Source organism: Pseudorhodobacter sp. W20_MBD10_FR17, assembly GCF_052119765.1.
In the GTDB taxonomy this organism is placed as follows: Bacteria; Pseudomonadota; Alphaproteobacteria; order Rhodobacterales; family Rhodobacteraceae; genus Pseudorhodobacter.
Genome location: NZ_JBGQOQ010000019.1, coordinates 1 through 57519, shown reverse-complemented (window position 1 = coordinate 57519; position 57519 = coordinate 1). Strand labels below are relative to the sequence as shown.

The 57519-nt window shown below is 57.3% G+C and carries 49 protein-coding genes, 1 tRNA gene and 2 pseudogenes (1 of these 52 only partly in view); 29 read left to right on the top strand and 23 right to left on the bottom strand.

Annotated features, from left to right (window positions below; translation table 11 throughout):
• A protein-coding gene (locus ACEN2J_RS13450) for an Rne/Rng family ribonuclease (protein ID WP_442106590.1) crosses the window boundary here: on the bottom strand, window positions 1-2623 show its 5' portion. The gene continues 80 nt to the left of window position 1, outside the view; only the first 2623 of its 2703 coding nucleotides appear in the window; it begins with the start codon at window positions 2621-2623; the stop codon falls past the left edge of the window.
• Between the two features lie 472 nt (window positions 2624-3095).
• Between ACEN2J_RS13450 and ACEN2J_RS13445 the strand changes: the two genes are divergently transcribed.
• Complete coding sequence (locus ACEN2J_RS13445) at window positions 3096-3731, top strand: nucleotidyltransferase family protein (RefSeq protein WP_442106589.1); 636 nt, start codon at window positions 3096-3098, stop codon at window positions 3729-3731.
• A gap of 27 nt (window positions 3732-3758) precedes the next feature.
• Here the strand turns inward: ACEN2J_RS13445 and ACEN2J_RS13440 are convergent, their stop codons facing one another.
• The gene (locus ACEN2J_RS13440) at window positions 3759-6872 is read right to left on the bottom strand and encodes a Hint domain-containing protein (protein WP_442106588.1); all 3114 of its coding nucleotides are present in this window, start codon (window positions 6870-6872) and stop codon (window positions 3759-3761) included.
• A 343-nt stretch (window positions 6873-7215) separates the two neighbouring features.
• Entirely contained in the window at window positions 7216-10158 is a 2943-nt protein-coding gene (locus tag ACEN2J_RS13435) for a Hint domain-containing protein (protein WP_442106586.1), read from the bottom strand.
• A gap of 1679 nt (window positions 10159-11837) precedes the next feature.
• Between ACEN2J_RS13435 and ACEN2J_RS13430 the strand changes: the two genes are divergently transcribed.
• Window positions 11838-12623, top strand: coding sequence for a glycosyltransferase family 25 protein (locus ACEN2J_RS13430; RefSeq protein ID WP_442106584.1), 786 nt, complete (start codon window positions 11838-11840; stop codon window positions 12621-12623).
• A 4-nt stretch (window positions 12624-12627) separates the two neighbouring features.
• Window positions 12628-13386: a hypothetical protein gene (locus tag ACEN2J_RS13425; protein ID WP_442106582.1), complete on the top strand. Its 759-nt coding sequence runs from the start codon at window positions 12628-12630 to the stop codon at window positions 13384-13386.
• A 1-nt stretch (window position 13387) separates the two neighbouring features.
• Here the strand turns inward: ACEN2J_RS13425 and ACEN2J_RS13420 are convergent, their stop codons facing one another.
• Window positions 13388-14128 (bottom strand): hypothetical protein, encoded by a 741-nt coding sequence (locus ACEN2J_RS13420; protein ID WP_442106580.1) that lies wholly within the window; start codon window positions 14126-14128, stop codon window positions 13388-13390.
• A 109-nt stretch (window positions 14129-14237) separates the two neighbouring features.
• Between ACEN2J_RS13420 and ACEN2J_RS13415 the strand changes: the two genes are divergently transcribed.
• Window positions 14238-15716, top strand: coding sequence for a capsular polysaccharide export protein, LipB/KpsS family (locus tag ACEN2J_RS13415; RefSeq protein ID WP_442106579.1), 1479 nt, complete (start codon window positions 14238-14240; stop codon window positions 15714-15716).
• 174 nt (window positions 15717-15890) lie between these two features.
• Here ACEN2J_RS13415 and ACEN2J_RS13410 read toward each other — a convergent pair whose 3' ends face one another.
• The 3 genes from ACEN2J_RS13410 to ypfJ all read right to left on the bottom strand — a co-directional run bounded on the left by ACEN2J_RS13410 (window position 15891) and on the right by ypfJ (window position 17951).
• Window positions 15891-16685 carry an FkbM family methyltransferase gene (locus ACEN2J_RS13410; RefSeq protein WP_442106577.1) on the bottom strand — a complete coding sequence of 265 codons (795 nt, stop codon included), beginning with the start codon at window positions 16683-16685 and terminating at the stop codon, window positions 15891-15893.
• 270 nt (window positions 16686-16955) lie between these two features.
• A tRNA-Leu gene (locus ACEN2J_RS13405) sits at window positions 16956-17039 on the bottom strand.
• 63 nt (window positions 17040-17102) lie between these two features.
• Window positions 17103-17951: a KPN_02809 family neutral zinc metallopeptidase gene (gene ypfJ / locus ACEN2J_RS13400; protein WP_442106575.1), complete on the bottom strand. Its 849-nt coding sequence runs from the start codon at window positions 17949-17951 to the stop codon at window positions 17103-17105.
• 126 nt (window positions 17952-18077) lie between these two features.
• Between ypfJ and ACEN2J_RS13395 the strand changes: the two genes are divergently transcribed.
• Both ACEN2J_RS13395 and ACEN2J_RS13390 read left to right on the top strand, forming a co-directional pair.
• On the top strand, window positions 18078-18656 hold the full coding sequence (locus ACEN2J_RS13395) for a YqaA family protein (protein WP_442106573.1): 579 nt from the start codon (window positions 18078-18080) through the stop codon (window positions 18654-18656).
• A complete protein-coding gene (locus ACEN2J_RS13390) occupies window positions 18653-19117 on the top strand; it encodes a disulfide bond formation protein B (RefSeq protein WP_442106571.1) in 465 nt (154 codons plus the stop codon). Before ACEN2J_RS13395 ends, ACEN2J_RS13390 begins: the two co-directional genes overlap by 4 nt.
• Before the next feature lie 60 nt (window positions 19118-19177).
• Here ACEN2J_RS13390 and ACEN2J_RS13385 read toward each other — a convergent pair whose 3' ends face one another.
• Together ACEN2J_RS13385 and ACEN2J_RS13380 are read right to left on the bottom strand one after the other, a co-directional pair.
• A complete protein-coding gene (locus ACEN2J_RS13385) occupies window positions 19178-21001 on the bottom strand; it encodes a cation:proton antiporter (RefSeq protein ID WP_442106570.1) in 1824 nt (607 codons plus the stop codon).
• Between the two features lie 15 nt (window positions 21002-21016).
• Window positions 21017-22177 carry a deoxyguanosinetriphosphate triphosphohydrolase gene (locus ACEN2J_RS13380; protein ID WP_442106568.1) on the bottom strand — a complete coding sequence of 387 codons (1161 nt, stop codon included), beginning with the start codon at window positions 22175-22177 and terminating at the stop codon, window positions 21017-21019.
• Between the two features lie 148 nt (window positions 22178-22325).
• Here ACEN2J_RS13380 and ACEN2J_RS13375 point away from each other — a divergent pair, with 148 nt between their 5' ends.
• From ACEN2J_RS13375 to xth, 3 genes are read left to right on the top strand one after another with little or no spacing between them, the layout of a single operon-like run.
• Entirely contained in the window at window positions 22326-22658 is a 333-nt protein-coding gene (locus ACEN2J_RS13375) for a HesB/IscA family protein (RefSeq protein ID WP_442106566.1), read from the top strand.
• Between the two features lie 45 nt (window positions 22659-22703).
• A complete protein-coding gene (locus tag ACEN2J_RS13370) occupies window positions 22704-23405 on the top strand; it encodes a hypothetical protein (RefSeq protein WP_442106565.1) in 702 nt (233 codons plus the stop codon).
• A gap of 54 nt (window positions 23406-23459) precedes the next feature.
• Window positions 23460-24239: an exodeoxyribonuclease III gene (gene xth, locus ACEN2J_RS13365; RefSeq protein ID WP_442106564.1), complete on the top strand. Its 780-nt coding sequence runs from the start codon at window positions 23460-23462 to the stop codon at window positions 24237-24239.
• A 13-nt stretch (window positions 24240-24252) separates the two neighbouring features.
• Here xth and ACEN2J_RS13360 read toward each other — a convergent pair whose 3' ends face one another.
• Entirely contained in the window at window positions 24253-25425 is a 1173-nt protein-coding gene (locus tag ACEN2J_RS13360) for an FAD-dependent monooxygenase (RefSeq protein WP_442106563.1), read from the bottom strand.
• An 81-nt stretch (window positions 25426-25506) separates the two neighbouring features.
• Window positions 25507-25929 carry an RNA polymerase-binding protein DksA gene (gene dksA / locus ACEN2J_RS13355; protein WP_442106561.1) on the bottom strand — a complete coding sequence of 141 codons (423 nt, stop codon included), beginning with the start codon at window positions 25927-25929 and terminating at the stop codon, window positions 25507-25509.
• 172 nt (window positions 25930-26101) lie between these two features.
• Here dksA and ACEN2J_RS13350 point away from each other — a divergent pair, with 172 nt between their 5' ends.
• From ACEN2J_RS13350 to ACEN2J_RS13325, 6 genes are all read left to right on the top strand, one after another.
• Window positions 26102-26941, top strand: a complete 840-nt coding sequence (locus tag ACEN2J_RS13350; RefSeq protein ID WP_442106559.1) for an AAA family ATPase — start codon at window positions 26102-26104, stop codon at window positions 26939-26941.
• Between the two features lie 204 nt (window positions 26942-27145).
• Window positions 27146-27310, top strand: coding sequence for a hypothetical protein (locus ACEN2J_RS13345; protein ID WP_442106557.1), 165 nt, complete (start codon window positions 27146-27148; stop codon window positions 27308-27310).
• Between the two features lie 4 nt (window positions 27311-27314).
• Entirely contained in the window at window positions 27315-28499 is a 1185-nt protein-coding gene (locus ACEN2J_RS13340) for a vWA domain-containing protein (protein ID WP_442106555.1), read from the top strand.
• Window positions 28496-28813 (top strand): hypothetical protein, encoded by a 318-nt coding sequence (locus ACEN2J_RS13335; protein ID WP_442106553.1) that lies wholly within the window; start codon window positions 28496-28498, stop codon window positions 28811-28813. Before ACEN2J_RS13340 ends, ACEN2J_RS13335 begins: the two co-directional genes overlap by 4 nt.
• A complete protein-coding gene (locus ACEN2J_RS13330; protein ID WP_442106551.1) occupies window positions 28810-29409 on the top strand; it encodes a DedA family protein in 600 nt (199 codons plus the stop codon). The genes ACEN2J_RS13335 and ACEN2J_RS13330 overlap by 4 nt, the downstream gene beginning before the upstream one ends.
• Window positions 29410-29460: 51 nt before the next feature.
• On the top strand, window positions 29461-30144 hold the full coding sequence (locus tag ACEN2J_RS13325; RefSeq protein ID WP_442106549.1) for a M48 family metallopeptidase: 684 nt from the start codon (window positions 29461-29463) through the stop codon (window positions 30142-30144).
• Here ACEN2J_RS13325 and ACEN2J_RS13320 read toward each other — a convergent pair.
• Entirely contained in the window at window positions 30141-30914 is a 774-nt protein-coding gene (locus tag ACEN2J_RS13320; protein ID WP_442106546.1) for a DeoR/GlpR family DNA-binding transcription regulator, read from the bottom strand. The two genes, ACEN2J_RS13325 and ACEN2J_RS13320, sit on opposite strands and share 4 nt — an antisense overlap.
• Before the next feature lie 195 nt (window positions 30915-31109).
• On the opposite strand from ACEN2J_RS13320, the gene glpD reads away from it, so the two are divergent.
• Both glpD and glpK read left to right on the top strand, forming a co-directional pair.
• Entirely contained in the window at window positions 31110-32672 is a 1563-nt protein-coding gene (gene glpD / locus ACEN2J_RS13315) for a glycerol-3-phosphate dehydrogenase (protein WP_442106544.1), read from the top strand.
• A 22-nt stretch (window positions 32673-32694) separates the two neighbouring features.
• Window positions 32695-34182: a glycerol kinase GlpK gene (gene glpK, locus ACEN2J_RS13310; protein WP_442106543.1), complete on the top strand. Its 1488-nt coding sequence runs from the start codon at window positions 32695-32697 to the stop codon at window positions 34180-34182.
• Between the two features lie 67 nt (window positions 34183-34249).
• Here the strand turns inward: glpK and ACEN2J_RS13305 are convergent, their stop codons facing one another.
• The 3 genes from ACEN2J_RS13305 to ACEN2J_RS13295 are packed head-to-tail and all read right to left on the bottom strand — an operon-like array spanning window position 34250 to window position 36770.
• A complete protein-coding gene (locus ACEN2J_RS13305) occupies window positions 34250-35020 on the bottom strand; it encodes a LamB/YcsF family protein (RefSeq protein ID WP_442106541.1) in 771 nt (256 codons plus the stop codon).
• Window positions 35017-36027: a biotin-dependent carboxyltransferase family protein gene (locus tag ACEN2J_RS13300; RefSeq protein ID WP_442106539.1), complete on the bottom strand. Its 1011-nt coding sequence runs from the start codon at window positions 36025-36027 to the stop codon at window positions 35017-35019. Before ACEN2J_RS13300 ends, ACEN2J_RS13305 begins: the two co-directional genes overlap by 4 nt.
• Entirely contained in the window at window positions 36024-36770 is a 747-nt protein-coding gene (locus ACEN2J_RS13295) for a 5-oxoprolinase subunit B family protein (protein WP_442106537.1), read from the bottom strand. The genes ACEN2J_RS13300 and ACEN2J_RS13295 overlap by 4 nt, the downstream gene beginning before the upstream one ends.
• Before the next feature lie 146 nt (window positions 36771-36916).
• Here ACEN2J_RS13295 and ACEN2J_RS13290 point away from each other — a divergent pair, with 146 nt between their 5' ends.
• Window positions 36917-38110 carry a diaminopropionate ammonia-lyase gene (locus tag ACEN2J_RS13290; RefSeq protein ID WP_442106535.1) on the top strand — a complete coding sequence of 398 codons (1194 nt, stop codon included), beginning with the start codon at window positions 36917-36919 and terminating at the stop codon, window positions 38108-38110.
• Between the two features lie 70 nt (window positions 38111-38180).
• Here the strand turns inward: ACEN2J_RS13290 and ACEN2J_RS13285 are convergent, their stop codons facing one another.
• The 6 genes from ACEN2J_RS13285 to ACEN2J_RS13260 form a co-directional block, all read right to left on the bottom strand.
• Window positions 38181-39017 carry an EamA family transporter gene (locus tag ACEN2J_RS13285; RefSeq protein WP_442106533.1) on the bottom strand — a complete coding sequence of 279 codons (837 nt, stop codon included), beginning with the start codon at window positions 39015-39017 and terminating at the stop codon, window positions 38181-38183.
• Window positions 39014-39244: a hypothetical protein gene (locus ACEN2J_RS13280; protein ID WP_442106531.1), complete on the bottom strand. Its 231-nt coding sequence runs from the start codon at window positions 39242-39244 to the stop codon at window positions 39014-39016. The genes ACEN2J_RS13285 and ACEN2J_RS13280 overlap by 4 nt, the downstream gene beginning before the upstream one ends.
• 39 nt (window positions 39245-39283) lie before the next feature.
• Window positions 39284-40747 carry a phosphonoacetaldehyde dehydrogenase gene (phnY, locus tag ACEN2J_RS13275; RefSeq protein WP_442106529.1) on the bottom strand — a complete coding sequence of 488 codons (1464 nt, stop codon included), beginning with the start codon at window positions 40745-40747 and terminating at the stop codon, window positions 39284-39286.
• 11 nt (window positions 40748-40758) lie between these two features.
• The gene (phnA, locus tag ACEN2J_RS13270; protein WP_442106527.1) at window positions 40759-41997 is read right to left on the bottom strand and encodes a phosphonoacetate hydrolase; all 1239 of its coding nucleotides are present in this window, start codon (window positions 41995-41997) and stop codon (window positions 40759-40761) included.
• A gap of 21 nt (window positions 41998-42018) precedes the next feature.
• On the bottom strand, window positions 42019-43206 hold the full coding sequence (locus tag ACEN2J_RS13265; protein ID WP_442106525.1) for a 2-aminoethylphosphonate--pyruvate transaminase: 1188 nt from the start codon (window positions 43204-43206) through the stop codon (window positions 42019-42021).
• 108 nt (window positions 43207-43314) lie between these two features.
• On the bottom strand, window positions 43315-44970 hold the full coding sequence (locus tag ACEN2J_RS13260) for a Na/Pi cotransporter family protein (protein WP_442106523.1): 1656 nt from the start codon (window positions 44968-44970) through the stop codon (window positions 43315-43317).
• A gap of 126 nt (window positions 44971-45096) precedes the next feature.
• Here ACEN2J_RS13260 and ACEN2J_RS13255 point away from each other — a divergent pair, with 126 nt between their 5' ends.
• Window positions 45097-45966: a LysR substrate-binding domain-containing protein gene (locus tag ACEN2J_RS13255; protein ID WP_442106521.1), complete on the top strand. Its 870-nt coding sequence runs from the start codon at window positions 45097-45099 to the stop codon at window positions 45964-45966.
• On the opposite strand, the gene ACEN2J_RS13250 is transcribed toward ACEN2J_RS13255, so the two are convergent.
• Complete coding sequence (locus tag ACEN2J_RS13250) at window positions 45963-46964, bottom strand: hypothetical protein (protein ID WP_442106519.1); 1002 nt, start codon at window positions 46962-46964, stop codon at window positions 45963-45965. The genes ACEN2J_RS13255 and ACEN2J_RS13250 overlap by 4 nt on opposite strands.
• 138 nt (window positions 46965-47102) lie before the next feature.
• Window positions 47103-47663, bottom strand: a complete 561-nt coding sequence (locus ACEN2J_RS13245; protein WP_442106517.1) for a cytochrome b — start codon at window positions 47661-47663, stop codon at window positions 47103-47105.
• Window positions 47664-47753: 90 nt separating this feature from the next.
• Here ACEN2J_RS13245 and ACEN2J_RS13240 point away from each other — a divergent pair, with 90 nt between their 5' ends.
• The 10 genes and pseudogenes from ACEN2J_RS13240 (at window position 47754) to ACEN2J_RS13195 (ending at window position 57477) form a co-directional block, all read left to right on the top strand.
• Window positions 47754-48518 (top strand): CDP-alcohol phosphatidyltransferase family protein, encoded by a 765-nt coding sequence (locus ACEN2J_RS13240; protein WP_442106515.1) that lies wholly within the window; start codon window positions 47754-47756, stop codon window positions 48516-48518.
• A complete protein-coding gene (locus tag ACEN2J_RS13235) occupies window positions 48515-50134 on the top strand; it encodes a sulfatase (RefSeq protein ID WP_442106513.1) in 1620 nt (539 codons plus the stop codon). The genes ACEN2J_RS13240 and ACEN2J_RS13235 overlap by 4 nt, the downstream gene beginning before the upstream one ends.
• Window positions 50131-51051 (top strand): lysylphosphatidylglycerol synthase transmembrane domain-containing protein, encoded by a 921-nt coding sequence (locus ACEN2J_RS13230; protein ID WP_442106511.1) that lies wholly within the window; start codon window positions 50131-50133, stop codon window positions 51049-51051. Before ACEN2J_RS13235 ends, ACEN2J_RS13230 begins: the two co-directional genes overlap by 4 nt.
• Window positions 51048-52052 carry an ABC transporter substrate-binding protein gene (locus ACEN2J_RS13225; protein ID WP_442106509.1) on the top strand — a complete coding sequence of 335 codons (1005 nt, stop codon included), beginning with the start codon at window positions 51048-51050 and terminating at the stop codon, window positions 52050-52052. Before ACEN2J_RS13230 ends, ACEN2J_RS13225 begins: the two co-directional genes overlap by 4 nt.
• Window positions 52053-52176: 124 nt before the next feature.
• Window positions 52177-52863, top strand: a pseudogene (locus tag ACEN2J_RS13220) (ABC transporter ATP-binding protein); the annotation flags it as partial.
• A gap of 14 nt (window positions 52864-52877) precedes the next feature.
• The gene (locus ACEN2J_RS13215; RefSeq protein ID WP_442106508.1) at window positions 52878-54431 is read left to right on the top strand and encodes an ABC transporter permease; all 1554 of its coding nucleotides are present in this window, start codon (window positions 52878-52880) and stop codon (window positions 54429-54431) included.
• Window positions 54432-54448: 17 nt separating this feature from the next.
• The gene (locus ACEN2J_RS13210) at window positions 54449-55495 is read left to right on the top strand and encodes a glycosyltransferase family 4 protein (RefSeq protein WP_442106507.1); all 1047 of its coding nucleotides are present in this window, start codon (window positions 54449-54451) and stop codon (window positions 55493-55495) included.
• Window positions 55496-55612: 117 nt separating this feature from the next.
• Window positions 55613-56797 (top strand): annotated as a pseudogene (locus ACEN2J_RS13205) (aminotransferase class III-fold pyridoxal phosphate-dependent enzyme); the annotation flags it as partial.
• A gap of 58 nt (window positions 56798-56855) precedes the next feature.
• Window positions 56856-57194, top strand: coding sequence for an ABC transporter permease (locus ACEN2J_RS13200; protein WP_442106505.1), 339 nt, complete (start codon window positions 56856-56858; stop codon window positions 57192-57194).
• Window positions 57195-57234: 40 nt separating this feature from the next.
• The gene (locus ACEN2J_RS13195) at window positions 57235-57477 is read left to right on the top strand and encodes a hypothetical protein (RefSeq protein ID WP_442106503.1); all 243 of its coding nucleotides are present in this window, start codon (window positions 57235-57237) and stop codon (window positions 57475-57477) included.
• Window positions 57478-57519: the final 42 nt, after the last annotated feature.

Here is a 57519-nt window from a genome sequence, read left to right as displayed (position 1 = left end):
CAGCTTCGGCGACCGCGGGTTCAGCTTGCTGTGCTGCCGGTTCGGGTGCGGCCACCGGCTCTGGTGCAGAGGGCGCTGGCGTTGCTGCAACCTCTGGGACAGCCTCAACCACTGGCGCCGCAACCGTCTCGGCCACGTCTTGCTGAGCCGTGTCTTGCTGGGTCTCTGGCACTGCATTTTCGGCAGGAACAGCGGCCTCCACCTTGGCCTTTGGTTTACGCGTCCGCTTGGGCTTTGGCTTTTCAGCAACTGCGTCATCCGCGGCTTTGGCTGGCGCAGCAGTCGCATCAGCCGCGACTGTTGCCTCGGCAGCGTCTACCACTACCTTTGGCTTGCGGCTGCGCGACCGAGTACGCTTTTTCGGCGCCTCTTCGGTTGCATCGACCGGTGCCGGATCGACAGCAGGTGCGGCCTTGGCAGCGACAGCAGGCTTGCTATCGGCCTCGTCACTGTCGTCATCCGACTCTTCAGAATCGTTGCCATCAGTTCCGTTTTCATCAGACCCGCTACCGCTGCGACGACGACGACGACGACGACGCTTTTTGCGGCCGGTGCCGTCTTTTGGCTCTTCTTCAGCAGCAGGCGTTGTGACCTCTACCTCGGCGTTTTCTTCTTCCTCAGATGGGATGTCAGGATCTACGATATCATCCTCAATCGCGCCCATGAACGAAGAGTTGCCCGAAATCGCCGCAGACACCTCGGCCACCACACGCGTGGCGGTTTTGAACTTTTCGATGGTGTAATCGGGGCTAATCATCGCCGGATCGCATTCAATGCGCACCGACATGCCGTAGCGGGCCTCGATCATCGCGATATGCTCGCGCTTTTGGTTCATCAGGAAGTTCACAACGGCAATCGGTGCGCGCAGCAACACCTCGCGTGACCGCTTGCGCGTGCCCTCTTCTTCCAAAGCGCGCAGAATTTGCAGCGCCATGCTATCGTCCGAGCGGATAAGGCCCGTGCCGTGGCAATGCGCGCAAGGTTGGGTCGTGCTTTCCAACATACCGGGGCGCAAGCGCTGACGGCTCATCTCCAGCAGGCCAAAGCCCGAAATCCGGCCAACCTGAATGCGGGCGCGGTCGGTTTTCAGCTTGTCTTTCAGCTTTTTCTCAACCGCCAAGTTGTTGCGGCGGTCTTCCATGTCGATAAAGTCAATCACGATCAGACCGGCCAAATCGCGCAAGCGCAACTGGCGGGCCACCTCTTCGGCGGCCTCAAGGTTGGTCTTGGTCGCGGTTTCCTCGATCGAGCCTTCTTTGGTCGCGCGGCCCGAGTTGACGTCAATCGCCACCAGTGCCTCGGTGATGCCAATCACGATATAGCCGCCAGATTTCAGCTGCACAGTCGGGTTGAACATGCCGCCGAGATAGCTTTCGACTTGGAACCGCGCGAACAGCGGGGTCGGGTCGTTATAGGGCTGCACGGCCTTGGCATGCGTTGGCATGATCATGCGCATAAAGTCTTTGGCAACGCGGTAGCCTTCGGCGCCTTCAACCAGTACTTCGTCAATCTCGCGGCTGTAAAGGTCGCGGATCGAGCGTTTGATCAGGTTGCCTTCTTCATAGATCGCGGCGGGTGCCATGGATTTCATGGTCAACTCGCGGATCTGCTCCCACAGACGCATCAGATATTCATAGTCGCGTTTGATTTCAGGCTTGGTGCGCTTGGCCCCAGCGGTCCGGATAATAAGACCTGCGCCCTCTGGCACTTTGATCTCGGACGCGATCTCTTTCAGCTTTTTGCGGTCATTGGCTTGGGTGATTTTGCGCGAGATACCACCACCACGTGCGGTGTTGGGCATAAGCACGCAATAGCGACCGGCAAGCGACAAATAGGTTGTAAGCGCAGCACCCTTGTTGCCGCGTTCTTCCTTGACCACCTGCACCAGCATGATCTGGCGCACTTTGACAACTTCTTGAATTTTATAGCGGCGCGCACGCGGGCGACGCGGGGCGCGGATTTCTTCGGTTACGTCTTCATCGGCGACCGATTCAATTTCACTGTCGGTGTCCGAGGCCGTGTTGACCGCGCGAAACGGCTCATTGCTGCTGTCATCATCGGAATGACTGTCCACATCAGCGCTGTCGGCTGCCGTAGTAACGACGGGCTCTTGCGGCGCGGGCGTTTGGCCTGCGGCGTCAGTAACGGTGTCGTCATCCTGCGCGGCGTTATCATCGGCATCCAGATCGACAACGTCCATTGCACCAATCTCGGCGGTTTTCACCGCGTCATTGGATTTAGAAGATTGCGCACGCGTGCTGCTGCGGCGGTTGCGGCTGCGGTTACGCCCTGCGTCTTTTTCCTTATCGTTCTCTTCGTCGTCCTCGGCCCGTGCCAAATCACGCTCTTCATCAAGCAGCGCTTGACGGTCGGCCATTGGGATTTGGTAATAATCGGGGTGAATCTCGGCAAAGGCCAAGAAACCGTGGCGGTTTCCGCCATAGTCCACGAACGCCGCCTGCAAAGACGGTTCAACCCGCGTTACTTTGGCGAGGTAAATATTGCCAGCCAGCTGGCGTTTATTAATGGTTTCAAAGTCAAATTCCTCAACCTTGTTTCCATCCACCACGACAACCCGAGTTTCCTCGGCATGCGTGGCGTCGATTAGCATTTTCTTGGCCATAATGTTCCATGGCACCCAATCGCGCCCACCGCGCCGGAATGTTTCCGGGGGGGCGATTTGCGCGGATGTGGTGACTTGTATAGGCGAGGCTGCGCAGCAAAAACGGCAAGGTCGGCCGTAGCGGCCCCCTGTCATTCGTGATTTCAATCTCAGCGCGGCGCATCGCGGTTTATCCCGAATGCATTGCTGCATCCATATGAAAACCCGTAATGTCAGTGACTTAACGGGCAAATAAGAGGCCTTGCGGCCATTGATCCACCTTTGGCAAGCATCGACGAACGACCTGTCCGTCCAACGCGCCTTGGTATAAAACTGTGGCGCTGGCCCTATTCTGAAAGAACTTGGGCCGCGTGTTTCGACCATAAAGGCAGGAAGCAATAGAATACAATGGTCAATTTGCGGCCTTGGTTTTTTATGTTCTTCCAGTTTACGTTAATTGAGCGCGGGATAGATGCTATGGCGAAGGGCAAGAATGACGGGACCGGTGGTATCATTGCAGGCGCTGCCCCGTTTGCGCCTTAGCATTTTGATTTTGGCGGCAGGGGCATCATCGCGCATGCGCGGCACGGATAAGCTGTTAGAGGCGGTGAACGGTATGCCGCTTTTGCGCCAAGTGGCTTTGGCAGCGCTTGGCACGGGCTTGCCGGTTGTGGTGACCGTGGCGCAGGGGCAGCCAGCGCGCCGTGACATTTTGCAAGGCTTGGCCGTTGATACCGTGATGGTCAGCGGCGAAATAAGCGCATCGTTGCGGGCGGGCCTTGCGGAAATTGATCCAGGCCGTGATGTTTTGGTGCTATTGGCCGATATGCCCGAAATTGGATGCCAAGACCTCTGCACGATGATCAAAGCCTATTCCGTGGCGCCAGATTTCATATATCGCGCGACGGATGAGAACGGCACCGCGGGGCATCCCGTCATCTTTCCGGTTTGGGTGCGGGCAGACGTGCTGGCATTACAGGGCGATACCGGCGCCAAAACGGTGCTAGAAACCTATGCAGACCGCATCCGGCACGTGGCTTTGCCCGGTCAGCGCGCCACAACCGATCTGGACACCCCCGAGGATTGGGCAAGATGGCGCAACGCGCAAAGCCTCAATCATCGGACCTGAAAAGCACCACCAAGGACGGATGCTATCTCAGGCACCGAATAAGGCTTTTGCCTCATAGGACTTCAACGTCAACCGTGCGGCTGGGTACGCAGCCCCCTGTGCAAGCGCTGGAAAAAGCGCCAAGACTTCATCACGCTGCGGGCTTTTCATGCCTTTCAAACTTTTATCGCCGGGTTGGAAGCTTTCTGTCCATGCCCCATCGCCGCAAATGATCTCATGGTGGTCGAATAGCAGGTGAATATAGGTCACGGACTGCGGGCGTATTTGTGTGATCGTTTTGTCATTCACCAGATGCACAGCGGCAACCAAAACCTCGGCCTCGCCAAACATCATTTCGGCCCGCGACCCTGACAACAGCATACGGTGCTGCGGTGAAACAGTCATATCGCTTTCCGGTAGCCCAGCGCCCAGGGCACCCGCCGTGATACAGATCGGGTTAAAACTGGGTTGTGCCGCCAGTTCTGCGCCAGACACGTTGCGCATGCCAACCCAGCGAATGGGTTGATAGCCATTATCACGAGTCAAAACACGGTCGCCTTCGCAAAGATCTTCGACCAGAACCTCACCACGATTGGTTAGGATTGTCGTGCCGGGCGTAAAGCACGGAATAACGCTTTCGATATTTGAAAACGCAAAAGACCCCGCAACAGCGCCCGCGCCATCCAGCACCTCAACCGTGCCAGACTCGTTATTGCCACCGCCATAGATGACGTTTGTCATCGCCGCGCCGCCAAGGCTGGACAAGTCCAGCGTGTCAAAGTCGTCGCCGCCTTCGCCGCCGTCAATCACATCGCCGATGCCACCAAAGAACACATCACGGTCATCGCCGCCAAACAGGCTGTCGGCATCATCGCCACCGATCAGAGTGTCGTTGCCAGCGCCGCCAAACAGCTGATCCGCGCCGTCTTGGCCCTTGATGCTGTCATCGCCATCTGCGCCATAAACGGTATCATTTCCGGCACCGGCCAACACGACATCATCATTATTGCCCGCAAGGTTATCACCGGCATCGATCATGTCGCCTTGTGGGTCGCCCGTATAGGCAATGTCGATAAGGTCATCGCCTGTCGTGCCTTCGACAATATAGTTCAGCGGCGCTGCGGGGGCGGCCGGAATGCCAATCGCTTCCAGTTCAGCAGGGCTATCGACCTCACTGGCCAAAACGCCCACCAGCGTAATGCTTTCACCGCCAGAAAACGTCAGGATCGCATCGCCCGTTCCGTCCCCATTGCTATCTGTCACGACAACATCGGCAGTGGTGACCGGCGTTGTGCCACCGTCTGAGGACAGGTCAGACACGTCCAGCTGGTCGCGGCCCGCAAAGGTGCCGTCGCCATTATCGATCGGCGTTTCAAAGTTGGTGATGGTGTCGCTGCCATCCCCATCGGACAGCACAACAAAATCGACAGCGTTATCCGCAGCACCCAGATCGAACGTATCGTTGCCTGCGCCACCATCAACAGTATCGGCCCCTGCCCCTGTGGCAACCACATCATCGCCGGAGGAACCGATAACGCTGTCATTGCCTGAACCCAGACGGAAATTCTCAATTTCCGTGAAGTTGGCGATATCGCCGGTCGCGGCTGTCAGAGTGCCATCTTCGGGGTTGGCGGCGTCACCTGCGCTTAGATCTAACACCGCATCAACAGTCATCGCGCTGGCGTCTAACGTATCACCGTTGGTTTCAGTGGTTTCGCCACCTACAATCGTGTCGGTGCCAAACCCATCGGCCAGATGGATTGTATCGTCGCCCGCCTGCCCTTCGATATAATCATTGCCCGCATCGCCGCTTATCTGGTCATTGCCGGCGCCTGCAAAAATCTGGTCACTATCGGCACCGCCAAACAGCGTGTCATCCCCGACACCGGCGCGCATAATGTCATTGCCGTCACCGCCATAGGCATCAAATTTTAGCGTGGCATCGCCGCCATCAAGGTAGTCGTTGCCTTCGTCCAGATAGATGCTGCCTTCATTGTCATAGGCAATATCGCCCGGGGCGGGCACACCAATAAAGACAAGGTCGTTACCTGCGCCGCCATAGATCAGATCGCTGCCTTGGCTGCCTGCGATTAGGTCATTGCCATCGCCACCATACAGCGTGTCGATGCCGATGGACCCGATCAGGGTATCTGCCCCGTCGCCGCCATAGATCAGATCGGCACCATCGCGGCCAAAGACGTGGTCGTCCCCAGCGCCGCCATAAATGGTATCGTCGCCATAAAGACCCTCAAGGTCATCATTGCCCTCGCCACCATATAGCAGGTCGTTGCCGTGGCCGCCCAACAGGCTGTCATCGCCATCACCGCCGTAAAGGCTGTCATTGCCCGACCCGCCATAAAGCGAGTCTTTGCCCAAGCCGCCGTAAAGCGCGTCATCCCCGCCCGGACCGGCAACAGCGTTGCCACGCACGGCATCGGTAGAATCAGTCTCATAATCCCCGACCAACGTGTCATCACCGTCTTGACCGTTCAGCGTGTCATTACCGGACCCGCCAACAACCGAGTCATTGCCCAAACCTGCATTGACGCTGTCGTTCCCCGCCCCTGCAAGAATGTAGTCATCATTGGATCCATCGGCAGCATCACTGGCATCAACGCGGTCGCCTTCAGGATCAAGCACATAGGCATCATCAATCAGATCATCACCCGCAGTCCCCTCAACGATATAATCAAGAGTGGCATTATCAAACGTCATATTGCCAACGCCAAACGCACCGCTTGTCGCAAAGCTTTCGCCATTGTCGAAAATGAATTGAATTTTCGAAATCGGCCCGGCGATCGAGATGTTTACGCTATCGGCAGCGCCAACGGTTTCGATGCCTGTACTAAAATTACCATCTGCATTCAGCTCATTTCCAGAATTGGAATGATAAGGGTCTGCTGCAAGGTCACCAAAGTTTACCGCCTTAACATTTCCCTGCGCATCGGTCACCAAAACCGTAATCCTATCGTCCCAACCATTCACCTTTGAATCGAGATCATAGATTTCAAAACTGAAATTTGAGACGGGGGCATCGAAGCTAAGCGTGCTGGTAACGGGATCGGTTAGACCGCTAACCCACAGACCGGGGGCCGCCGGGCTGCCGACAGTCATGGCGCTTGCTGTTTTGCCACTTGTGTTGGTCGTTGTCGAAATCGTCATGCTAATCGTGTCTAAGCCGTCAAAAAACGAATAGCTGCCATTCGCTCCGACACTTTGCCAATTTAGATTATAAGACATACGACCCCACGCTAACCAAATTCATTTTCACCAGAAACGGTGCATTATTCTTCTCTTTGCTGTGACCGTAAACGGCGGCAATGTTAGGGCAAAGCTATGGCAAACGAAAAAACTGATGCTTTTATAAGCATCTAACACAAAACAAATAACACTTTGGGCCCGTATTATTTAAAATTGGACCCGCCTATTTAAAAACCAAAGGGGCCAAAGCCCCTTTTTTCGATTTCAAGCCTTTAGCCTCTAAAGACCGCAAACGGCTTTGGTTTTAGCCAACCAAAAGCCGCGCCTCGTATTTTTTCAGGGTGCGCCGCGCGGCACCATAGTTTTCCAACCCTTTCGCTGTGTTCAGCTCGGGGAAAAGCTCTAGGATTTCGCTGCGCTGCGCGTTGCCCATACCTTGCAGGGTATAATCGCCCGGCTGGAAGCTTTCGGTCCATGCGCCATCAGACAACACAACTTCGTGCTGATCAAACATCAAATGAATATAGGTCGTGCCGATGCTTTCAACCTCGAAGATGCCCTTACCCCCGATCAGGTGCTTGGCTGCAACCAAAACCTCTCTCTCGTCAAAATACAGCGCGGTGCGATCGTTCGACACCAGAACACGGTGGTTGGGTGACAGCATCATATCACGCTCTGGCAAACCGTTTCCAAGGCTGCCACGGCGCACCATGATCGGGCGCAGATGTTGATTGGCGATCAGATGCGCCCAGTCAAACTTGCGCTGACCAATCCAGCGCAGTTCCTGAATGCCGTTGTCACGGGTGATAATCCGATCACCGGCTTTCAGACTTTCGACAGGCACCTCGCCTTTGGGCGTTGCAATCAAAGTACCGGGCGTAAAGCAAGGCACAACCTGCTCGATATTCTCAAAGTTCAGGACGCCTGTAACGGCACCGCCCGCATCCAGATACTCGACACGGCCATCAATGCCGTTGCCGTCACTATCCGGCCCCGTTACGACCACGCGGTAGCTGTCACGCGGGCCTTGAATAACCAAACGGTCGAAATCGTCGCCTTCTTCGCCACCGTAGACGACGTCACCCGCGCCTTCACCTTCTGCTATAATGAACGTGTCACGGTCTGCGCCGCCGAACATGCTATCAACGCCCGGCCCGCCATAAAGCACGTCATTGCCATCTCCGCCGACCAAGACATCGTCGCCCTCATCGCCGTGCAGCGTGTCGTCACCATCGTCGCCGTTGAGAAAATCATTATCAACGCCACCGAACAGCAAATCATTGCCGTCACCACCGATCAGCGTGTCGTTGTCGTCGCGGCCATAGATCGTATCGTTGCCAGAGCCACCGTCAAGCAAATCGCGGTTGTTCAGCGGACGCAGATCAATCGCATCCGGCAAATCCAATGCATCCCCGATAACACTGTCAAGGCCACCATAGATAAGGTCATTGCCAGAATCGCCAAAGATCGTGTCCGCGCCTTCGCTGCCGACAATGGTATCATCGCCAGAACCGCCATAAACAAGGTCGGCATCTATGCCCGCATTAATCGAGTCATTACCGCCGTCGCCAAAGATCGTATCAGCGTCATCACCGGTGATAATCGTGTCATTGCCCAAGCCGCCAAAAACCAAGTCGCGGTCATTGTTTGGATCGGTATCGGCGGGGTAAACGCCCGGATAATCGATGTCTGGAATAGGCTGGGTTGCGGATGTGTTGATATAGTCATTGCCCTGCTGGCCATAAACAGTGTCGGAACCGTCACCGCCATAGAGCGTGTCCGCCCCTTCGCCGCCGCGCAGATCATCGTTGCCAACACCGCCATAAACCAAATCATCGCCAAGGCCGGCAAAGACCGTGTCATTGCCAAGGCCAGCGTAAACCGTGTCATCTCCCCCTTCGGCGCGAATAACATCGTCATTGGGCGCATCACCGGGGCGGATCGCATCTTCGGCATCAACACGGTCAGCATCGAAGGGGTCGATGTAATTGGTATCAATCAAATTGGCATCATCGGTACCGCGCACAATACCGTCGCGGTTCGGGTCCGCAAAGGTCACAACCGCCACACCACTGTCGGTAAGGCCATCCGGATCGGTTACCGTGTAGTCAATGGTTGCGTTACCCACAAAACCGTCATTGGGCGTGAACGTGATGCTGCGGCCATCGGCGTTCACCACAATCGTCCCATCGGCCGAGGTAGGCGTTCCTGAAATCGAAAGCTCGGAATTCAGATTGTCGACATCGGTGTCGTTACCGATCAAGTCAATCACGGTGGGTTGGTTAAAGGTCCCCGTCTGGGCGTCATCCACCGCAACAGGCCCGTCATTCACCGGGTTGACCGTCACCGTTACAGTGCTGGTCGACTCGTTGCCGCTTGTGTCGGTGATTGTATAGGTGATCGTGTCCGTGCCGGTAAAATCCGCATCCGGCGTGTAGTTCAACGTGCCGTCCGAATTCACCCCAACCGTGCCATGCTCGGCAGTCGGTGTGCCCGTCACAGACAAAGTATCGCCATTCGGGTCGGTGTCATTTGCCAAGACGGGGATCACGTCAATGCGCGTATCTTCATCGGTCTCGGCATCGTCTGGGTTGGCGGTTGGAATGCCCACAGGGTTGTCGACAGTATCCGACAACGAAAACATCTCAACCGAACCTTCAAAATAATTGTTAAGGTTGTTCAACATATAGGGATCAGACAATGACTGCCCCGCGCCAACCATCCATGGCTGGCTGATCGGGCCTTGGTCCATCGTCAAGCCCGCAGGAACATTGTCTTGAAAGCTATCGCTGGTCGTCAAATTGCTAATTTGAACCGAACCACCGCTTGTCACATCCCATGAGTAGACGACGTTAATCTCATCGCCTGAGTTCACAAAACCGGGGTCCGTTTGGAAGGTTGTCGTATCGCCAGCAGATTCATGCGAAATCAAAACCGAACCGTCTGGCATCACCTCTATACGATAGCCGCCAGCATTTTCGCCCACGGAATCCCGCGACAAAACAGTGTTTGGTGTGTTGCCAACTTGCTGGGTCTGCGAGAATTGAATCTCTAGCGTGCCGCGCGGAAGCTGGAAATTAGAGTCGGGATAGATTTTGACCTTATCGTTGATGCCATCCAACACTGCCCTGCCATCGACCGAAGACGCCCCATCCGTATAATTTCCATCTTCTGCACCATTGAGCAGAGCCGAGTCTGCGGCAACTGTGCCTGCGTCGTCGAAATTATAAAGCGCAAATACTGGCATCGTACACATTCCTCAAATCAACAAAGCCCCTAGGTCGAAACCTAAGTCGCCCCATCAGCAACAGCCATCAGCGGCCGCAAGATCAACGCGAACCGAAAACCCGGTCTCTACGTCACTACGAAGCCCGTCCGATGGAGTGAGGAAGTGATACAGCAATACAAAATCGACACGCGTAAAACCCGCACCATTTTTAAGATAAGAATACCTTACCTAAAAGCAGCATCCACTACGCGATTTGTACAGCTATATGCAGCACAGCAACCACTCATATCGACCGCCCCCACGGCCTTGCCCTACCGAGATAAGACAACTTTTAATACAATAAACAGCGCATTCTTGAAAGCACAATTCTCGGGTTATTGATTTGGCTTAGCCAAAACGAGCAAGGCCGCCACCGATTTCAGGTAAGCTGTCAGACTTCGATTGTTTCCAAATAAATGACTATCAACCTGCCTGAAAGAGGGTGCACTGCGAACCAGCCATGAATCACAGGCAAAGCAGAGGCATCCCAGCCTCTATTGTTTCAAAATCGGCCACAAGCATCCCGAGGAATCGTTGATTAACCATTTCGAAAGCTTTTCATCAAAGCTGCCACCGCGGCAAAGCGATTGCCCCGGCGCGCAATCAAATCGCACAATTTAGCAGCAAAAAAAGGGAAATCCTGAACAGCCGACAGGCAAAGCGCCGAATCGTCCACCACGCAAACCGGCTAAAGACAAAGCAAGCCTTAATGGTGCCCGAGACAAAGACTCGAACTGCTGCGCCGTGAAACGGAGGATTTGACCCACGAATAGAAGGTTTTCGAATACACAACCAAATCCCTTCCCGAGAACATATCAGAAAAACCGCGAACAGGGGAACAGGTCAGTCCAACACCGCATATTGCAGCAAACGATCGAAACCAGCTCAAGAGCCACTTAAACAAGCATTGGGCGCTTGAGAAAAATGGAAAAAGAAAGTACCTCCTCTTGGACAAATCTCTATGAAACAGAGGCAAGTTAGGATTACCCGCGATGAGCTTTCGGCTTAAATTTTATAAAGCGCACCCCAAAACCGCTGTTTCAAAACATGCACCGCGCATACCTTCGAGCAGTGGCTGCAGGTGACTTGCCAAAACCAATGCAACATACTTTGCATGAGCTTAAGGCGCAGGTTGTCGATTACGCAAATATCGATGAATGAATAGACTTCTTAGATATGTGCTGAAAACGAAAACGCACCCAATCAAAGCCATAGAGTTAACAGCGCGTCCCATTAAAACCGATAGCGCACACTGGAAAGGCCGAGTGTAGCTTTCCTGCCTGGGCATGGACGTAAAACGCCTCTGAGCACACATCGAGCACCGTCATGGCCCAGCGCGCTAGCCGAACGGACAGCCTCGATGACTTCGCCAATCCGCCATCAGCCGACCGCACGCTTTCCAGCTGGGATTTAATGGCAAACTGATTTATTGAAATACAGGTTCACCGATTGGGCAGAGTACCATGCTCCCCTTCGACCACTTATCCTGAAAGAGAGTTCAACAACTTGACTCTAGAGAGGAAACGGGTCACGAAAAGCTTTGCGAGTGAATAGGCTCAAAAAGCTTCTGAACATGGCGCACTCCACCATAATTTTGCTTGGCAAGCCATAGATGCTTGGCAGGCGCGGAAAATCCGAGACGCTAAAAAGGCACTCAAATGCAAATCAAAGATCTAGGGATTTGGCTGATCAATCTGCCCCGCGATGAGCAACGCCGCGCAGCGATGGAAATTCAATTGAAAGTGTTGGGCCTTCGTTGGCAGCTATTCGAGGCCGTCGATGGTAAAGCCCGGGAAAATGAACTCCTGTCTGGCGCCGATGAAATCGCCTATCGGCGCAACATGGGAAGCTCGCTGCTACCGGGAAAGCTTGGCGTCTATGCCTCGCATCTGGCGGTTTGGGACGCGCTCATCGAGTCTGACCACGAGATAGCTCTAATACTTGAGGATGACGTGGTCTTTCACGAGGATTTCATCGAATCTCTCGCAACGGCGATCGAAGGCCGAGACCACTGGGATCTGGTTCGTTTCAACGCGATCCGTGCCAAGCTGCCGGTGACTCAAGGCACGCTAGGGCGATACCGGCTTAATGCCTATGTCGGGCCGTTTACCGGCAATGCCTGTTATCTGATCAAGCGTGATGTCGCTGCGCGGCTTCTGCCCGGCCTGCGGCCACAGACGCGTGCCTGCGACCACGAGCTGAACCGCTTCTTTGTACACGGCTATCGCCAGCGCGGTCTCGAGCCCTTCGCTTCACATCCAGACGACGGCAATGTCTCGACCATCACCGGCACCGGCTTTGCGAAGGTACGCAAATTCAAATGGTATAAGCGCCTGCCACATTATCGGCTCAAGGCAGCAAATTACTTCCGCCGCTTTTTCTACCTTGTCAAAACTGGCGCGTTACCCGGCCATACTGGCCCGCTCTCGCGACGCAAGGATTGAGCAGATGACTGATCTAATCTTCAAACACCACCGCGACACGACAAACCTCGGAGATGCGGTGTGCAGCCCGTTTGACTACTACCCCGAGCTTGCTGCAAATGGAAAAGCGGTCGATCTCGCCTGTCCCACACCGCGCGCCGATGCTGTGATCTATGGCGGTGGTAAGATCATGGGGGGCCTCGCAAAAATGCTGGGTCCAGAAGATTATGCCGCAAAGACGCGGATAGCCTGGGGGGTAAGCACTCTCCAGAAATTTCCGATTTCACTCCGATACTGGCGCGCCTTCCGCGCCATGCACCTGATTGGATCGCGTGACTGGGGCGACAACCGCTTTCCCTTCGCTCCATGTGTCACTTGCGTGTCGCCTGCTTTCGATGCCCCGCCTGCCCCGAGACATGATGTCGTCTTGTATCTGCATCACTGGCGTTCGCGCAAAGCGGACCTGCCCCGCCCCGACGGCGTGCCGGTGCTTGAAAACAACAACCCAAGTTTTGCAGAGACGATCCGCCATATCGCCTCTGGTCAGGTGGTTGTGACCAACTCTTACCATGGGACCTATTGGGCGCTGCTGTTGGGCCGCAAGGTTCTATGCCTCCCATTTTCCAACAAATTCAGCAAGTTCAGGGTCGCACCGGGCTACGCAACCCCTGCAAACTGGCAAGCACAACTTGGCCGTGCTCAAGCCAGCGACGAGATGCTAGGACTTTGCCGCGAAGCCACTGCCGCGTTTCGCGCGAGCGTGACCTCACGCATCGGGCTTTAGATTATCCGTCGGAGTATTTGCGCCAGTAATCGCCGATCCAACGGTAGCCCCGCCCAAAGCTTTCGGTAACAAAATCCTGCGGGTTAGGCTTGCCGTGGAAAGCGACAATTCGCGCGCCCTGAGGTACAGGATGAGGGCCGAGCAAAGGCGCTAACAGCGACTTACGGCGTACGTGGCGCTTGTAGGAGATTACCCATGGATCGGGCCAAGGCGCCCAATCGCGTGCGGTGCCCTCGACGAATTGCTGCTCGTTACCATATTGGGCCGAAGCTGCATCCGGCGCGGCGGTGAATGCATCAGAAATATCCACTTGTTCGCCCAAGTTAAAGCCGAACACTGAGGTGTTTAGCGTCGGCGCGACTGGCACGCGGCCATGTCGCCAGTCAGGCCCACCACCTACCCCGAACAGTGGGCCTTGCACGGTAAAGAACGGCTCAATGTCGTCCAGGATAACCACATCCAGATCAATAAACAGCGCTCTGCCCGCTAACCCGTGCAGCGCGCTGGTGAACACTGAGATTTTCGGCCATGCGCCCCGACGATAATGCTCTGGCGTGCAGCCTATATTCGGGATCGGAAACGCCTCGATCCTCGGCTCGAGGCCCGACGCATCATCCGTCAGGCACACGAAGCGGAATTCCCCCTTCAGATGGTCACGGCAGGCGCGATGCAGCACGTTGACGTAAAGCGCCGAATACAGGGTTCCCCACTTCATCGACAGGATAACTCGTTGTTCGGTCATGGGCCCTCCAGAATTTAAACGCGATATTAGGTTTCGTTCCGCTCCTTGTCCATCGCTTTTGAAAGTGGGATAGTCTTCACGAGGTTCTGATTTGGAAAAGGTGCATGCAATGGTGCGACTTCTTTGTGATGTCCGAGGGCAATATAGACTCGATTTTCTGAAAGAAATCGAAAAGCAGAGTGAGGGTGAGGTAACTGTAGCACTGACCGCTGGTGACCGCGGAGCAGACATTTTTGCTCGCGGCATAACGACAATGAAGCGTGACCCTCGCCACGAGCGGCTGCACAATGGGCTGATGAGAGACAGCACGCATACTGGGGCGAATGCCGCGCTGCTGGCGTCACCCGAATTCCATGAGATGGCAACGATGGCAATCGACCATTTTCAACGTATGAGCCCGACCTACCGGTACAACTCCCATAATCTCGTAAACTTGCAGGATTATCTCGATTATTATTACATCCTGACTGACGTGATGGCGCGGCGGATGATCGAGGAAAAGATCACCCATGCGGTGTTCTTTATGGTGCCGCATCTGGGCTATGACACAGTCCTGTATCAAGTCGCGCGCAGCCTTGGCATCAAGACGCTGGTAATGAACCAACAAGGCCTGTTCAACGACCGCTATTTCTCTTCTGGGTCGATAGAGGACTACGGTTGCTTTGACGCAGCACAAACCACTGCTGCGCCGATTCCACTGCAAAAAGGCAAGTTACCGGACCTGTTCTTCATGGACAAAAAATGGCAACAACCCGGGCAGACCGGTAAAATCTCTTCTGCTGCAATATTCCAATTTCTAAAATACGTTGCGCGCTACGAACCGAAAAGGCTTTTACAGCCAAGCTATCTGCTAACAATGCTGCGCAGGATTTCGGCGATCTATGAATCGCTCCCCGACTGGCGCGATCCCTATGCCGACTTCTTCCACACGAATGCGCTCGCCTATTATGAGCACCTTGCAGAATACGAACGCGGACACATCGATCTGGACCGCCCCTTCGTCTACGTCCCGATGCACAATCAGCCCGAGATGTCGGCCTCGACACTCGGCGGACGCTATCGCGATCAGGTGTTGATGATCGAGGCCGTGGCGCGTTCAATGCCCGAGGACTGGCTGGTCTATGTAAAGGAAAACCCACGCCAAGGGGCGTATGCACGCGGGCCGCTGTATTTTCACAGACTATCAAGGATGGCCAATGTCAGGCTGGTGCCCTCCCATACATCGTCTCAGGCGCTTGTGGCAAAAGCAAAGCTGGTGGCTACAGTTGCAGGAACAGCGGGCTGGGAAGGTCTTTTGTCAGGCGTACCCGCAGTAACCTTTGGTGGCGCATGGTATCGGTCCCTTTCAGGGGCGACGCCCTTCCGTGAGGGGATCAATCTGGCGGACGTGGCCGCGCGAGGTGTTGATCACACTGTCCTTGAGGCAAACTACGGCGCGCTGATCGACCGCTCGCATACAGGCCTTATCGACAGCCTGTTCTTTGACAAAGTGGAAAAATTTGACCAAGACGCGAACCGGGTGCAGGTAGCGGAAACGGTGATCGAACTGGTCACAGGAAAGCGTCCAACCACATTTGGATCACTGTAAACACTCCGAGGAACGACAGAGCTCCAAACTGCAGGTGATTTCTGGCAGAATTTTCGCGCCAAAATCTGTCGTTTTCGGCGGGTTGTTACTTGGAAGTTATCCAACACTGACTGTGTGAATTTCGTCACATGCTGGCGGGGCTGCGCCGATAGTTCTCCATGCAGTCCGATCTGCTCAGGCTGAAAAGTCGCGCGTGGCCAAAATGTCGAAATGGTTTCCACTGCCCAGCTTTGAAATGCGGTTCAATCCAGCGTTTTTAAGCAGTGTGGCGATCTGCTCGTAATCGACCCATCGGACATCAATTTCGCAGTAAACATACGAAATCCGTTGTGAAGCCTCCATCTGCAACAATTGCTCCAGCACAACAGCTTCATGCCCCTCAACGTCGATTTTGACAAAAAGATCATCAGCACCCGAGAGCAACACCGTCAAATCCGGAGCAGATAAAGTGCGTATCTCAAAGTGATCAGCCGCACGATCAAACCGTGCCGCAATTGATGCGCCGCCACTATGACCCATGGGTACGGCTATTGCCTGCATTCCAGACTTACCAGATATCGCTGCCAGAACAGGCTCAATCTTGCCTTGTGCGCAGTTGTGGTTGATATTTGCGTCAAGCAGAGAAAACGTTCTGGGCACCGGCTCGAAGGCGATAACCTTGGTGCAATTCTGGTTGCGCGCAGCCAAGAGGCTAAACAACCCTTGGTTAGCACCAACGTCTACAAATTGGAATGGTATTTTCAGATTGGCGACAATATCCGAAAGCTGTCGCCCATGGCTCCCGAAGCAGCACATGCGAAACGTCGAGTCATCCCAATTTTCCCACATCTCTACGCCATAGGCCGTTCGGACGAAGCCAGCCGAATTGGAAATCAAGCGGTGATAGAGCCAAGGCGAGACATTATAGAGTTTCTTTTCCAGATAGTTTCCAAGGCCAAATGCGCTTATTCTATCGATTGTTTTTCTCAACTCGCCATCCCTCCGCAGTACCCTTTCCTAGACACCCTTTCTCAGGGGTAAAACCAAGACTTAACGTCGGACCTGTCGCACTTTGTAGATGCCTTGGCGGGCACTCACGATCGACTACGCTTTAGCAACACCTACCAGACCGACTAAATAATTGTCAAACGGTCCGAATCCAGAACGAAAAGGGAATGTGGGAACATGAGTGGGAACCTACCACAACATCACTGCGCGCCATATATGCTCCAGCATTAAAAATATGCAATGAAATCAAACTGGTGCCCGAGGAGGGACTCGAACCCCCACGCCGTGAAGCGGGGGATTTTGAATCCCCTGCGTCTACCATTCCGCCACTCGGGCCCAGTGCGAGCGATGTAACGCGCCTTTTGCGCCGCGTCAATCGCTTGTCGTATACTTTTTTGATTAAAGCGTATTTGTCGAGAAAGTATCGCAAGATCCAAGCTTACCCGATTGATATCCGGTCACAAACCAGCGCGATCTTTGCTCGGATGTGCCATGGGTAAAGCTGTGCGGGTTGGGATATTGCCCGGCGTTGCGTTGCAATGTGTCATCGCCGATTTTACGGGCCGCATTCACAGCCTCTTCAAGGTCGCCCCGCTCAATCGAGTTGAATTTTTCTTGCGCGGCCCGCGCCCAGATACCTGCAAAACAATCGGCCTGAAGCTCGATTCGCACCGAGATGGCGTTGCTGTCGGCTTGGGAGACTTGAGCGCGCACCTCATTGGCCTGCGACAGGATGCCCAACTCATCTTGGACATGATGCGCGATCTCATGCGCGACAACATAAGCTGCCGCGAAATCGCCCTTGGCCCCCAACTGCCGCTCAAGCGTGACAAAGAAGTCGGTATCCAGATACGCCTTTTTATCCCCCGGGCAGTAAAACGGCCCCGAGGCCCCCGAGGCCCCGCCGCAAGGCGAACTTGTGGCACCTTTGAACAAAACCAATGTCGCGGGCGTATAGCTGCGCCCCAGCTGATCTTTGAACACCTGCGCCCAAACGTCTTCGGTATCGGCAAGGGTGACGGATACGAACTGCCCAGCGGCCTTATCTGCGGCGGTCATTTCGGTCGCAGGGGCCATCTGCGCGGCCCCCTGATCTTGCAGTAAGGGCGTGACATCAATGCCGAGGAAATAGCCGATCACCAAAACGGCCACCAAACCGACGCCGCCAATACCACCCGCAGCGCGGCTCTTTGATCGGCCGCGCCGGTCTTCGATATTTCGGCTTTCGCGCCGCCCTTGCCACTTCATTGGTGCATCCCCTTGCTGGTTCTATTAAGGTTCTAACGTAGCCCTATAACATCAGGAAGCCTGTTTGTCCTCTTGACGGCCCCTGCCCTGCGTGCTGCAACGCGCCACACAACCAAGGAAATCACGATGATCCGCGCTTTATATGATTGGACGATCGGTCTGGCACAGTCCAAACATGCGATTTGGGCCTTGGCCTTTGTCGCCTTTGTTGAAAGTTCAATCTTTCCGATTCCGCCCGATATCTTGATGATCCCGATGATCATCGCGGCCCCGCGCCGTGCATTTTGGTTCGCGCTTATCGCGACCATTTCGTCGGTTGCCGGTGGCGCGTTTGGCTACATGATCGGATCGGTCTTCTTTGAAAGCATCGGCCTGCCAGTGTTGGACTTTTATGGCCAGACGGGGCATTTCGAAAGCTTCCAAGCCCGCTATAATGAGTATGGCGCATGGGCTGTTCTCATCGCAGGCGTCACCCCGTTTCCTTATAAGGTTATCACCATTTTGTCGGGGGCGACCGGGCTTTCCTTTCCAGTATTCATGGTGGCCAGCGTTGCCGCCCGTGCCTTGCGCTTTTTCCTGATCGCGGCGCTGTTGTGGAAGTTTGGCGCACCTATTCGTGATTTTATTGAGCGTCGTCTTGGGCTTATGTTCACCTTGGCGGTCGCTTTGCTTGTCGCCGGATTTGCCGCTGTGAGGTTCCTATGACACGTACCCAATTTATACTTTTGGCCATTGGCGGCTCGGCTGCGGCTCTGGCGGGGGCTTATGCCTTTGAATATATTGGCGGTATGGCCCCGTGCCAAATGTGCTGGTGGCAGCGTTATGCCCATATGGCGGCCGTTATGATCGGGGTTTTGGCGCTAATTCTAAAAGGCAGAACCCTGCCCTATTTGGGCGCACTCACGGCCCTGACAGGTGCAGCAATTGCGCTCTATCACACCGGGGTCGAGCGTGCTTGGTGGCAAGGCATTACCTCCTGCAGCACCGGCTCTATCGCAGGGCTTGATGTCACCCAATTGCTAGACCCCGCGGCGAATGTCGCAGCCCCTGTGCGCTGCGATGCGGTTGCGTGGGAAATGTTTAGCCTGTCCATGGCATCGTGGAACGGATTGCTCTGCCTTGCGTTGGTTGGGGTTTGGCTGATCGCCGCCAGCAAACGCGCCTAACCGCGAATACCCCCTTAACGCGCTGAAATCTTGGATTTAGGCGGCGTTAAGGGGGTAATTTTAACGCGGCACGCTTTCCACAGCCTCTCTTTTGGGCGGAGACAGGGCCAGCAAGCGCGCGCCCACAGATGGTTCTTGCTTACTATCCGGGCCAACAAAACGAAAATCACCATTGGCCGCGATAACACATAGCAAAATCGACTCTGGCCGCTCATCATGCCATGCCCGATAGCCATATTCTTCGGTCAGCTTGGTGGTCCGCACCGTCCAGCCTTCCCCCATCAAGGCCTCATACTCATCATAGGTGCGCCCATCGCCAAGCCGCCGCCCGCCAAGCGTTACCGGCAGGGCATGGCGCAGGCTGTCACTTTTTACGCGCGGCAGTTGCCAAACCTTATCGCGGCCAAACTCGGGCGCCAGATCGGTGGCGACAAGGGTGTTATAGGCGTCATTATCTGTGGCGGCCAAAATGTTGGAAAAGCCGATAAATTCGACCTTATTTTCGGCGGCTTCAGACAAAATATCGCCAAAGAAGACCGGCAATGCGGCGGCACGGGCAAACCGTAGGTGACCAAGGTTCCAATCGGTCACCAACACCGGCACCTCGGCCTGTTTCAGCGCGGCCCCCAAACCGGTGGTTAGGCGCGTGCCGCCCACCAACAACACGCCCGGAACCTCGGCCGCGCGCAGGCCCAAAAGGCTGGCCAAGGGCGTCAGGCCAAAGCCGTTAATCACCACAGTCGCCGCAACCAAAGCAAAAGCCAGCGGCCCGATCGCCGCACCGTCCGGCACCCCTAGTGCCACCAAACGTTCGCCAAACAAGCCCGCAACCGCCATCAGCACCACGCCGCGCGGGCCAGTAAGGGCAACCAAAATCCGTTCGCGCATAGGAACCGTTGTGCCCCAAAGAGAAAGCATCACCGACAGCGGACGCGCCACCAAAACCACCAAAGCGACGAACAAAACCGCGCGCAGATCAAGGCTCAGCAGCTCTTGCAAATCAAGGCCCGCCGCCAGCAAAATAAACACGCCCGATACCAGCAAAATGGTCGCGTGTTCCTTGAACCGGCGCAATTCTTCATAGCTGGGCAAGGCCGCATTCGCGATCACAAGGCCCATCACTGTGACGGCCAGCAACCCGCTTTCATGCAGGGCACGGTCGGAAATGGTAAAGACCGCAAGCAGCACCACGAACAGCACCGGCACCTTCATAAACTCGGGCACCAAGGCCCTACGAAAGGCCAAAGCGATGCCACGGCCTGCGACCCACCCCACTAAGGTTGCGAAGAAAATCCCGAAAAAGAAATGCAAGGCGGCAGCACCGCCCCCCTCATTCTCACTTAGCACAGTGACCACACCAAAGGCCAAAACCGCCGCCAGTGCGCCCACCGGATCATTCACAATGGCTTCCCATTGCAGCAACGCCGCAGGCCTGCGTGACAGCCGTGCTTGGCGCAGCAGTGGTGCAATCACGGTAGGACCGGTGACGATCATAATGCCGCCAAACACGGCCGAGGCCTCCCACCCCAGCCCGGCCCCGAAATGCACAGCCAGCGTTGACGTAAGCCACCCCAAAGGCGCGCCAACAATCACCAACCGCCGCACGCCTTTGGCCGCATCTTGCAGCGCATGCAGGTTCAGCGTCAGCCCGCCCTCAAACAAGATCACCGCCACCGCGATAGAGATCATCGGCCCGACCAAATCACCAATATCACGCGAGGGGATGAAAATGCCTGTCAGCGGGCCAATGATCAGCCCCGCCACCAGCATCAGCACAATCGCGGGCATCTGGATGCGCCACGCCAACCACTGGGCGCCGACGCCGATAACGCCAACAAGGGCAAAGGCTTCAATGGGGTTAAGGCCAGCGGCGGCAACGCTCATGTTTGGATACTCCGGTTAGGTCGCGGTTGTTTGGAACAGGCGCGCATGTTCTTGCAGGGCAAATCGATCTGTCATCCCCGCGACATAATCGGCAACGATCCGCGCCAAAAGCTGCTGGGTATCGGCTTGGGCCACATCTTGCCGCCATTCTTGCGGCAAAAATTCCGGCTGCGACATGAACAACGGAAACAGATCGCGGACAACGGCTGTCACGCGCGCGCGCTCAATCATCACGCTGGGCGCGCGGTACATGCGGGTGAACAGGAACGAGCGGATGACCTTTAGCTCCTGATAAAGCGGCTTGGAAAAGCGTATAACAGTGCCTTCCATCGCCCTGACCTCCTCAACCGATTGCGGTTTGGCGGCATCCAGCCGGATATTGGCCACGTTGATTACATCTTCAACCATCCGGCCAAAGACACGGCGCAACGCCTCATGCCGGCGGCGCATCGGGTCAAGCCCCGGATGCAGCCGGTCCACCTCGGCGAACGCAGGGCCAGTGACAGGCAGTTCCATCAGATCGGCCTCATTAAACAGGCCCGAGCGCAAGCCGTCATGCAGGTCATGGTGCGAATAGGCGATGTCATCGGCAATCGCGGCTACCTGCGCCTCGGCGCTGGCGAAAGTATGCAGCTCTAGGTCCCATTCGGCATTCGCCTCAGCCAGCGCATAGGGCAGTTCCTCACCCGCTGCGGCGACCACGGGGCCATTGTGTTTTGCAATGCCTTCAAGCGTTTCCCATGTAAGGTTCAAGCCGTCGAAGTCGGCATAATGGCGTTCCAACCGTGTCACAATCCGCAAGGCTTGGGCATTGTGGTCAAAACCGCCGTAGGGGGCCATTAGCTCGGCCAACGCATCCTCGCCCGTGTGACCAAAGGGAGTGTGACCAAGGTCATGCGCCAAAGCAATCGCCTCGGCCAGATCGGTGTTCAGGCCCAACACCCCCGAAATGGTCCGCGCAACCTGCGCCACCTCAATCGAATGGGTCAAACGGGTGCGGTAATAATCGCCCTCATGTTCCACAAACACTTGGGTTTTGTGCTTTAGCCGCCGAAATGCGCTGGAATGAATGATCCGGTCACGGTCGCGCTGAAACGGCGAGCGGAAGGACGACATCCGTTCCTCATACAAACGACCACGCGAGGCATCGGGTTGACAGGCGAAGGGTGCAAGCATTGATCTAACCTTTTGTGCCGTATCTCACAGCTATCGCATTCATCTATAAGTGATTCCACCGGGAATGGCACCCTTTGACCGCATGGCTTGTTTCAAACCGCTCCAGCCCCTATATTTGTAACTGAACGCTAACCCAAGGCCACCTAACATGACATTAACCCTGCCCCCCCGCGTCACCGACCGCGCCTTTGCCCGGCTGGCCGAAATTGCCGAGACGACCGGCGATACCAAGGCGCTGCGCGTCGCCGTTGAAGGGGGTGGTTGTTCCGGCTTTCAATATGATATCCGTCTGGATGACCCCGCAGCAGACGATATGGTGCTGGAAAAAGACGGCATGAAGGTGTTGATCGACACGGTGTCTTTGCCGTTTCTGTCAAACGCCGTTATCGATTTTACCGAAGAATTGATTGGCGCGCGCTTTGTGGTGGAAAACCCGAATGCCAGCAGTTCTTGCGGCTGCGGGATTTCCTTTTCTATGTAAGATTTTGCACTACCTGCCCCTTTTAAGCTTAGGGGCGGGTAAGCAATGACGGTGGTTCTAGTTTTGGGGTCTGGCCCCGATGTGGTAAAATCCAAGTCGTGGGAACGGGCGCATTTTGACCGGATTGTCGCGATCAATAATGCGTGGCAAGTGCGCCCAGATTGGGATGAGCTGATTTACCCTTGGGATTTCTCGCAAAGCCGTATGCCGACCGCCACCACCGACAAGACATTGATATCCCAAGATCATTTCGTTCCGGCACAGAATGCCTATGGCGGGTTTGTCTATGCGGGCGGGACGATGGCCTTTACCGCGGCCTATTGGGTTTTGCACGCGCACCGGCCCCGTGTGATCGCCATGATGGGCTGCGACATGCACTACCCCCAAGGGCAGACGCATTTTTACGGCACGGGCACCGCCGACCCGTTGCGCGACGATATTACGCTGCAATCGCTTGAGGCAAAATCCGCGCGGCTAATGGTGCTTGCCGCCCAGCAAGGCTGCGCGATGGTCAATTTATCAGACGGGCCATCGCGGCTGGTTTTCCCGCGTGCGCAGCTTGAAAATCTGGCACAGGCACGGCCTGCCACCTATGACATAGACGCTACCCAACAGGCCAAAGACCGCGAGCGTGCCTTGGATTATTACGTCCCGTCAGGGCGTTACTGGCAAGAGCTGCACCGCTTTGATGCCGCCGCCTTGCGCGACCTTGATGCGCTGTGGCTGCGCGCGGCAGGGTCAGGCTGACCCTTGCCCCAAAGTGCAGCGCGGCATAGAACAGGGCAAACAGGGGGCGCGGCTATGAAACTGGCGACATTCAACATCAATGGAATCAAAGCGCGGATCGAGGCACTGCCCCGCTGGCTTGAAGCGGCAAAACCCGATGCGGTGGCGCTACAAGAGATTAAATCCGTCGATGAAAACTTCCCGCGTGAGATATTCGAGGACATGGGCTACCAAGTTGAAACCCATGGGCAAAAGGGCTTTAACGGCGTCGCCATCCTGTCGCGCCTGCCACTAGAAGACATCACGCGCGGTCTGCCAGGTGACGACAGCGACGAACAAGCCCGCTGGATAGAGGCGACGGTGATGGGCGAGCGCGCGGTGCGGCTGTGCGGGTTGTATCTGCCCAATGGCAACCCCGCGCCGGGGCCGAAATATGACTATAAGCTGGCATGGATGGCCCGCATGGAAAAGCGCGTGGCCGAGCTGCTGTTGACGGAGGAGCCGCTGGTGATTGCCGGTGATTATAATGTCATCCCGCAGCCTGAAGATGCCGCTAATCCAATGGCTTGGACCGAGGATGCGTTGTTTTTACCCGCCACCCGCGCAGCCTTTCGTCGCATTGTGAACCTTGGGCTCACGGATGCCTTTCGCGCCCGCAACCACGCCCCCGGCCAATACAGCTTTTGGGACTATCAGGCCGGCGCGTGGGAGAAAAACAACGGTATACGGATTGACCACCTGCTGCTGTCGCCCCAAGCCGCCGACTTGCTGCGTGACTGCCGCATTGACCGCGAAGTCCGTGCCGAAGAGCGCCCATCAGATCATGTTCCTGTGTGGATCGATCTCGCGGCTTAGCGCAACCAAAGCATTAGGGTTTGGCCGTCACATCGTGGCCATAAATCCAGTCAAACTTGCCCAGAACCATGCCGGGGGCGACAGCGCCACCCAACTTTAACCCAAGATGGGCGACACTGCGCAATGGGTCGCGCAGATGGTAGGCGCGGGCGTTGCCATTGGCCGCCTTCACAATCCGCGCGCAGCGATCTTGCCGCGCGGCTTGATAGGCAGGCAGCCCCGCAGAAATGCCCAAACGGTCAAGGCAATCGGCAAGTACCCATGCATCCTCTAGCGCCATGTTCGCCCCTTGGGCCAGAAACGGCAGGGTTGGATGGGCCGCATCGCCAAGGATGGCCGCGTTGGCGCCAAACCAGCTTTTGGCAACGGGATGACGGAACAAACCCCAAAGCCAAACCTCATTCACCTGCTCTAACCAGCTCCGCACACGCGGCGAGAAACGATCAAAGGCCAAGCGCATTTCCAATGGGTCATCGCGCAGGTTCCAGCCTTCTTCGACCCATTGGCGACGTTCTTCGACCGCCACGATGTTGCGCATGGTGCCGCCCCGCAACGGATAGCTGACCAAATGCCGCCCCGCGCCCATATGCACCTCGGCCTCGACCACCTCACCCGGCTGGGCCGGAATCAACGCGCGCCATGCCACTTGATGGGTAAAGAAAGGGGCCACGGCGCCGTTCAATGCCGCCCGCACGCGTGAGTGCAACCCGTCGGCGCCAATCACAAAACCGGCACAGCGCGCAGCACCCGTGGCCATGGTCAGCACAGGTTTGCCACCCGACAGATCGACGGCCTCAACACGTTGCAGCAGTTGCAGCTCGACCCCTGCAGCCTCGGCCCCTGTGCGCAAAAGGTCAATCAGATCGGCGCGATGCATTAGGTGAAAGGCCTGGTCAGGACGTCGCGCCGCCAAATCCAACCGCACCACCGTATCGCCGCTTATGCCATCACGCAGATGCACGGCTTGGTTGCGCAAACCTGCCGCAACCAGCGCTTGCTCTAACCCCAAAGCCCGCAGCACTGCCGCGCCATTCGGGCTCACTTGCAGCCCTGCCCCGACCTCACGGATCGCATCCGCCTGTTCCAAAAGCGTCACCTTGGCCCCACGCTGTGCCAAGGCTGTGCTGATGGCAAGCCCCGCCACACCAGCGCCCAAAACCGTGAATTCGGTATCTTTCAGAGTCATCATTCCGGCCTTTTTACAGCAAAAAGCCGGACCATCTATGTGGCCCGGCTTTGTATAACATCACCTATTATGGCGAAGCGATCAATCCTCGCGATGCACGCGTTCGCGACGTTCGTGCTTTTCTTGGGCTTCCAGCGTCATTGTCGCAATGGGGCGCGCATCCAGCCGTTTCAGCGAAATCGGTTCGCCCGTCACTTCGCAATAGCCAAACTCACCGTTCTCAATCCGGCGCAATGCGGCGTCGATCTTGGACACCAATTTGCGCTGACGGTCACGTGTGCGCAATTCCAGCGCACGGTCGGTTTCTTCAGACGCGCGGTCGGCGATATCTGGCACCGCGCGGGCCGAGCCTTGCAAACCCTCAATTGTTTCAGCCGACTGGTCCAGCATGTCTTGCTTCCATGTCAGCAATTTGCGGCGGAAATATTCCACCTGCCGGTCGTTCATAAAGGGTTCGTTCTCAGCTGGGTGGTAGTCTTCGGGAACAAAGGCATCTACCTTCATGTCATCACTCTCCAATTTGTCGAATGCAGCCGATACGGGCGCTTGTGGCTTAACGCACGCTCCTATTTTCGGTCACTTAACGGAAGCTAAAGCCAATGTCACTAGCGGTTGCGACATTTTGATAGCGCAGTTAGGGTTTAGCGGAAACATATCACAGGGCCGCAAAGCAAATATGAAATTCGCGTCAACAGACAGCTATATCGCTACCCAAGACCTGACCGTTGCAGTCAATGCCGCTGTGGTTTTGCAGCGCCCCCTGCTGGTTAAGGGAGAGCCCGGCACCGGCAAAACCGAGCTTGCCCGCCAAGTGGCCCAAGCCTTGGGCATGCCCCTGATGGAATGGCATGTGAAATCAACGACCAAGGCGCAGCAAGGCCTGTATGAATATGACGCCGTCAGCCGATTGCGTGACAGTCAGTTGGGCGAGGAACGCGTGCATGACGTCAAAAACTACATCCGCAAAGGCAAGCTGTGGCAAGCGTTTGAGGCCGAAGAACGCGTCGTCTTGCTGATTGATGAGATCGACAAAGCCGATATCGAATTTCCCAACGACCTGTTGCAGGAATTGGACCGGATGGAGTTTTACGTCTATGAGACCGGCGAGGTGATCAAGGCGCGAAAGCGCCCCATCGTGATCATCACCTCGAACAATGAAAAGGAACTGCCGGATGCGTTTTTGCGCCGCTGTTTCTTTCACTTTATCCGCTTTCCCGACATGGACACCTTGCGCCAGATTGTCGAAGTGCATTTCCCCGGCATCAAAGAGGCGCTGCTGACCACCGCCCTCACCCAGTTTTACACCCTGCGCGAAACACCCGGCCTAAAGAAAAAGCCGTCCACCAGCGAAGTGCTGGATTGGCTAAAGCTGCTGCTGGCCGAGGATTTGACGCCAGAAGACCTTGCGCGCGATAAGGTGTCTTTGCCGCGTTTGCATGGCGCGCTGTTGAAAAACGAACAAGATGTGCATTTGTTTGAACGCTTGGCGTTTATGGCGCGTGGTCAACGCGGATAACCGCCCTATTTCTGCGCTGCCCCAGAGGTTGGGACAGCGGGCAAATGCCACAGCAGGGCGCATAGACAGTCAAGGCTGGGCGCGGTATGGATCTGCCTGAGATGCGCAAATCAATGCGCGGGCTGCCGAAATCTCGGCACTTGTGCGGCGCGGTAACAAAAGCGGACGGTCAGGCAGGTGCCTTTCCATCACGGGGGCGAAGACATGATCGTATTGGGTGGCATGCTGTTGGGTGCAGTTTTGGGCGCAGGACTGGCGCGCAAGCGCGGAGGTAAGGCCTTGGATATGTTGCAATATGGTGCAGGCTTTGCGATTGCCTTTACCCTGCTGGGCTTGTTTGCAACGATCATCATCGAGCGGTCGCTCTAGCCCGATGTTCCTGCCGTTTTTCGACAATTTGCGGCGACACGGTGTTCCTGTAAGTTTGCGGGAATATCTGGCCTTTCTGGAAGGCGTGGTCGCAGGTTTGGTGACCTATGATGTTGACGGGTTTTACTATCTGGCGCGCCTGACCATGGTCAAGGATGAGCGGCACCTAGACCGGTTTGACCAAGCCTTTGCCGCCAGTTTCAAAGGCTTGGAAACTGTCACGCCCGAAGCGGTGATAGACGCGCTGGACTTGCCCGAGGACTGGCTGCGCAAGCTGGCCGAAAAGCACATGACGACTGAGGAACGCGCAGCGATTGAGGCACTTGGCGGTTTTGACAAGCTGATGGAAACCCTGAAGCAGCGGCTAGACGAACAAAAAGGCCGGCATCAAGGCGGCAACAAATGGGTCGGCACCGCTGGCACCTCGCCCTTTGGCGCCTATGGCTACAACCCTGAAGGCGTGCGGATTGGCCAGAAAGAGGGCCGCCATGGCCGCGCCGTCAAAGTGTGGGACAAACGCGAGTTCAAAAATCTGGATGACAGCGTTGAGCTCGGCACTCGCAACATCAAAGTCGCCCTGAAACGTCTGCGCAAATGGGCCCGCGATGGCGCAACCGAGGAGCTGGACCTTGACGGTACCATCCGCGCGACGGCCGAACATGGCTACCTAGACGTAAAAACCCGCCCTGAGCGCCGCAATGCCGTTAAAGTATTGCTTTTGCTGGATGTTGGCGGATCAATGGACCCCTACGTCAAGGTGGTCGAAGAGCTGTTCAGCGCAGCACGGTCCGAATTTCGCCACCTTGAACATTTCTACTTTCACAACTGCGTTTATGAAGGCCTGTGGCGCGACAACCGCCGCCGTTGGGATGCGCAAACCCCGACATGGGACGTACTGCGCACCTATGGCCCTGATTGGAAATGCATTTTCGTCGGCGACGCGAGCATGAGCCCCTATGAGGTTTTGCAGCCCGGCGGCGCGAATGAGCATTGGAACCCAGAGTCGGGGCGCGTTTGGATAGAGCGCCTGTGCCAGCAATGGCCCAGCCATCTGTGGATCAACCCGACGCCCGAACATTATTGGGACCACAGCCATTCCATCCGCCTGATCCGCGAAACGCTGGGCGACCGCATGGTGCCAATGACGCTGGATGGAATTTCGCGTGGAACAAAGGGATTAAGCCGATGAGACACAAGATAATGCTGGCCGTTTTTGCGATAGCCGCTGTGCTAACGACTTTTTTCATCATTCGCGCGGTGTTTTTCGCCTTTATCTGGATGGACCCCGACCGCGGAATGCACCCGATTGAGCCGTGGATGACGCCCCGCTATATCGCCCGCACCTACGACATTCCGCGCCCCGAAATGCAAGCCATTCTGGACCTCGGGCCGGATCAAACCCCGCGCGAACCTTTGGGGTCATTGGCCGCCGAACGGGGCGTTTCGGTCCAAGACTGGATTGATGATTTCAACGATTACCTAGATGCGCGGCCACCAAAATGACAGATCTGTTACTGCTTTGGGTTTCCGACTACGGCTTGCTGGTGATTTCACTTGCAACCCTGCTGTCATGCTTTGCCTTGCCGATGCCTTCGTCGCTGATGATGATGGCGGGTGGGGCTTTTGCGGCGACGGGCGACTTGGTGCTGTGGCAGGTCTGCATCGGCGCCTTTGTGGGGGCGGTTGTCGGCGATCAGACAGGCTATGCTATGGCCCGCCGCTTTGGCGGGGATCGGCTATGGGCATGGCTGCGGCAAAAACGCAGCTCGGCACGGCTCTTGGCCCAAGCCGAGACGTTGCTGGACCGGCGCGGCGGCTGGGCCATCTACCTCACACGCTGGCTGTTCAGCCCTTTAGGCCCTTATATCAACGTATTGGCAGGGGCGACACGGATGCCATGGCCACGGTTCCTGTTGGCCGATGTGTTGGGCGAGGCAACTTGGGTGACCGTCTATGTGACGCTTGGCTATGTGTTCGGCACCCAGATCGAAGAGCTGTCAAACACTTTGGGCAACGTTATCGGCGCGTTGACGGCAGGCATGGTGACATTGCTTTTGGGCCGCGCCTTATGGCAGCAACGCAAACCCCGTGTGCAGTAGAATTTTCAGCGCCACCTTTTCCTTTGCCTCAATCGGCCCCATATTACCCTGATGACAGCTCTAATCCCTCTCATTTTGCCCGTTCTGATGGCCTATGTGATGTACCGATTTTCGGTATGGCAAACAGGCAAACACCTGGACGCAAAGTCAAAACCCTTGCGCGACCCCGTTTTGGAACGCGTCATGGACCGCATGGCCGTAGCACTTGAGGTGCCAAAAATCGCAGTCCATGTCTATGATATTGACCCCGTTAACGGCCTTGCTGCACCGGATGGGCGTATTTTCCTGACGCGCGGGTTTATCAACAAGTACCGGCAAGGCGTTGTATCCGCAGATGAAATCGCATCCGTCGTGGCGCATGAACTAGGCCATGTGGCGCTTGGCCATACCAAACGACGGATGATCGACGTGACCGGCCAAAATGCTGCATTTTTGTTGATTGCCACGCTTTTAGGGCGGATGATCCCGATTGTTGGTGTGTTCATCGCCTCTTATGTCACCAAGATTTTGGGCGCAGGCCTGTCCCGCAAAGATGAGAATGAGGCCGATGCCTATGCTAGCGCGCTTTTGGTTAAGGCAGGCATCGGGCTTGGCCCGCAAAAAAGCCTGTTTCACAAGCTTGACCGATTGACCGGTGCCACAGGCCACGACATCCCGCAATGGCTGCGATCGCATCCAAAGACAGCCGAGCGCATTGCCGCAATTGACGCCCGCGCCGCACAGTGGGGCGTTTAGTCGCCCTGCCCCTCGGCCACGACCACCTCGGTCCGCCACTGCGCACATTTTGCCTGTAGCATTGGGGCAAGAGGTTGATCGGTGATAAAAGTGTCTATCTCTTGCAATGACACAATGCGCGCAGGGGCGTTGCGGTGAAACTTGGAATGATCAGCCACCAAAATGCTGTGGCGCGCTTGGTTCAGGATGGTTTGGCTCACCGTTACCTCTTGCACATCGAAATCCAGCAAGTCCCCATCGTGGTCCAGCGCTGAACACCCGATCACCGCGAAATCAAACTTGAACTGGCGAATGGTGTTTGAGGCCAATTGCCCCACCAAACCACCATCCGACCGGCGCAAGGTGCCCCCCGTCACAATCACCTCTGCCTCGGGGTTTGCCACCAGAATTGTCGCCACATTCATGTTATTGGTGACCACAAGCAGTCGGTTGTGCTGCAAAAGCGCGTGGGCCACCGCCTCGGTGCTGGTCCCGATATTCAAAAAAACCGAGGCCCCGTCAGGGATTAAGGCCGCACAGGCCCGCGCCATCGCCTGCTTTTCCGCGGCGTTCAGGGCGCGGCGGTCTTCATACCCGATATTGGTGGTGCCGGACGGCAAAACCGCGCCACCATGCACCCGTTGCAGCTTGCCCGCATCCGCCAGATCGGACAAATCACGACGAATGGTTTGCACCGATACGCCAAGACGTTCGGCCAAATCATCAACGACCACGCGGCCCTCATTTCGGGCGCGTTCCAGAATCGCGGGATGGCGCAGGTTTTGCAGCATTCTATGTTCGCTTTTGTTCGATCTAACGGCACCCTAACAGATGGCTTGCCGCAAACAACACATATCAACCCCGTTTCGGCAAACGCGCCGCTCATCCGAACATTTTCACCCAAATAACGAAAGCAAACGAAAGCACGCCTTGCTCTTTAGACCATAAAATGGTCTAAAAGCTTAACGACACTCGGAGAGGTTGCCATGCAAGACGCTGCTAAAATCCATGACGTATTTATCATAGGCGGTGGCATTAATGGCTGCGGCATCGCGCGGGATGCCTCTGGGCGCGGACTTTCTGTCATGTTGGCAGAAATGAATGATCTGGCCTCGGCCACCTCTTCCGCCTCAACCAAACTGTTTCATGGTGGCCTACGCTATCTGGAATACTTTGAGTTCCGCCTTGTGCGTGAAGCCTTGATTGAACGCGAAACCCTGCTGCGTGCCATGCCGCACATCAGCTGGCCTATGCGTTTTGTTCTTCCATATCATAAAGATATGCGGTTTGAGAGTAATACGCCGACCTCACGGCTTTTGGGGCTCGTGATGCCGTGGATGCGCGGTCGCAGGCCCGCTTGGCTTATCCGCCTAGGGTTGTTTCTGTATGACACACTCGGCGGGCGCAAAATACTTCCCGCCACCACAACCCTCTCCTTACCGGGCACGCCCGAAGGTAACGTTTTAGACCAGCGTTTTCAAACCGCATACGAATATTCGGACTGCTGGGTCGAAGACGCCCGCCTGGTGGTGTTGAACGCCCGTGATGCCGAAGCGCGCGGTGCTCAGATTCGAGTTCGAACGAAAGTAACGACGGCGGCCCGCGTTGATGGCCTGTGGCATATCACGCTGGACAGTGGCGAAACCGTCCGCGCGCGATTGCTAGTCAATGCCGCAGGGCCGTGGGTCGGCGATATTATTGGGCAAACCCTGCGGCTTAACTCGACCGATGGGGTGCGGTTGGTGCGTGGCAGCCATATCGTGACCAAGCGACTGTATGACCATGACAAATGCTATTTTTTCCAAGGCACCGATGGCCGGATCATCTTTGCGATCCCCTATGAGACGGATTTTACGCTGATCGGCACCACCGATGCCGAGCACACAGACCCCGATGAAAAGCCCTTTTGCACCGATGCAGAGCGCGACTATCTCATCAATTTCGCCAACCAGTATTTCAAACAAGATATCAGCGCCGATGATGTGGTCTGGACCTATTCCGGCGTACGTCCCTTACATGATGACGGGGCCAGCAGCGCCTCGGCGGCCACGCGCGACTATACGTTAAAGCTTGATACAAACGGCGGCGCGCCGGTGCTGAATATCTTTGGCGGCAAGATCACCACATATCGGCGGTTGGCCGAAAGTGCTTTGGATAAAATGGCCCCGCATTTCCCCGGCCTGTCCGAAAAATGGACAGCCGGCGTCCCTCTGCCTGGGGGTGATTTTCCGGTAGACGGCGTTGCAGATTTGATTGCGGCGCTGCAAAAGGATTACCCGTTTCTAACGCCGTTTTGGGCACGGCGGTTGGTGCGGGCCTATGGCACCGAGGCGCGGGCTGTCTTGGGCACGGCGGCCGCTGCCGAGGATCTGGGCCAAGATTTTGGTGCGACATTGACGGCGCGCGAGGTAGCCTGGCTGATACGGCATGAGTATGCACGCCGCGCCGAAGATGTTGTGTGGCGGCGCAGCAAGCTTGGGTTGCGGATGGATGCCGCACAGATAGCAGTGCTTGAAAATTGGATGCAGTCACGGCTTGAACAGGCGTGAAATAGCGAAAACGGGGGGATTTATGCGATACATTTTAGCGATTGATCAGGGCACCACGTCCAGTCGGGCGATTGTGTTTGATGCGGCGATGCAAATCAAAGCCTCCGCCCAAGAGGAATTCCCCCAGCATTTCCCCGCTTCGGGCTGGGTAGAGCATGACCCTGCCGACCTGTGGGACAGCACCTTGCGAACCTGCCTTGCTGCCATCGCCAAGGCCGGAATTGCGGCGACGGATATCGCCGCCATCGGCATCACCAACCAACGTGAAACCACCCTTGTGTGGGACCGTGTGACGGGCGAACCCTTGCACCGCGCGATTGTTTGGCAAGACCGGCGCACCGCCGACTATTGCCGCGAACTGCGCGAGGCCGGTCAGGATACTTTGATCACCGCACGCACCGGCCTGCTGGCCGATCCGTATTTTTCCGGCACCAAGCTGCGCTGGATTTTGAACAATGTCGATGGGGCCCGCGACCGTGCCCGCCGCGGCGAACTGGCCTTTGGTACGGTCGACAGTTATCTGATTTGGAAGCTGACAGGCGGGGCCGCGCATGTGACCGATGCCACCAACGCCGCGCGCACCATGCTTTATGATATTCACAAAGGACGGTGGAGCAAAACCATCTGCGATCTCTTTGATATCCCAATGGAAATGCTGCCAGAGGTGAAAGATTGCGCCGCTGAATTCGGCATGACGCAAGCCGAAATCTTTGGCCGCCCTATCCCTATTCTAGGCGTGGCGGGCGACCAGCAAGCCGCAACCGTGGGGCAAGCCTGCTTTGCGCCCGGCATGATGAAATCAACCTATGGCACTGGGTGTTTTGCGCTGCTGAATACCGGAGACACGGCTGTAATCTCTAAAAACCGGTTGCTGACGACGATCGCCTACCAACTGGACGGCAAACCGACCTATGCGCTTGAAGGCTCGATTTTCATCGCGGGTGCGGTGGTACAATGGCTGCGTGACGGGCTTGGGATTATTAGTGATGCGTCTGAGACGCAGTGGCTGGCCGAGGCGGCAGATCCTGCGCAAAACGTGGTCTTGGTGCCCGCGTTTGTCGGGCTTGGTGCGCCCTATTGGAATGCCGAATGCAGGGGCGCGGTCTTTGGCCTGACGCGCGGGTCTGGCCCCAAAGAAATGGCACGGGCGGCGCTTGAATCTGTGGGCTATCAGACCCGCGATTTGCTTGAGGCGATGCATGCCGATTGGGCCGCCTCGGGGGCCGAACCTACGCTGCGGGTGGATGGCGGCATGACCGCAAGCGATTGGACCATGCAGTTCTTGGCCGATATTATTGGCGCAAAAGTAGACCGCCCCATGATGCGCGAAACCACAGCCCTTGGGGCTGCTTGGCTGGCGGGGCACCGTGCGGGGCTGTATCCTGATCAAGCTGGCTTTGCCGCGAATTGGGCATTGGAGCGCACATTTGAACCCGCCATGAGCGCCGATCTGCGCGAAGAGCGGTATGGCGCGTGGAAACGGGCTGTGGCTGCGACAATGGCGTTTTAACCTTTTTCCGCCTGTGCTTGAGGCACGGGCGGCATAGGTATTGTAGCCAAGATGAAATCGGGCGTGGTTATGTGCGCCCTTTGAATTGTGCAACTGTAATGCCCGCAAGTTCCAGCGCGGCGCGGGTCGCTTTTGCGATTTGCACCGCTTCCGCCGTGTCGCCATGCAGGCAGATCGTATCTATCGGCGTTGGAATTTCATGGCCCGAAGCGGTGATGATCGCGCCAGCCTTGACCATTTCGACCATTCGCGCGGCGGCGATTGCCGGATCGTGGATCACTGCATCCGGCAAGCTGCGGTCTAGTAAAGTGGCATCATCATTATAGGCGCGGTCGGCGAAAATCTCGGCGGCCCATGTGCAGCCAAGGCTATGCACCGCCTCTTGTTGTGCGGTGGCGGCAAGGACCATGATGATGATATCGGGATTTACAGCCAGCGCGCCTTCATAGCAGGCCTGCGCCATCAGCGCATCCTCGGCCGCCATATTGGCCATAGCGCCATGCAGTTTCAGGTGGCGCAGTTTGCCACCTGCCAGCGCCGCCATACCTTGTGCAGCGCCCAATTGATACGCAACCATATGGCGCAATTCCGCGTGTGACATCTGCAACCGGCGGCGGCCAAAGCCTTGCAGATCGGCAAAGCCCGGATGGGCGCCAATGCCGACCCCGTGTTTCACCGCCGCTTTCATCGTTTTCGCCATCACATCCGGATCACCGGCGTGAAACCCGCAGGCGATATTTGCCGACGTGATCGAGTGCAGCAGCGCCGCATCATCGCCCATCGTCCACGCGCCAAAGCTTTCGCCCATATCGGCGTTTAAATCGACAGTCAGGGTCATGTGTCCTCCGATCCGGTGATCATACCGGAGATAAGTTGATAGCTAAGAAGATCGGCAATTTGCGCCGGATCACGCAAACGCGGTTGGCATTTGCTGGCAAGGGCTTTGCGGGCAAGTAGGTCTTGGCGGTGCATATCCAAAGCTTGGTCCAGCGTAACAAAGACAAAGCGCAGGGCCGCGCCCGCAGGGGTTTGCGCCAAGAGCGGCAGGTCCGGTGGGATGACAGTCCCGATGCGGGGGTAGCCGCCCGTTGTTTGCGCCTCAGGCAGCAGCACATAAGGCGCACCATCGCCGGGGATTTGAATATCGCCTGCGGTAATCACCTCAGACAAAATCGTTTGGCCGCGGGCAAGGCCAAACCCCTGCCCTTCGGGCATAAGCCGCACGCCTTGGCGGTTGGCGCGGGCATCGCGGTGAAAGGTGGTTTCGGTAAAGCGCAGCACCTCGCGGGCAGGGAAAATCCCCGTTTGCAGCGAGGCGATAATACGCGCCGTGCCACCCGAAAACCGGTTGGCCACGGAAAGGCCCATTCCGGTTGAGCCGCCATGATCGGGGCCAATTGGCAAGGTTTGACGGGCTTGCAACGGCGCTCCAATGCCTGCCGCTAAATGCGCCGCCCGCGCGCCCAAGATCGGCGGCGTATCGATGCCGCCGCCAACGGACAAATAACCATAAACCCCAGCCTCGACCGCGCCGATTGACAGAACCGCGCCCGCAGGCAGCAGATGGCTTGCGTTCCACGCCACAGGCACACCGTCAATCGCAGCCCGCATCGGCGCGCCTGTCAGCGCAATACGCAAAGGCCCTGACGCCGTGAAAGTACCGCCAAAGCCTGACATTTCCAGCACGGCCAAATCCACCGGCTGGCGCAGCAGCGCCGCCCCTTCGGCCACGGCCAATGTATCAGCAGCACCACCGCGCGACAGACCCGAGCCGATATGCCCAGGACGGCCCAAATCTTGGACGGTCACGCCGGGGCCAATGCTGATAATGGCGAGCACCGTCATGCAATCGCCTCCATGACGGCCCCACCATTTCCAGATGTATCGGAGGTCAGGATATTTCTGTATTCCTCGGCGCTTACCGGATTAAACTGCACCTCATCGCCCGCACTCAGCGCAAAAGGCTCGTCTGCATCAGGGCGAAAACACCGAAATGCGGTTTGCCCGACATGGCGCCAACCGGTCGGTGTGTCGTTTGCAAACAGCACAAACTGGCGCACGGCCACCACCAACGCACCAACAGGCACCTTGGGCGTCAGGCTGCTTTGGCGCGGGATGTTCCAACTTGGTGGCAGATCGCCCAGATACGGCTGCCCAGGGGCAAACCCCAGCGTCAAAACCCGGGTCCGCGCAGTTGACAAAGTGGCGATCGCTTCGGCCTCGGTGGCGCCTGCAAGGGCTGCCGCCTCGGCCAGTTGCGGTGCCAAGTCGCCGCCAAAAACAGTGGGGATGCGCCAAAACCGGCGGCCCTGCGGGGGGGCAGCTGCGTACCAATCACGGCTTGCCAATAGGTTTGACAATTGCGCGCGCAAGACACTATGCGCCACCCTCAGCGGGTCAAACCGCAGATAGGTTGACGTCAGCGAAGACGATGTCTCCTCAACCCCCGCCCAGCGCTCCGAGGCAACGGCGGCTTGAAACGCCAGTGCCGCGCGGTTTGCAGGCTCGGACAGGTTGTCAGCAAACTGCACGAGCAGGCCGGATAGGCCCACCGACTCAATTTTAGGAAAGGTATCAGAGTTTTGCATGACGCGATGGTGCCGTTTTACATGCCACATCGCAAGGCATGAAATGGCCCGACAACAGCTAAATCCCAAAACCGCAAACCCAAGCTGACTTGCCAGAACCGCCAGCGCGTGCCATGCAAGGGAGACCCTAGACCCAAAGGCGCAGCATGGCATTTTCGGCTTTTTCTTCCGCCCACATTGACCATTTCTCTGGCATGCCGCAAGGCGGTGATGGCGCATGGCGCGTCATATCACCGGATGATTTCGCCCAAGCCAGCGCCGAGATTTCAGGTTGGCATGGCTATGCCCCCTCGCCGCTTTTGGCTTTACCCGCTCTCGCCACATCGCTCGGGGTGGCAGCGGTCGCATACAAACACGAAGGCCCCCGCTTTGGCTTGGGCAGTTTCAAGGCGCTCGGGGCGGCCTATGCCGGGCTGCGCGTGCTGCGCACAGCACTTACCGAAAGGCTAAACCGCCCAGTGACGCTGGCCGAAATCAGCAACGGCAGCCTAAAACCAGAGGCCAGTGCGCTAACCCTATGCTCTGCCACCGATGGCAACCACGGCCGCTCCCTTGCTTGGGGGGCACAGCGGTTTGGCGCAGCCTGCAAAATCTACATTCATGCCGAGGTGAGCGAAAACCGCGCCACCGCGATGCGCGACCTCGGGGCCGATGTGATCCGGGTCAACGGAAATTACGATGCTTCGGTTGTGCGCGCCCGTGATGATGCCGAACGGAACGGCTGGTTTATGGTCGCCGATACGTCTTGGCCCGGCTACACCCAGCCACCGCTGGATGTTATGGCTGGCTATGGCGTCTTGGCAGATGAAATTTGCCGCGCGATGCCGCAGCCCCCAACCCATGTCTTCTTGCAAGGCGGTGTTGGCGGCCTTGCTGCGGCTGTCGCGGCATACTTTCGCCAATTCTGGGGCAAAGCCGCCCCGCGCGTGGTTGTAGTCGAGCCTGAACTGGCCCCCTGTCTGATGGCCAGCGCACGCGCAGGCCAGAGCACCACAATAGCGGTCACGTGCGAGACCATCATGGCAGGCCTGTCCTGCGGCGAACCCTCCGAACTCGCGTGGGAAATCCTGGCCGATGAAGCAGATGATTTTTTAACCATCCCCGACAGCATCATCCCCCCCACAATGCGCCACTTGGCGCACCCGCACACAGATGACCCGATAATCGAAGCCGGCGAAACCGGCGCATCGGGCCTTGCCGCGTTCATCGCTACCGCCTCACAGCCCCCATTGCGCGGCGCCCTTGGCCTCACCGCCACCTCCCGCGTGCTGCTCATTGGCTCCGAGGGCATCACAGACCCCGCCATCTATGCCGCCATCATGCGTGACGCCGCCCCCTAACATCATCTGTTCCCAAATATCCTGGGGGAATTGGCCATAAGGCCAAGGGGGCAACGCCCCGCTTTCCTTTCTACATCATGGCCAAAGCCACCACGCCCGATGCCACGACACAGGCCGCCAACACCCTGCCCCGCCAAGGCCTTTCGCCAAACACCAATACCCCGATCAATGCGGCGATAATAACGCTCGACTCGCGCAAAGCGGACACCGCGCCCAAGGGCGCAATCGTCTTTACATACAGAACCAGCCCATAGGCCGTGACTGCGGCCACCCCGCCCATCGCGCCAAATATCAATGTTCGGGGCGCAAAACCTTCGCGATTGCGGTGACGATGCAGGGCAATGACCAATGGCACAGGCGCCTCACATAAAAACAGCCACCCCATATAACCCGTTGCCGTCCCTGCCGCGCGAATACCAATGCCATCCGCCACAGAATAGCTGCCGATACAAACCCCCAACAACAAGGCCAACCCAAGGGTCGCATGCTCGGCACGCACAGTCCCGCGCAGCAACGCCAAAAGGCAAATCCCGCCGCTGACCGCCACCAACCCCACCACGCCCAAAACAGGCAACCCTTCGCCCAACAAAACCCAAGCAGACAGCGCTACAAATCCGGGGGCAAGTCCGCGCGAAATCGGGTAGACTTGGCTTAAATCCCCATGCCGATACGCGCGAAACAGCAGCACATAATACCCGTAATGCACGATGGTTGAAATCGCGATGAACGGCCAACTCGCAGGGTCTGGCAAGGGCGACAGGCCAATCAGCACCACCCCCGCCAGCACATGCACCAACGACACAGCCCCCAGCACGCCGGCACGGTCGTCAATCGCTTTTAGCAGCGCATTCCAACTGGCATGCAGCAGCGCCGAAAACAGCACCAGCCCCAGTGCAAAGCCGCTCATACCTCGGCCAAAACAGCAGACGCCACACTGCCCAATGCCCTGCCCCAATCTGCCTTTGAGATGGTCAAAGGCGGTGATTGCGTCAGCATAGAGCCCGCGCTGATTTTGAACGGCAAACCCGCTGCAAGACAGCCGTCATAGATACGCTCGGCGCGATCAGTCAGCGGCACCCAAGCCCTGCGCGCCGCAGACTTGTTGCACTTGCCTTCGGTATGCATGCGCTTCATCGGCCACCCTCCTGATTTTTCAACGAAAAATCGTGGCTCTTAACGTGGCCACGGCAGCGAGTAGGTTTTGACGTTGGTAAAGAACTTCATCGCTTCCAACACGCCCTCTTTTACCGCATTACCGCTATCCTTGATCCCACCAAAGGGTGACATTTCAATGCGATAGCCGGGCTGCTCCCAAATATTCACCGTGCCCACATCCAGCCCGTTCACATAGGCAATCGCGCGGTTCAGGTCATTCGTACACACCCCAGACGACAGGCCGAATTGGGTAGAGTTCGAAATTGCCATTACCGCCACATCGTCATCCGGCACACGCACGATGGGCACGATGGGGCCAAAGGTTTCTTCCATCACCAGCTCGCTGCCATGCGGCACATGATCGACCACGATAGGCGGCAACAACGCCCCTTTGCGGCCAGGATGGTACAGGATTTTGGCACCCTGCGCCTCGGCCTCCATCACCCTCCATTCAAAGGTCTCGGCGGCTTTAGAATGCACCACACAGCCCAGCTGGGTGTCGGGGTCCATCGGGTCGCCAAACCGCAGCGCCTTGGCGCGGGCCAGCACCATCGGCACAAACCTGTCGGCTACGCTGTCCTGTACCAATATACGCTTTACCGCCGTACAGCGCTGCCCCGAATTACCAGTGGCCCCCGCCACCGCAATCGTCGCTGCCTTTTCCAAATCGGCATCCGACAGGTCATTGCATATGATCAGCGGGTCGTTACCGCCCAGTTCCAGCGCCATGCGTTTATAGCCGGCCTTGCTTGCTATCAGCTTGCCCACCGGCACCCCACCGGTAAAGGTAATGATGTCGATATTGGGATTGGTGATCATCTCATCGCCAATATCGGCTGGCCAGCCTGTGACCACTTGGAACATTTCAACCGGCAGCCCCGCCTCATATAAAATATCGGCCAGCGCAATCGCGGTCAGCGGCGTCAGCTCGGTCGGCTTGCAGACCATGCAGTTATTGGTGGCAATCGACGGCGCGATTTTATGCGCCACCATATTCAGCGGGTGGTTAAACGGCGTGATCGCGGAAATCGCCCGCACCGGTTCGCGCAAGGTGAAAATCTTGCGCTCTTTGCCTTGCGGGGTCAGATCGCAGGAAAAGATCTGCCCGTCATCCAAAATCGCCATCTGCCCCGCCAAGGTGAACACATCGTATGCGCGCCCCGTCTCATACAGCGCATGCTGCCAGCAGATGCCCAGCTCCAGCACCAGCCAATAGGCAAGCTCCTCTCGCCGCTCTTTAATCAATGCCCCCGCACGGAACAAAATCTGCTGACGCTCATACCGGCTAAGTTTCGGCTTATACGCCGCAGCAATATCAAACGCGCGCGCCGCATGTTCGGCGCCACCCGCAGGCACGGTGCCAATCACCTCATCCGTAAAAGGATAGCGCACCTCGATCACCGCATCAGTAAACACCTTTTCGCCACCAATGCGCATGGCCTCATGCTTGATCTCAATCTTGCGGGTGCGGGGGTCAAACATATCAGGGCCTTTCACAAAGCGGCGGCGGTGGTGGCAACAAAGAAGGCATCAAAATTGCGCAAACCCGCGCCATTGGGCAGGTCCATCACGCGGTTCACGATGAAGGGCACCTCTTGTTCGGTCAACCCGCCATGGCTGCGCAGGGGTTCATTCAGCGCGGCCAGATCGTGGCGATGCTCGGACGTGCCAATGGTCATATTCTCGGTTGAGATCATCACAATATCGCCAATCCGGTCGGCAGGCAGATCATAGCGCGCCACGGCGTCCTCGCGGGTGATCACCTCCAGCAACTCGGGCCGCGCCGCCAGCCGTGCAATAATATTGGCGCGGTCCGCCCCTTTGGGCAAATAGGCCGTGCCAAAGCCGCCCAGCGCACCGTGATGCACGACATAAGGGTCGGTAATCGGCAAAATTACCCTTGCGGCCGCCTTACCCAGCCACTCATCCAGCAGGTCTTGCACATAGATCACTTGCGGGTCGCCATTGGCATCATGCTTAGGCTTCATGCCATGATCAGCGGTCACCACAATCGCCGCACCCATCGCGTCAAGCTGTGCCAAATATTTGTCAAACATCGCGTAAAACGCCTGCGCTTGCGGCTGGTGTGGTGCATATTTGTGCTGCACATAATCGGTGGTGGTCAGGTACATCACATCGGGTTTCCACTCCGCCAACAGCTTTACACCCGCAGCAAAGACAAATTCCGAAAGCTCGGCTGAATAGACGTCGGGCTGACCAAAGCCTAACCAGTCGGCGGCGTTATCTTGGCCATGCTCGGCAAGCGTTGAACTGGCCGAGCGTTCCGCAGAAAAGCACTTGGCGCGATCCTCGTCAAACCGCAACCCTGCGCCTAGCAACGCACGCAGCTTATCCTTGGCGGTGACAATCGCCACCCGTGCGCCTGCCTCATAAAACTTGGAAAACAGGGTTGGCGCGCGCAAGAACCGCACGTCATTCATCATCACCTCTTCACCGGTTTCCGGCTCATAGAGGTAATTGCCGCAGATGCCATGCACAGAAGGCGGGCGGCCCGTGGCAATTGACAGGTTATTGGGGTTGGTAAAGGACGGGATCACCGAATGCGCCAACCGGTCAGTCCCTTCCGCTTTGATCCGCGCCAACGTAGGCATCAAGCCTTTAGCAATCGCTTGGGTCAGATACTCCGGCTCGCAGCCATCAAGGCAAATCGCAATTGCGGTGACTTTTGGCCAAGGATAAATGCGGTCATTAGCCGTTACGGATTTTGTCATATTACGTCCTTTATCAACATCTTAGCCCGCCAGTTTGGCGCGTTCTATCAAAGCCTCGGCTGGCGGGGCGGCGCTTGCCAGCCCCATCTCGGCCAAACAATCTGCTGCGGCTTGCACGACCCGCGTCATCACGGCGCTGTCCATCCGGCCAATACAGCCGATGCGGAAACTATCCACCACCGTCAGCTTACCAGGGTAGATAATAAACCCTTTTGCCTTCATCCGTTCGTAAAATTCGCTGAACACGAAACGCGGGTCGGCTGGGCAAAAGAAGGTCACGATGATGGGCGAAAGCCAGCGATCTTTCAGCAACGTCTCAAACCCAAGGCCGCGCATCCCCGCCACCATCACATCGCGGTTTTTGGTATAACGCGCCCCCCGCCCCGCAACGCCGCCCTCTTCGGCATGCAGGCGCAGCGCCTCAAGGAAAGCGACCACAGCATGGGTGGGCGGGGTATAGCGCCACTGGCCCGATTTTTCCATATTGGCCCATTGCGCATAGACATCTAAAACCAGCGAATGCGCGCGGCCGATGCAGGCCTCTAGCTCGGCGCGGCGCGCGATGACAAAGCCGAAACCGGGCACGCCTTCGATACATTTATTCGCCGAACTCACCATCGCCTCATAGCGAATGCGGCCAACGTCCAAATCAATCGCCCCAAACGCGCTCATACTGTCAATCAACAGCTTGGCCCCATTCGCATAGGTCGCCTTTGAAATTTCCTCCACGGGGTTCAAAATGCCGGACGAGGTTTCGCAATGGATTGCGATAACATGCGTAATTGCCGGGTCGGCCTGCAGCGCAGCAGTCACCTCGGCCCCGCGCGGGGGCATATAATCGCCCTTATCAATCAGCGTATAGGCACGGCCCAAATAGCGCATGATTTCCGCCGCCCGCAGCCCGTAGGCACCATTGGCCAACACCAAAACCTTGCCATCGCGTGGCACAAACGTACCCAGCATCGCCTCAACACAATAGCTGCCGGAGCCTTGCATCGGCACGCACACAAAATCGCCCACATCGCCCGCAAGACCCAACAACTGATCACACACCGACTTGGTCATGGCGCGAAAATCACTATCCCACGACCCCCAATCCCGTAGCATCGCTTCCTTAACCGACAGCGCCGTGGTCAGAGGACCGGGGGTCAGCAAAAACGGCTCACCCTTGGCCGGATCGGGGAATGTATCATTTAATTGCGAGGACATATGCGGCAACCTTACCCTTGAAAGGACCATATGCGTTGGTTTTAGCGGCAGTTAATGACATCTGTAAAATCGTTAATTTGTATCCACCTATCGTTTTTTACACCAGCCCTATGCCAAACGGCTTTCCAGCAGATGCCCGCTTTCGGTCAAAATCGGATAGGCAACGGTCACCAGCAATGAGTTGATCTCTTTAAACGCCCGCACCGTTTCCAGATGAATATCAGATGTGTCGATACTGGCGCTATGGGCGTTGCGCAGGCGCTCCAAGTGGCGATCATGGCTTGCGCGCTCCATCTTGCGCATCGCTTCTTTTTCTTTCACCAACTGCCGCGCGCTTTCGACATCCCCCGATATCAACACATTCAACGCAAGCTGCATGTTCGCGGCAACCCGCCCATGCAGATCACACATCTCAATCCACCCCTCGGGCGAAAAGCGTAGGGATTTACTGGCGCGGGTCTCGGCCAAGGTCAACAGGCTTTTGGAAATGATATCGGCTATATAATCCAAATTGATCGAAAAATCGGTAAGGTCAGTACCCAGCTTGGCCTCACGTTCGGTCAACTCGCCTCGGTTCACTTCAGCGATGAACAATTTGATTTCACTGTGTTTTCGGTTGATCTGATCATCCATCGCCCGCACCCGCGCGATTTTCGCCAGATTGCCGCCATCCAACAACTCCATCACCGGTTGGTACATGGCGGCGACGGTTTCGCCCATGCGCAGCAGCTCGCGCTTGGCGCTGGCCAAGGCAACGGTGGGGTTTTTAACCGACGCACGGTCCAACATGCTGGCAATCGGCTCAATGTCTTCGCCACGCGCCTCAACCACAGGGATCGGCAAAATCAGCGCGGCCAACCGTTCCATCGGGCGCACAAACGGCAAGGCCAAGACAACCAGCACAAGGTTGAAGACAAGGTGAAAATTGACCAACTGTACCGACGCAGTTGCGCCCAAATGCTGCACGGGGGCCTCGACAACCTGCAACAGCATCAACATCAGCAGCGCCGCCACGCCGCGAAAGATCAGATTGCCGATGGGAATGCGCCGCGCCTCAATCTCCATCCCGCGGGTCAACCACACCGCGATAATGCCGCCGCCAAGATTTGCGCCCAAAACCATAGGCAAGGCCACTTCTAGCGGCAGCATCCCCCCGCTGGCAAAGGTCACAAACAGCAGCACCGTCGCCACCGACGAATGCACCACCCACGCGATCACAGCCGCCACCAAAAACGCCGTCAACGGATCGCCGCGCAAATACCCGATCAAACCGGGCAGCAAGGCACTGTCGCGCAGCGGCTCGGTCGCCTGCCCAACCATCTGCAAAGACATAAGGATAAACGCGATACCCAGTATAATACGGCCGCTTTGCTTTACCCCCCGCCCTTCAAACTTCAGAAACATCGTGGCGCCGACCAGCAAAAGCAGCGGCACCAAGCCCGACAGATCAAACGACAGGATTTTCACGACCAAGGCCGAGCCCAGATCGGCCCCCAGCAAGGCCGCAATGCCTGTGCCCACCGTCAAAATACCGCTGGTGACAAACCCCGCCGCTAATATCCCAACGGCGGTCGAGCTTTGCAAAACCACTGCCAGAACCATGCCCGCAAGGGCCATCTGCACTGTGCCGCCCCGCGCGCCGCGCAACGCCGATTTCAGACGCGTCCCATGCGCCCGCTCAACGCCCGTCCGCACCATCCGCACAGCCCAAAGCAGCAGCATCACAGCACCGGCAAGATGGATCAAAAACGCAACTGGCAGCATAAGAAACCCTTTATTCCGGCGTGGCGTTTTACGCGGCGCGGCAGGCTATAAAGCGCTGTTGCCGTACATAAAACAAATCGTTAGTTTCAATAGATACATAGCCCTACCCTATAAAAGGCAGACACTATGCGATATGTCCAGCTTCGCGCCTTTCACTACGTTGCGATTTGCGGCGGCTTTTCCCGCGCCGCCGAAGAGTTGTTCCTGACCCAACCCGCCATTTCCGACCAAGTCCGCAAGCTTGAAGATGAATATGATATCTTGCTGTTTAACCGCCATAAAAAGCAAGTCACCCTGACACCTGCCGGTGAAAAGCTGTTAGAAATTACCCGGCGCATGTTCGACAATGAGGCCCAAGCCCGCGACCTGCTAACCGAAAGCCGCGCCGAACGCGCTGGCCATCTGCATATCACCGCCGATAGTGCGCAGCATGTGCTTAAAATTTTGGCCGCGTTTCGGCAAAAATACCCCAGCGTCGCGGTGACCGTCAGCGCGGGCAACACCGAAACGGTCATAGACAGCCTGTTCAGCTATACCGCCGATATCGGCGTTTTGGGAGAGTTGCCGCCTGACCGCGATTTTGTGACCATCCCGCTGAATGCCACTCCGATTTCGGCCTTTGTCGCGGTGCATCACCCGCTTGCCAATCGCAAATCTCTGGGGTTCAAGGATCTATGCACCCTGCCCTTGGTCATGCGCGAACAAGGCTCTAAAACCCGCAAAAAGTTTGAAGAGGCCGCCGCCGCCCAAGGATTCACCTATACCCCCGCCATCACCGCCGAGGGCCGCGAGGCTGTGCGCGAAATCGTCGCTTCGGGCGCGGGCGTGGGCTTTGTCTCGGTCGCCGAATTTGGCACAGACCCACGGCTGGTCCGCATTCCGCTAGAGGGCGATTCCGAGATGATGATGGAGGAAACCTTGATCTGCTTGCGCGAACGACGCGCCGGCAAGCTTGTCAGTGCGTTTCTTGCATTCGCCGAAGACTTACGCGGCTAACGCACCCAAAGCCCCTCACGCTTGATGCGGTTGCGGATCATATGTTCTTTGCGTGGCAAATCATCGCGGTCAAACATTGCCCGCACCTCACGCCCTTTGCCCTGAAAAACCATCTTTTTAAACGGTAGGTAGTCTTTCACCACCTTTTTCACCGGATTGGGGGCCAAGACAGTTTCAACCACCTCCACCGCCGCATCGCTTTCGCGGGCATAAAACAGCGGCATCGTGCGCCAATGGCAGGTAACATCGCCATCCAAACCGTCCAATTCCGGCCCCGGCCGCCCCCCACCAAAGGAATGGATGACCAAAGGCAGCGCAACTTGGTCCAGCCACGGGTGCAGCGGTTGGCAGACCAATTCCGGCGGCGCATCATCGCGGATCGTGGTGGCGTATTCCTTAAACCGTTCGCCAAAAGCCCGCGGGCTTTCATGGAAAAACCAACCCGCGTTGAAATAGAGATAGCGTTTCCAAAACTCATCGGGCTGGCTGGTATCAAGGCTGCTGACAAAATCCAGCCCAAAGCGGTCGTAAAGCGATTTCCAAATCTGTGTATAGCCGGGGCCATACAGCTCTAACACAGGCCACGTCCCTTCACGCTTCATTGATGCCGAAGGGCGCGTAAAATCAAACCCGACCTGCGACAAAGGTGCTGTGAAAATAGTGTCCGTATCCACAAACAAAAACGGCTCATCCGGCAAGGCCGCCAGACATTCTATTTTATTCCCATAAGGATAAGCAGACCCGAACTGGGTAGATTGAAACGGCACCACTTCGGCGCCAAACTGTTCCAAAAGGCCAAGAATACCAATATCATAGATCGCAGGATCAGATGTCCAAAGCGGGCCGTTTTGTGGCACCGCAATCAGCAACCGCCCTTCAAAATCTGGGTTGGTCGCGCGCAAACTCGCCGCCAGTAACACCGCCTCATACGACAGCCTGCCACTTTGCCCCACCGCCACAATGTTGAAACGATCAACTTTACCTACACTCTGCGCCATTTTTGGCCCTGCCCTGTTCTACTTTGGCACGAGTATAAGCGGACAAATAGAGTTTGAAAACAGACACGCAAAAACAAACTTGGGGCTATCGCATCTGGGTGAGGTCATGGCCCAAACTGCCCGCGGGTTGAGAGCGCCTTAGCGGCGGCCAATAGGCCACATCCGCGCCATTACGCCATCACGCAACCATAGCGCATGATACAGCGCCGCCCCGATATGAGCCGCCACCAAAATGATCACTGCGAAATGCGCATAGTAATGAACCGCTTGGGCAGCTTTCTCAATCACAGGGCTGCGGCCAATCAGTTGCGGCAGGCTAAGGATATCCAGCCCCTCGATCGGATAACCGCCCGCAACAACCCGCAGATAGCCAGACACCGCCATGGTGAAAACGAGCCCATAGAGAAGCGCATGGGTAAGCGATGCCAACCGTGCCTGAAACGGCCGCATCGTCACGGGCAGTGGCGGCGGTGGATAGCGCAGACGAAACGTCAAACGCAACAGCATCAGCAGCCCCACGATCAACCCACCATTTTTATGCAGCAAAAACAACGTGTTTTGAACAAGCCGCGGCAAGCCCTCCATCACCATCACCTGCCCTATCGGGATCATCAAAACCACCAGCCCAGCGACAAGCCAATGCAACACTTTGGCGGTTGTGCGATAGGTTGCAGTTGGTGGTGGCGCATCTGGCGTCATTGTGTGGCTCCGATTAGGGCGGACGGCATATGGACAAAATAGCGCATTTGCCCTGCTTGACAACGCGCGCCGCGTCCTAAATGAGGATTTATGCACAACCCAGCCTCATCGCATCGTATTCCATCACGCCTGAAGTCCGTCTTGCAGGCCAAATCACCTTTGGGTGCTGGCGTTCGCATGGCTGCGCTTGCCGTGGGGTTGGCCCTGCCCTGTGCAATAATTGCCGAGTACCTAGCGCCGGGTCGCGGCTTCGGTGGCGTGGCATTGTTTACCATCGTCGCGGCTGTGGCCGTCATGTTGATGGTTCGCACCTATCCGCATCCGCGCCTAGGGCTGTGCAATGCGGTCACGTTGGTGCGGGCAGCACTTGCCTCGGCGCTTGCAGCCCCGCTTTTGCTTGCTGGGGCACCGGATGCAGGCGTGGCTTGGGCGGTGACGGGCTTCGCAGCACTTGCCTTGGCGCTCGACGGGCTGGATGGTTGGGCGGCACGTCAAAGCGGGCTTGGATCAAACTATGGCGCGCGGTTTGACATGGAGGTCGATGCAGCCCTTGGCCTGATCTTGGCACTGTTGGTGATAGATATGGGCAAGGTTGGCTCTTGGGTTTTGCTGCTTGGCAGTATGCGCTATCTCTTTGTTATCGCAAGCTTTGTGCTTCCATGGCTGACTGCACCGCTGCCCGAACGGTTTAGCCGCAAGCTGGTATGCGTTGTGCAAATCGCTGTTTTGATTGTGCTGCTCGTGCCGCCCGTCATGGGTACATTTGCGGCCCTTTTGGCCTTAGGTGCAACGCTGGCTTTGGCTTGGTCCTTTGCCGTTGATACAGTCTATTTGATGCAAAGGCGGTTGATATGAGGTTGTATTCCCCCAAACCCATGATCGCCCTGATCTGCGCTGCAGTCGTGCTTAACCTTGCGCTTGTCATGCCAAACCGCCCGTCGGATCTGCTGTTTGCCAACGCACTGCGGATCGCGTTTGAGCTGCCTGCGATCTTGCTTGCCCTCATGGCTGTGCGGGAAAGGTCGCCCCATGCCCGCCTGCTGCGCGGGGGGATCGTGGCGCTGATATTGACAATGGTGTTGTTCAAATTGGCCGATATCGGCACGTATATCGCCTTTGCACGGCTGTTCAATCTGGCAGTCGATCTGTTTTTTGTCGGCGCGGGGTTTGATTTGGGCCTGCGGACGTTGGGCCTGCCTTTGATGGGTGTGGCACTGCTATTGGCTGCGGGCGGGCTTGTGGTATTGGCGTGGGCGCTCTGGTGGGCTGCGGGGCGTTGGACCGGCCTTATGCCACGCGGTTTGCCAGCGCGGCTGTCTGGCGTGGCGGCAGCGCTGTGTGTCATTGGCATTGCTGTGCAAACCGCCAATTACATGCCTGTACGCCTGCCGGTGCACGCTGCCACAACGCAGCTGGCAAAGGACCATATCCTTGTCTACTTTGCCACGGTCGAGGATATAAAACGCTTTCGCACAGCGGCGGCAATTGACCCGTTTGCAGGGCAAACTGCGCTGTTTGATCGCCTAAATGGCCGCGATGTGCTGATCGTCTTTATCGAAAGCTATGGCCGTGCCAGTTTTGAAAACCCGCTTTACGCGCCGACCCACACCGCAACCCTGCGCAAGGCCGAGCCTGCGATTGCGGCGGCGGGCTTGGCCATGCGCTCGGGGTGGCTCACCTCACCCGTCGAAGGGGGCCAAAGCTGGCTGGCCCATAGCACGCTGGAATCGGGCCTGACGATTTCCAACCAGACAAAATATCGCGCTATGTTGGCAAGCGATCGGTTGACGCTGTATGATCTTGCTGCGGCATCAGGTCGGCGTACGGCGGCGATAATGCCAGGCATCACGATGGCATGGCCCGAGGGGCCGATGCAGGGGTTTCAGACCATCTTTGCCGAGGCTGATTTGAACTATAAGGGCCAGCCGTTCAATTTTGTCACCATGCCGGACCAATACACTCTGACCGCGTTTGACCGCCTTATCCCACGCGGGCCGCAAGCGGGGCCACTATTTGCGCAGATTGTGCTGTTGTCATCGCATGCGCCTTGGGTGCCTGTGCCCGAAATGGTAGATTGGGCCGCCGTTGGCGATGGCACTATTTTTGATACATGGGCGACATCGGGCGACCCGCCAAACGTTGTGTGGCGTGATAAAGACCGCGTGCGCGATCAATACCGCCAAGCGCTTGACTATTCACTGCAAGCCATCACGTCCTATGCCGCCCGCCCGCCCGAGCAAGCCCCATTGATGATTATCCTCGGCGACCATCAAGCCGCGCCGTTTGTGGCGCAAAATGACAGCAAGGACGTGCCAATCCATATGATAGGCCCGCCCGATGTGATCGCCCTGTTTGACGATTGGGGTTGGGCAGACGGCCTTATTCCGGGCGCAGGTACACCGGTTTGGCCAATGCAGGATTTTCGGGATAATTTTGTGCGCACCCTGTCTAGCACAGGGCCAGCCAAATGACGAAGGGCGTTTTACGCCTTGGCATGGCGGTGGCGCTGCTCATTTTTGTTTGGAACATTGCCGACGGGCCGGCGGCTGTCGCGCGCCTGCAAGACGCGGATTGGCGCTGGCTGCTGGCGGCGGCCATTGCGGTGAATATGCAAACCGTTCTGTCAGCGTGGCGATGGTGCGTGACGGCGGGGGCCTTGGGGCAACGGATTGGCATGGCACAGGCGGTCGGCGAATATTACCTTTCGCAACTTATCAATCAAACCGTGCCGGGGGGCGTTTTGGGTGATGCCGCGCGGGCCGTGCGGGCGCGCCACTCGGCCGATATGCTACGGTCAGGGCAAGCGGTGGTGATTGAGCGGTTTGCCGGGCAGCTGGCCATGGCAGCGGTGCTGTTGCCTGCTTTGGTTTGGGCAGGGCGCGGGCTTTGGGCGCTGGGGTTAGTAGCTGTGGGTGCGGCCCTGTTGATCGCGCTGAAGGGCGTGCCGCGGCTGCGGGCCATTCAAAAACCGCTGTGGCAGGCGCTATTCGGGCCACACGTGCGGGGCGCACAAACCGCGCTTGGGCTGGCGATTGTTGCATGTAACCTTGCGGGTTTTGCCTTTTGCGCCCATGCTATCGGTGTATCCTTGCCACTAACGGCGGTTCTAACCTTGATTCCGCTGATTTTAACGGCGATGTTGGTCCCCTTCAGCATCGCGGGATGGGGCTGGCGCGAAGGGGCGGCTGCCGCACTGTTCCCGCTGGCTGGGGCCGCACCCGAGGCAGGCGTTGCGGCCAGCGCCGCCTTTGGTGCCGTGCTTTTGGCTTCGGCACTTCCGGGGCTTGCTTGGATTGCGGGGCGGACAGCGGCCAATGCACCCTCAACCAGTGTTGCCTCGCCCGAAAACCGCCATATATCAGATGTGAACAGCGGAGACATAAAATGAGAGTTAACACGATTTCGCGACGCGGCTTCATGTGCAGCACCTTGGCAGTTGGCGCAGCGGGCTTGCTACCCTTGCCCTTTAGCGCGCGGGCAGCCAAGGCAAATACGGCGGCGGCATTGCAGCTGTCTTGGCTGCATTCGGTACAATTTGCTGGCAGCTATATTGCGCAATCGCGCGGCTATTGGCGTGATCTTGGGTTGGATGTGACCCTGAACCCCGGCGGCCCGAACGCACCGGTTGAGCCGCCTGTCGTGGCCGGCACCGCCCTTATCGGCGTTTCGGCGGCAGATTATACCGCCGCTGCGGTAGAACAAGGCGCGCCTTTCCGTATTATCGGGGCCGCCATGCAGAAAAACCCGTTTGTCATTGCCTCGCTGCCGGAAAAACCAGTGCGCAGCCCCAAGGATCTTGAGGGCATGTCGATCGGGATGTCGCTGTCGAACACCCCTGTTTTGCAGGCGCTGTGTACGTTGAACGGTGTCAATTTCGACGCGATTACCATTGTGCCAACCCAATATGACGCGGCCCCGTTGCTTGCCGGTCAGGTCGATTGTCTGCTCTGCTGGGAAACAGATTTGCCCGTTGCCATGATCATGCGCGGGGTAGAGCCTGTGACAATGCTCATGGCCGATCACGGCTATGCGGTGCAGTCGCAAACCTATATCGCCACGACAGACAGCCTTGCCAATCGGCGCAGTGAAGTCTTGGCCCTGCTGCGTGGTGAGATACGCGGTTGGAACGATTATCAGGCCGACCCTACTGCCGCCGCCGCGCTGACAATTGACATGTTCCCAGATGCAGGGCTTGATTTGAAAACCCAAGTTCTTCAGGCCGAAAAGCAGGTGCCATTGATGTTTTCGGAAGTCACGCGCGACCATGGGTTTGGCTGGTTCACCGATGACAGCATCGCCGCCAATATAGAGACGCTGGGCCTGTTGGGCCGCAAGGTCAGTGCCGATCTGTGGGACAGGTCGTTGCTAGAGGAAATTCATGCAGGCTGAAGACGCCCTTGTCGGGGGCCCCAACGGCGCCCCCGACATCCGCTGCACCAACCTCGCGCGCCATTTCGGTACCGGCGCGGGCAAGATTGAGGCTGTAGCGCCAACCGACCTGACCTTTGCCGCAGGCAAGACGACGGCTTTGGTCGGCCCGTCGGGCTGCGGCAAGTCAACGCTTTTGCGGCTGATCGCAGGTTTGGACAAGCCCAGCACGGGCGAGGTGTTGATCGGCGGCGCGACCCCGTTGCAAATGCGTCAAAGCGCCGGTTTGGCCTTTGCTTTTCAAGATGCAGCTTTGCTGCCGTGGCGCAGCGTGCGGGGCAACATCGCGCTCGCCCGCAAGCTGGCGCATTTGACGCCCGACCCCGACGGTATTGATGGCCTGATCCACTTGGTCGGGTTGGCGGGGTTTGAAGACCGCCGCCCCGCCGATCTGTCGGGTGGGATGCGGCAACGCGCGGCGATTGCGCGCTGCCTTGCCACAGACCCGAGGTTGTTACTGCTGGACGAACCATTTGGCGCCGTTGATGAATTGACGCGCGCGCGCCTGAACCGAGAGCTGCCCGCGCTGTGGCAAGGCCGTGGCATGACAACCCTGTTGGTGACCCATTCGGTGGCCGAGGCAGTCATGCTATCAGACCGCGTCATCGTTTTATCGCCACGCCCCGCGCGTGTGGTGGCCGATATTGCAATCGACCTGCCCCGCCCGCGCCTAATGGATGCGCAGACCAAAGGTCTGATTGCACAAGTCGGGCGGGCCTTGGCCGAGAGCGCGTCTGAAGATTTGGCAGATTGGGCCCTGTCGGCGCAATGAAGGGCAGTTTTGGCATGGCCCTACCAAGGCAAGCACAGACGGTGTTGCTGGCAATCACCGCGATACTCCTGTGGCAGGGCGCAGCAATGCAGCTGAACGGCAGCTATCTTTTGGCTGGCCCGTTTGAAATTGCCGCCTATATTTGGGCCAATGCAGGCCTTATTGCACGCGCATTACAAGTCACGGCAATGGCAGCGGCGGCGGGCTTTGTGTTGGGCAATCTCGTGGCGGTCCTGCTGGCCATTATAGCTACACTTGCCCCCCGCACCGAGCGAATGATGTCAGCGCTGGCACTTGTCATATTCTGCCTTCCCCTCGTCGCAACGGGCCCTATTTTGCGGGTGCTCTGGGGGCCGGGTTTGGGGCCGCAAATCACGCTTGCTGCACTCGCCGTTTACTACACCACCTATCTGCCACTTATGGTGGGCCTGCGGGCGGCACCGCCAAGCTGGTTCGATTTGATCAGCAGCTATGGGCGCGGGCGCCTGGCCGCCTTGGTCGAGGTGCGGGCCATGGCCGCCCTGCCCTATTTGATCGCCGGACTACAAATCGCCGCCCCTGCCGCATTCTTGGGCGCAATGGTTGGCGAGTTTACGGGTGCTGAGCGCGGCTTGGGCGTGCTAACGATCCGCGCCATGCGCGGCCTTGATCTGGCAGGCACATGGGCGATTGCAGTGGTCGCGGCGGCGGCCTCAATGCTCGCCTATACTGTGATCGGCGGGTTGGGGCGGCAAATATCCTCTGGTCCGCCGCCGCTGATCCTTGCGCCGCAGCATACGGCACCACGCGGGCGGCTCATGGCTATAGCTTGGTCCGTGGTGGTCGTTCTAACCATTTTGACGCTGTGGTGGCTGTCGATGGAAGCCTTTGGCCTAAGCCGCTTTTTCGCGAAACGACCCGAGGATGTTTGGGCCTTTTTGGCAACAGATGCCCAAGCAGCGGCGCATCGCGCAACCCTGCTGGCCGCGCTGCGCGAGACGCTTTCGCTAACGGTGCCGGGGTATTTTCTGGGGCTTGGGCTGGGGATGGGCTTGGCAATGCTGATCGCCTTGCTGCCTGCTCTGGCCCGCGTTTTGATGCCTGTCGCCGTCGCATTGCGGGCCATACCGATCATCATCACAGCACCCTTGATCGTTGTTGCCCTTGGGCGCGGCCCGTCAGCGACCATTACCATCGTCGCGCTGATGATCTTTTTCCCCACCCTGATCGCCTGTTTGCAAGGGCTAAGCCGCGCGCCAAGCCAAGTGCTGGATCTGTTTAACAGCTATGCCGCAAGCCCACTGCGCCGCCTGTTCAGCGCGCAAGCCCCTGCTATGCTGCCTGCATTCTTTGCCGCAGCCCGCATGGCTGTGCCTGCCGCCGTATTGGCCGCGACGACCGCAGAATGGTTGGCAACGGGGCGCGGCATTGGTGGGCTAATGGCGCTAACTGCATCAACATCCGCCTACGCAATGCTGTGGAGCGCGGTCGTGGTACTGGTTGTTGTCGCGGTCGTCGGCTATCTTGCCGTTGCGCGGATAGAGCGCGCGGTTTTGCGCATTTATGGCGCAGAACAATTGACCCGCTGATCCAATAGGAGCCTAAGATGAGACCTGCCGCCTTTGCCATTCCCGGCGACTATGAACAGCTAACGGGTGGGTTTATCTATGAGCGCAGCCTGCTGCTTACCTTGCGCGACGCTGGCCGCGTGGTGGATCATTTGCAGCTGCCCGCTGGGTTTCCAAATCCAACCCAAGAAGAAACTGCAGCGACACATGCGATACTAACGGCTGTGCCTGCCGATGTTCCTGTTATCTTGGATGGGCTGGTTTTTGGCTCGATTGATCCGGCGGTTCTGGATGCGATGCAAGCGCCGGTCGTGGCCATGCTGCATCACCCGCTGGGGCTAGAAACCGGAATCAAACCTGAAACTGCACAGTTTTTGCTAGCGCGTGAAGCAGAAAACCTGACCCGCGCGGCGCATGTGGTTGTGCCCAGCCCGCACACGGCGGCGATTTTGCAGTCCGAGTTTGGTGTGGCGCCCGAACGGATTACGATTGCCTTGCCGGGCTTTGCGCGGCCCGACGCCACAAAAGCCGCCCCATCAACCCCGCCGCTGATATTGTCCGTCGGCTTGCTGGCCGCCCGCAAAGGCCATGACACGCTGATCGATGCACTGGCGCAAATCACCGACTTGGACTGGCAGGCCGAGATTGTAGGCGGGCCGCATGACCCCGATGTGGCCGTAGCATTGGCCACGCAAATCTCGGCCTTGGGGTTGCAAAACCGTGTACGATTGGCGGGGGTTTTAGCGCGGCCCGAACTCGACCAACGCTACCGTAGCGCCAGCCTTTTTGCCTTGGCAACACGCTATGAAGGCTATGGAATGGTGTTTGGCGAGGCCATGCTGCACGGCCTGCCCATTGTAAGCTGCCAAACAGGGGCAGTGCCCGACACGATTGCCAAAGATGCAGGCCTGCTCGTGCCTGTCGACGCGCCCGATGCCTTTGCCCACGCGCTGCGCCAAATCCTAACCGATGCCAAAACACGCCGCGCGATGGCTTCCGCCTCGGCCGTTGGCGGGAACAAACTGCCAAGCTGGGCAGACGCCGCTGCCATCATGGGTCGTGTGTTGGATGGGTGTTGCGGCTAAACCGTAGGGGCGCCCAATGTCGCGGTTTTGGGGGCAGACAAATTCGTTTTGGTCTCAGGTTGGACCTGGTCTTGTCGCCGGGTCAGTTCTCAGTGACAATTAACATATGGCAACTCTGAAATGGCCGATGCGATGGCAAATCAGGCGCGCGAGATGGCGTATTTTTCGCCGTTCAACAACACGAACTCGGTCAGCGTAAAACTGGCCCATGAAATTGCCAAGCGGACGCCCGGCGATTTGAACAAGGTGTTTTTCACCACCGGCGGCTCGACCGCTGTGGATACAGCGCTGCGTTTTATTCACTTCCGCAATAATGTGATGGGTCGGCCAGAAAAGAAAGTCGTGATCTCACGGCAAAAAGCTTATCACGGGTCAACCTTTTTGGCGGCGAGTGTCAGCGGCAAAGAGCGAGACAAAGGCTGGCTGGACCAGATGCCGGGGCTGGCGCATTTCCTTCCCAACGTGAACCCTTATCTGCGCGCCAAAGGGACGAGCATTGAGGCTTTCCTCAATGAGAAAATCGCCGATCTGGAAAACGCGATCCTGACCATTGGCGCCGATAAAGTGGCCGCCTTTATCGCGGAGCCGATCTTGGCATCGGGCGGTGTAATCGTGCCGCCCAAAGGCTATCACAAACGCTGTCTTGAGGTCTGCCGCAAGCATGATGTGCTTTATATCTCGGACGAAGTCGTTACCGGTTTCGGGCGGCTCGGCCACATGTTTGCATCCGAAGCGGTGTTTGACATCGTTCCCGATATCATCACCTGCGCCAAGGGCATGACCTCGGGCTATGTGCCAATGGGCGCCTGCATTATCTCTGACCGGCTGTTTGACGATATCACCGGCGACAAATCCCAAGGGGCGACCTTCTCAAACGGGTATACCTATTCGGGCCACCCCGTCAGCGCGATCGCGGGCTTGAAAACGATTGAGATTATGGAGCGTGACGGCGTACTGGAACATGTCCGCCAGATTTCGCCGCTGTTTCAGGAACGGCTGCATGCGTTGGGCGAGTTGCCAATCGTTGGCGATACCCGCGGCATGGGCCTTGTCGGGTGTGTGGAATGCAACGCCGACCGTTCCAGCATAGATACGCTTGAACTCGACAAGGTTGTGGGCGCGCAAATCGACCAGCGTTGTCAGGAAATGGGCCTGATCGTGCGGCCGATCATCAACATGTGCGTCTTCTCGCCGCCGCTGGTCATCAGCTCGGATCAGATCAACCAGATGTTTGATATCTTGGACAAAAGCATCCGCAAGGCGACCGACGATCTGGCGGTTCAGGGATTGTGGGCAGCGTAATGGCGATGGGGCATGGGAAATGATCTTGAAGGGGGCGGTATGACAGCTGGGCGAAGTTATGGATAAACAGCAGAAATCCGGGCTTATTCTAGCCTTGCCCGCGACGCTCTATGTCGCTCTCTTGATTGCCGTCCCCGTGGCGCTGACCATCACCTATAGCTTCTGGATTCAGGATTTTGTTGATATCCGACACACATTTAGTTGGAAAAACTACACCGAGATCCTATCCGAACCGCTCTACCGCATTCTTATCGGACGTTCTGTCAAGATTGCCGCGCTGGTTACCCTCCTCACCGTTTTAACCGCCTATCCCATCGCCTATTTCATCGCCTTTCGGGTCAAACGCAGCAAGGCGATGTGGCTGTTTCTTGTCACCATCCCGTTTTGGACCAGCTAGCCACGCCCCTGCCTCATCGCCGATCCGCATCCATCCCAAAATGGCCGAAACCTATCGTGAAAAAATTACCGCGCTGATCGGCCTGCTCCAGCAGCCGGACGGTTTGCTGGAAGCAAAAGAAACATTGCGCGGATTGATCGACCGGATCACCCTGAAAGCCCCGGAGCCGGGTGCCAAATTGGCCATCCATCTAGAAGGCGCATTGGCGGAGCTGCTGATGCTGAGTATGGAAACAAAACTGCAAACAGGAGCTATGACTGAATCTGGTGTTTGGGCGGTTTGAAGGTTGGCGGCGTATCTGGTTGATTTGTTGTTGCGAGACAGC

Excerpts from the sequence above, each read along its gene's own strand:
- ACEN2J_RS13445 (WP_442106589.1), top strand. The coding sequence starts at position 3,096 with ATGACGGGACCGGTGGTATCATTGCAGGCGCTGCCCCGTTTGCGCCTT.
- ACEN2J_RS13440 (WP_442106588.1), bottom strand. The coding sequence starts at position 6,872 with ATGACGATTTCGACAACGACCAACACAAGTGGCAAAACAGCAAGCGCC.
- ACEN2J_RS13435 (WP_442106586.1), bottom strand. The coding sequence starts at position 10,158 with ATGCCAGTATTTGCGCTTTATAATTTCGACGACGCAGGCACAGTTGCC.
- ACEN2J_RS13430 (WP_442106584.1), top strand. The coding sequence starts at position 11,838 with ATGCAAATCAAAGATCTAGGGATTTGGCTGATCAATCTGCCCCGCGAT.
- ACEN2J_RS13425 (WP_442106582.1), top strand. The coding sequence starts at position 12,628 with ATGACTGATCTAATCTTCAAACACCACCGCGACACGACAAACCTCGGA.
- ACEN2J_RS13420 (WP_442106580.1), bottom strand. The coding sequence starts at position 14,128 with ATGACCGAACAACGAGTTATCCTGTCGATGAAGTGGGGAACCCTGTAT.
- ACEN2J_RS13415 (WP_442106579.1), top strand. The coding sequence starts at position 14,238 with ATGGTGCGACTTCTTTGTGATGTCCGAGGGCAATATAGACTCGATTTT.
- ypfJ (WP_442106575.1), bottom strand. The coding sequence starts at position 17,951 with ATGAAGTGGCAAGGGCGGCGCGAAAGCCGAAATATCGAAGACCGGCGC.
- ACEN2J_RS13395 (WP_442106573.1), top strand. The coding sequence starts at position 18,078 with ATGATCCGCGCTTTATATGATTGGACGATCGGTCTGGCACAGTCCAAA.
- ACEN2J_RS13390 (WP_442106571.1), top strand. The coding sequence starts at position 18,653 with ATGACACGTACCCAATTTATACTTTTGGCCATTGGCGGCTCGGCTGCG.
- ACEN2J_RS13385 (WP_442106570.1), bottom strand. The coding sequence starts at position 21,001 with ATGAGCGTTGCCGCCGCTGGCCTTAACCCCATTGAAGCCTTTGCCCTT.
- ACEN2J_RS13380 (WP_442106568.1), bottom strand. The coding sequence starts at position 22,177 with ATGCTTGCACCCTTCGCCTGTCAACCCGATGCCTCGCGTGGTCGTTTG.
- ACEN2J_RS13375 (WP_442106566.1), top strand. The coding sequence starts at position 22,326 with ATGACATTAACCCTGCCCCCCCGCGTCACCGACCGCGCCTTTGCCCGG.
- ACEN2J_RS13370 (WP_442106565.1), top strand. The coding sequence starts at position 22,704 with ATGACGGTGGTTCTAGTTTTGGGGTCTGGCCCCGATGTGGTAAAATCC.
- xth (WP_442106564.1), top strand. The coding sequence starts at position 23,460 with ATGAAACTGGCGACATTCAACATCAATGGAATCAAAGCGCGGATCGAG.
- ACEN2J_RS13360 (WP_442106563.1), bottom strand. The coding sequence starts at position 25,425 with ATGACTCTGAAAGATACCGAATTCACGGTTTTGGGCGCTGGTGTGGCG.
- dksA (WP_442106561.1), bottom strand. The coding sequence starts at position 25,929 with ATGAAGGTAGATGCCTTTGTTCCCGAAGACTACCACCCAGCTGAGAAC.
- ACEN2J_RS13350 (WP_442106559.1), top strand. The coding sequence starts at position 26,102 with ATGAAATTCGCGTCAACAGACAGCTATATCGCTACCCAAGACCTGACC.
- ACEN2J_RS13345 (WP_442106557.1), top strand. The coding sequence starts at position 27,146 with ATGATCGTATTGGGTGGCATGCTGTTGGGTGCAGTTTTGGGCGCAGGA.
- ACEN2J_RS13340 (WP_442106555.1), top strand. The coding sequence starts at position 27,315 with ATGTTCCTGCCGTTTTTCGACAATTTGCGGCGACACGGTGTTCCTGTA.
- ACEN2J_RS13335 (WP_442106553.1), top strand. The coding sequence starts at position 28,496 with ATGAGACACAAGATAATGCTGGCCGTTTTTGCGATAGCCGCTGTGCTA.
- ACEN2J_RS13330 (WP_442106551.1), top strand. The coding sequence starts at position 28,810 with ATGACAGATCTGTTACTGCTTTGGGTTTCCGACTACGGCTTGCTGGTG.
- ACEN2J_RS13325 (WP_442106549.1), top strand. The coding sequence starts at position 29,461 with ATGACAGCTCTAATCCCTCTCATTTTGCCCGTTCTGATGGCCTATGTG.
- ACEN2J_RS13320 (WP_442106546.1), bottom strand. The coding sequence starts at position 30,914 with ATGCTGCAAAACCTGCGCCATCCCGCGATTCTGGAACGCGCCCGAAAT.
- glpD (WP_442106544.1), top strand. The coding sequence starts at position 31,110 with ATGCAAGACGCTGCTAAAATCCATGACGTATTTATCATAGGCGGTGGC.
- glpK (WP_442106543.1), top strand. The coding sequence starts at position 32,695 with ATGCGATACATTTTAGCGATTGATCAGGGCACCACGTCCAGTCGGGCG.
- ACEN2J_RS13305 (WP_442106541.1), bottom strand. The coding sequence starts at position 35,020 with ATGACCCTGACTGTCGATTTAAACGCCGATATGGGCGAAAGCTTTGGC.
- ACEN2J_RS13300 (WP_442106539.1), bottom strand. The coding sequence starts at position 36,027 with ATGACGGTGCTCGCCATTATCAGCATTGGCCCCGGCGTGACCGTCCAA.
- ACEN2J_RS13295 (WP_442106537.1), bottom strand. The coding sequence starts at position 36,770 with ATGCAAAACTCTGATACCTTTCCTAAAATTGAGTCGGTGGGCCTATCC.
- ACEN2J_RS13290 (WP_442106535.1), top strand. The coding sequence starts at position 36,917 with ATGGCATTTTCGGCTTTTTCTTCCGCCCACATTGACCATTTCTCTGGC.
- ACEN2J_RS13285 (WP_442106533.1), bottom strand. The coding sequence starts at position 39,017 with ATGAGCGGCTTTGCACTGGGGCTGGTGCTGTTTTCGGCGCTGCTGCAT.
- ACEN2J_RS13280 (WP_442106531.1), bottom strand. The coding sequence starts at position 39,244 with ATGAAGCGCATGCATACCGAAGGCAAGTGCAACAAGTCTGCGGCGCGC.
- phnY (WP_442106529.1), bottom strand. The coding sequence starts at position 40,747 with ATGTTTGACCCCCGCACCCGCAAGATTGAGATCAAGCATGAGGCCATG.
- phnA (WP_442106527.1), bottom strand. The coding sequence starts at position 41,997 with ATGACAAAATCCGTAACGGCTAATGACCGCATTTATCCTTGGCCAAAA.
- ACEN2J_RS13265 (WP_442106525.1), bottom strand. The coding sequence starts at position 43,206 with ATGTCCTCGCAATTAAATGATACATTCCCCGATCCGGCCAAGGGTGAG.
- ACEN2J_RS13260 (WP_442106523.1), bottom strand. The coding sequence starts at position 44,970 with ATGCTGCCAGTTGCGTTTTTGATCCATCTTGCCGGTGCTGTGATGCTG.
- ACEN2J_RS13255 (WP_442106521.1), top strand. The coding sequence starts at position 45,097 with ATGCGATATGTCCAGCTTCGCGCCTTTCACTACGTTGCGATTTGCGGC.
- ACEN2J_RS13250 (WP_442106519.1), bottom strand. The coding sequence starts at position 46,964 with ATGGCGCAGAGTGTAGGTAAAGTTGATCGTTTCAACATTGTGGCGGTG.
- ACEN2J_RS13245 (WP_442106517.1), bottom strand. The coding sequence starts at position 47,663 with ATGACGCCAGATGCGCCACCACCAACTGCAACCTATCGCACAACCGCC.
- ACEN2J_RS13240 (WP_442106515.1), top strand. The coding sequence starts at position 47,754 with ATGCACAACCCAGCCTCATCGCATCGTATTCCATCACGCCTGAAGTCC.
- ACEN2J_RS13235 (WP_442106513.1), top strand. The coding sequence starts at position 48,515 with ATGAGGTTGTATTCCCCCAAACCCATGATCGCCCTGATCTGCGCTGCA.
- ACEN2J_RS13230 (WP_442106511.1), top strand. The coding sequence starts at position 50,131 with ATGACGAAGGGCGTTTTACGCCTTGGCATGGCGGTGGCGCTGCTCATT.
- ACEN2J_RS13225 (WP_442106509.1), top strand. The coding sequence starts at position 51,048 with ATGAGAGTTAACACGATTTCGCGACGCGGCTTCATGTGCAGCACCTTG.
- ACEN2J_RS13215 (WP_442106508.1), top strand. The coding sequence starts at position 52,878 with ATGGCCCTACCAAGGCAAGCACAGACGGTGTTGCTGGCAATCACCGCG.
- ACEN2J_RS13210 (WP_442106507.1), top strand. The coding sequence starts at position 54,449 with ATGAGACCTGCCGCCTTTGCCATTCCCGGCGACTATGAACAGCTAACG.
- ACEN2J_RS13200 (WP_442106505.1), top strand. The coding sequence starts at position 56,856 with ATGGATAAACAGCAGAAATCCGGGCTTATTCTAGCCTTGCCCGCGACG.
- ACEN2J_RS13195 (WP_442106503.1), top strand. The coding sequence starts at position 57,235 with ATGGCCGAAACCTATCGTGAAAAAATTACCGCGCTGATCGGCCTGCTC.